The following is a 54,610-nucleotide window of genomic DNA, read 5'->3' as shown; positions in this document are numbered from 1 at the left end:
GCCCGGCGAAACGCGCGAAGTCCAGCGTCCGCAGGTCGAGGGTGCTGATCCACATCCGGTCGTGCTCGGCGTACCCGCGCGCCTCGTAGAAGGGCTTTTCCCACCAGTCCTCGCGCACACGGGTGACCAGGGTGTGGGCGCCATGCGCGAGGGCGTGCCCCTCCGCGTGGGCGAAGAGGACCTCTGCCACCTGCCCCCCGGCGAGTTCCGGCAGCGTCCGCACGGTCACGTCCAGCCAGCCGTCGTGGCTGTCCATCCGGGGAACGCCGGTTTCGGCCAGACCGACGGGACACCCCTCCTGCTCGGCGAGGGTGCGGACGTGCGGCTCACCGGGGAGGCGGCGGGCGTCCAGCATCTCCAGCTCCTCGGGCGTGACCGGGGACTCGGGGTGCGCCCGGGTCAGCAGCGCGGCGACGGCGGGGAGGTCGGCGGGCATGGCGGGCCGGAGCGTGAGGCCGGGCGTCGGGGGGAGGGTCGGCTCGTCCATGGGGCAGCACAGCACAGCCCCTCCCCGCCGCGCAATCCGCCGTTTGGCCCAGGAGCCCCCAGCCCCATTCCGGCCCCGTCTCATGGCGGCGCTCTCTATACTCGCCCCCATGACCCAGGCGCCCACGGCTCCCCACGAAGGCCAGCACGGCCGGAGCGAGAATCCGCTGCTCAACGTCGGCTTCCGCATTCCCTTCGACCAGATTCGGCCCGAACACGCCGAACCCGCCGTGGACGCGCTGCTGGCGCAGACGCGGGAGCGCCTGGAACACCTCGCGCGGGCGGGCGAGCGGGACTACGCGGATTTCATGGCGGACCTCGACCGGCTCACCGAGCAGCTCGACACGGTGCGCGTGATCGTGGGCCACCTCGACGGGGTGGTGACCAGCCCGGAGTGGCAGGCCGCCAAGCGCGCGATCCTGCCCAAGGTGACCGAGTTCTACACCCAGCTCAGCCTCCACCCGGGGCTGTGGGCGGCGCTCAAGGGCTTTGCGGGGACGGAGGCCGCCCGCGCGCTCGACCCGGTGCGTGCCCGGCACTTGAAGCTCACCCTCGACGAGTTCCGCCGCGAGGGCGCCGACCTGCCCGAGGACCAGAAGGCCCGGCTGCTGGAGGTCAACACCCGCCTCGCGCAGGTCACGAACGACTTCGCCAAGAACGTGCTCGACGCGACCGCCGCTTTTGAGCTCATCGTGCCCACTGAGCGGCTCGCGGGCGTTCCGCAGCGGGTGCGCGAGGCCACCCGGCTCGACGCGCAGGCGCACGGGCACGCGGGGGGCCACCGCCTCACCCTGCACCAGCCCGTCGTCGAGCCCGTCCTGACCTACGCCGACGACCGCGAGCTGCGCCGCGAGCTGTGGATCGCGCAGAACTCGGTGGGGGTGCAGCCGGGGCGCGACAACCGGCCCCTGGTGCTGGAGATCCTGCGGCTGCGGCGCGAGCAGGCCCGCATCCTGGGCTTCCGCGACTTCGCCGACTATGTCCTCGAGGACCGCATGGCGGGCGGCGGCGAGCGGGCGCTGACCTTCGAGCGCGACCTCGAAGCCCGCGTGCGCCCCTTCTTCGAGCGCGAGAACGCCGAGCTGGAAGCCTTCTACCGTGAGCAGGCCGGACCCGGCGCCCCCCCGCTGGAGGGCTGGGACGTGGGCTACTGGGCCGAGAAGCAGCGCCAGGCGAAGTACGACTTCGACGAGGAGGCCCTGCGCCCCTACTTCGAGCTGAACCGGGTCCTCGCGGGCCTCTTCGAGATCGTGAACCGCGTCTTCGGGATCACCGTCCGTGAAGCGCAGGCCCCCGGCTGGCACCCCGAGGTCCGCTACTACGACATCCTCGACGAGGGGGGCACGCACGTCGCCTCCTTCTACACCGACTGGTTCCCGCGCGACACCAAGCGGGCGGGGGCGTGGATGAATGCGTTTGTCACGGGCGGCCCGCGTGAGCAGGGCGTCGAGCCCCACCTCGGCCTGATGTGCGGCAACATGACGCCCCCCTCCGGGGATACGCCCGCGCTGCTCTCCCTGCGGGAGGTCGAGACCGTCTTCCACGAGTTCGGCCACCTGCTGCACCACGCGCTCTCCCGCGTGCCTGTCCGGTCCCTCAGCGGCACGCGCGTCGCCTGGGACTTCGTGGAGCTGCCCTCGCAGATCATGGAGAACTGGGTGACCGAGCGGGAGGCGCTCGACCTCTTCGCCCGGCACTACCAGACGGGGGAGCGGCTGCCCGACGAGCTCTTCGCCCGCCTGATCGCCGCCCGCAACTACCGCGCGGCGAACGCCACCATGCGCCAGCTCTCCTTCGGCACGGTGGACCTCGTGCTGCACGTCGAGTTCGACCCGGAGGCGCCGGACGCCGACCCCATCCGCGTGGCCCACGAGGTGATGAGTCGCTTCTACCCCTACCCGCTGCCCGGGGACTACGCCCGCATCGCGCAGTTCGGCCACCTGTTCTCCAGCCCGGTGGGGTACGGCGCCGGGTACTACTCCTACAAGTGGGCGGAAGTTCTGGACGCCGACGCCTTCAGCCGCTTTGCGAGCGAGGGCATCTTCAACCGGGAGACGGGCCGCTCGTACGTGGACACCATCCTCAGCCGCGGCAACAGCGCCGAGGCCGCCCAGCTCTACCGCGACTTCATGGGCCGCGACCCCGACCCCGAGGCCCTGCTGCGGCGCAGCGGACTGGTCCAGGCGTAAATGCGAACAGGGGACCGGCCCTCGCGGAGGTGGGGGCCGGTTCGTTCTGTCGGGGCGGGGTTGACCCCTTGATCCTGACGCGGCGTGAGGCGTCAGGATGAGGGTCCCCGCGCGGGGAAGGTATGTTCAAGATCGGAGAACTCGCCCGCATGGCCGGGGTCAGCGTCCGCACGCTGCACCACTATGACGACCTCGGCCTCCTCAGGCCCGCCCTCACGACGGAGAGCGGGCACCGCCTGTACGCGCCCGCGCAGCTCGCCGACCTGAGGCGCATCCTCGCCCTCAAGGCCCTGGGCCTCACGCTCGACGAGATCGGGCGGGTGCCGGACGGGCTGCCCTCCACCCCCCTCCTCGCCCGCCGCCGCGCCGAGCTGCTGGCCCAGCGTGACGCGCTCGACGGGCAAATCCGGCGCCTCGACGAGGTGCTGTGCCAGGAGCGACGTATGGAACAGTATCAGGTCGAACTCAAGGACCTTCCGGCCTCCCCCGTTCTGGCCGCCCGGACATTCGCCCCCGACTACCGGCACGTCGCCGCCCCGCTGGGGGAGCTGTTCGGGGAACTCGGCCGCACCTTCGAGGTGACCGGGCTGCGCGGCGTTCAGCCCTGCGCGGTCGTCTGGCACGGCGGGGGCTATCAGAGCGAGGAGCGGATCGAGCTGGAGGTCGCCGGGGACTTCGAGGGCGACGTGCCCGAGTCCGGCCTCCCGGACGGGCGGGTTCACCTCGCCGAGCTGCCCGCCGCGCGGGTCGCCTCGACCGTCCACACGGGCAGCTATGAACGGCTGGGTGAGCCCTACGCCGCCCTGCTCGCCTGGATGGCGCGGGAGGGGTTTGCCCCCGACGGCCCCGTGCGGGAGGTGTATCTCCAGTCCAGCGCCGACGAGGAGGCGCAGGTGACTGAGCTTCAGATTCCGGTGCGGCCCGCCTGACAGCGGTATTCCGTTACGTTGAAGGGGGGAAAGCACCCCCTTCAACTCCACTACAACCGCTGTCTGTTGCGGTTACTCGCTCCACTCGTCCCACATGACCTGAAGGGAAACCCTTCAGGTCATGTGGTCACCGCTATGAGGGCCCCCGGCCCTGCTATCCTCGCGGGCGGTATGGAACGCACCTTTGCCATGATCAAGCCCGACGGCGTGCGCCGCGGCCTGACCCCCGAGATTCTCGCCCGCATCCAGCGCAAGGGCTACCGCGTCGTGGGCCTCAAGCAGATGCTGATCCCCCGCGATGTGGCGGAAACCCACTACGCCGAGCACCGCGAGCGGCCCTTTTTCGGGGAACTCGTGGACTTCATCACGGGCGGGCCGGTCGTCGCCATCGCGCTGGAGGGCGAGAACGCCATCACCGGCTGGCGCGCGATGATGGGGGCCACCAACCCGGCCAACGCCGCGCCCGGCACCATCCGCGCCGACTTCGCCACCACGACGGGCGAGAACGTGACCCACGGCAGCGACTCGCCCGAGAGCGCGGCCCGCGAGCTGGCGCTGTTCTTCGGCGAGGGCGAACTGCTCGCCTGAGCAGCGCGGCCAGGGGGAGCGGGGGCGCGTGCCTCTGCTCCCCCTTCTCCTTCACCGCTGCTCGAACGCGGAATACAGCGCCGGTTCCTGCTCGGCCACGAACCCGCGGCTGAGCAGGCGCAGGCCCCCCGGCGTGGGGAGGATGAGCACGTCGGCGAGGCGGCCCGAGGTCGGATGGATGGCCTCCCCCTCCGGCGTCCTGACCGTCCGGGCCCCCTCACCCGCGAGGTCCGCCGCGCGGAAGCCGGGGGCCTCGATCCTCATCTCCCAGATCGTGGTGCGGGCGTTGCCGTCAAAGCGCACGGTGACCGCGCGGGCGTCCAGCGGGGGCCGGGTGGTCCAGGCGACCCGCCGCAGCACGCCGCCGATCCGGTCGCGGATATCGGCCTGGGCGTCGTAGCTGCCGTTGGCGGTGAAGAGGACCCGGGCCGTCAGGTCCACCTGCTCCTTCGGGCCGCACCCGGTCGCCCCCGCGCAGAGCAGGGCGGCGAGCGTGAGGGCGGCGGGCAGGCGGGGCATGGGCCGCAGGATACGCCGCCCCGCCCGGGAGAACGTCCCGGCGGGAGGATGGGCGGTGTGCGAGCATGGCGGGCGTGGAACCGCACCGCCCCCTCCTGCTGCTGGCCGCCGCGCTGCTCGCGGCGCTGCTCGCGCTGGGCCTGAGCCTGCAACTCGGGCGGCGGGGCATTCCCCGCGTCACCCACCACGCGCTGTTTTTCGCGGTGTGCGCCGTGGTGGGGGTGGCGGCCTTCCTGAGCCTGCGGGCCGGGGCGCGGGGCTGGGCGCTGCTGCCCGCGCTGGGGCTGCTGCTGCTCATGCCGCGCACCCGGCCGGGGCGGGCGAACCACTGGGGGCTGGCGCTCGCGTGCGCGGCGGCGTTTGGCCTGGGCGCCTGGGGCGCGTGGTGAGCCGGGACAGCCGCCGCGCCCCGCCGCGCTAGCCTGGGGCCAATGAGACGAAATTGCGGTGAGTCGAAGACGAACCCGAGCGGAGCGAGTGGCAAAGCAGACCGACGGGCGGCGATGGAAGAACAGCCGGTGCTTTCCCGGCTGTTCTGGAATCAGAGCCCGTCGGTATGACCTCCCCGCCCGCCCCCCGGCCCGGTGTCCCCCCGCCCGGCCCCGACGCTGGCCTGCCCCCGGTTCGGCTGATCGAGGGCATGCTCGCCCGGCGCACCACGAACGGTCCCTTTCGCCCCGACCCCGTGAGCCGCGAGCACCAGCACCTCCTGATGCGGGTGGCGCAGGCGGCCCCCAGCCACTTCAACAGCCAGCCGTGGCGCTTCGTGCTAATTGAGGACCCCGCGACGATCTCCAGGATCGCTGACATCTCGGGCGAGAGCATGACCGAACTCATCGAGGCGGGCGTGTTCTTCGAGCGGTACCGCCGCTACTTCCGCTTCTCGGAGGCCGAGATGGAGGAGCGGCGCGACGGCATCCACATCGACCACCTGCCGGGGCCGCTGCGGCCCTTCACCCGCCAGGTCTTTTCCGACATGGGCCTGAAACTCATGCGCCAGCTCGGCGTGCCGAGAAAGCTCGGCGAGGACAACCGCCGGCTGGTGGCGGGCAGCCCCCTGCTGCTGGCCGCGCTGCTCGACAGGACGGAGTACCGCCCGGGCGAACTCAGCGGCTTTTACTCCGTGTTCGGCCTGGGCGCGGCGGTCGAGAATATCTGGAACGCGGTGGGGGCGCTGGGCATGGGCATCCAGTTCGTGAGCACGCCGATGGAGATTCCCCGGCAGTGGCAGGCGATCCGCGAGCTGCTGCGCGTGCCGGAGGACCTGGAACTCATGGCCGTGTTCCGCCTGGGCTACCTGCCCGCCGGGGAAAAACGCCCCTCCATCGACTGGAGCAGCCGTCACCGCAAGCGGATGGGGCAGTTCGTCTTCCGCGAGACCTGCGAGGTGCCGGAGGAAGAGGGCTAGAGGCTGGGGAGACCTCGGCCCGGGGGACGCGGGCCTGACGTTTGCGGCATCCGGGCTGTGGCACAGTGGGACATGATCGCCTCCGCGCCGACCCACGCCCGGCTTCATCACGCCATTCTTCGCCATCTCGTCGACCGGGGCTTTGCCCCCTCGGGGGCCCGGCTCGCCGAGGAGTTCGGCGTGGACCGGGAGGTGATGAACCGGGCCCTCCGGGACCTTCAGGCCTATCACGGCGTCGTCCTGCACCCGCATGTCCCTGAGGTGTGGGTCATCCACCCGTTCTCCACGGCCCCCACGCCCTTCGTGGTCGCGCAGGGGGACCGCCTGTGGTGGGGCAACTGCGCGTGGTGTTCCCTGGGGGTGGCGGCCCTGCTGGGCGGGAACGGCGTGACCATTCGGACCACCCTGGGGGCGGAAGGGCCGCCAGTGACCGTTCATGTGGACGACCACCGCGTGCGGGAGAACCTCTGGGTTCACTTTCCCATCCCGATGGCCCGGGCATGGGACAACGTCATCTTCACCTGCACGACCATGCTGCTCTTCGGAAACGAACCGGAGATTGACGCTTGGTCTGAGCGCCACGCGCTGCCCCGCGGCGATGCCCAGCCCATCCAGCGGGTGTACGACTTCGCGCGGGTGTGGTACGGGCGACACCTGGACGAGGACTGGCACAAGTGGACCACCGAGGAGGCGCGGGAGATCTTCGAACGTTTCGGCTTCCGGGGGCCCATCTGGGACCTGCCCCGTTCGGGCGAACGTTTTTGACGGGCGGGGGGAGACACGGTCCTGATGCTGCCTCCCCACCCTTTCCTCACACCTCGCCCCTCAGAATGCCGGGTGGAGGAGAGGACATGACGAACACCACCACGCCCAATGCCGCGCAGAGCGGCACCTTCCGCATCGGCGGGGAGCTGACCGTGAACCGCCTGGGCTTCGGGGCGATGCGGGTCACCGGCGAGGGGATCTGGGGCGACCCCGCCGACCGCCAGGAGGCGCTGGCGACCCTGCGCAGGCTGCCGGAACTCGGCGTCAACTTCATCGACACCGCCGACTCCTACGGCCCGGCCGTCAGCGAGGAACTCATCCGCGAGGCGCTGCACCCCTTTGATACCGTCGTGATCGCCACCAAGGGCGGGCTGACCCGCACCGGCCCGAACGTGTGGATTCCGGTGGGCCGCCCCGAGTACCTCAAGCAGCAGGCCTACATCTCCCGCCGCCGCCTGGGGGTCGAGCGCATCGACCTGTGGCAACTGCACCGCATCGACCCCAAGGTGCCCCGCGACGAGCAGTTCGGCGCGATCCGCGAGCTGATGGACGAGGGCGTGATCCGCCTCGCCGGGCTGAGCGAGGTGAACGTCGAGGAGATCGAGGCCGCCCGCCGGGTGTTCCCGGTCGCCACGGTCCAGAACCTCTACAACCTCGTCAACCGCAAGTCGGAGGACGTGCTGGACCACTGCGGGCGCGAGGGCATCGGCTTTATCCCCTGGTATCCGCTCGCGGCGGGGGGCCTGGCCCGCGAGGGCAGCGTCCTGGGCGAGGTCGCCCGGCGGCTGAACGCCACCCCCTCGCAGGTCGCGCTCGCCTGGGTGCTGCGGCGCAGCCCGGTCATGCTGCCCATCCCCGGCACGGGCAAGGTGCGGCACCTGGAGGAGAACGTGGCCGCCGCGGGCCTCACCCTCGAAGACGAGGACTTCCGCGCGCTCGACGAGGTGGGGAGGGACGAATGGACCCGCAAGCAGGCCGGGAGGGACTGACCGTCCCCGAGCCCGTGAACGTCGCCGCGAAGTTCGCCCTCTTTGACGACGCCTGGAACCCCCGGATCGTCGCCGAACTCAACGGCCAGCAGGTCAAGGTCGCCCGGCTGCGCGGCGAGTTCGTCTGGCACCACCACGAGCATGAGGACGAACTGTTCTGGGTGATTCGGGGCACCCTCCGCCTGCGCTTCCGGGACCGGGACGTGCTGCTGCAAGAGGGCGAGTTCCAGGTCGTCCCGCGCGGGGTGGAGCATCTGCCCGTCGCCGAGACCGAGGAGGTCTGGGCCGTGCTGTTCGAGCCCGCCTCGACCCTCAACACGGGCGACGTGCGGGGCGAGCGCACCCGGGAGACGCTGGAGCGGCTGTAGTACGAAATGGTGGTGGGCCGCAGACGAACCCGAGTGGAGCGAGGGGCAGAGAATCCCGGCTGGCGGCGGTGGACGATGAGCGGGTCGGCCTCCCTCGTGTTCTGCAAGAAAGGCGAGGGGCCGCCCCCGAGCCTGCGGCCATGAAAGAACAGCCGGTGCTTTTCCGGCTGTTCTGGAATCAGAGTGAGCCGGTGCAACCCGCCGGGGGAGGGCGTGGGAGCAACGCGGCCTTCACTCTTTCTTGGCCCTCCCGAACGTGAAGAGCGCGTCAGGTCCACGGTGGGAGAACCCACGGTGGGCGGCGGGGCACACGAGAGAATGCCGCATGTTCCCTGCTCCCGTCGTGCGTTCCCTCGTCACCGGGAACCCGCCCCACCGCATCCCGCAGGCCGAGGTGCGCGAGGCGGCCCGGCAGGCCTTCCCCCGCATGGCGGCCCGCGCCGGGATGCTCGGCGTGTTCGACAACGCCCAGATCGAAACCCGCTCCCTCTCGCGCCCGCTGGAGTGGTACACGCACGAGCGGGGCTTCGGCGAGAAGAACGCCGTCTTCGTGCAGGAGGCCCGCGCGCTGGGTGAACGGCTGGCCCGCGAGGCGCTGGAGCGCGCGGAACTCGCGCCGGGCGATATCGACGCCGTCGTGGTCGTGAACACGAGCGGGATCAGCGCCCCCAGCCTCGACGCCTACCTGATCGAGACGCTGGGCCTGAATCGCCACGCGGCCCGGCTGCCGGTGTGGGGCCTGGGGTGCGCGGGCGGTGCGGCGGGGCTCGCGCGGGCGGCGGACCTCGTGCGGGCGGGGTATCAGCGGGTCCTGTACGTCGCCGTCGAGTTTTGCAGCCTCACGCTCATCAAGGGCGACGAGTCCAAGAGCAACTTCGTGGGCACGGCCCTCTTCTCGGACGGCGGGGCGGCGCTCGTCGTCACCGCGCCCGACGTGCCCGGCCCCCCGCCCCTCCTCGCCCTGCACGGCGGCTACTCCACCCTGATCGAGGACTCCGAGGACATCATGGGCTGGGACGTGATCGACAGTGGCCTCAAGGTGCGCTTCTCCCGCGATATCCCCACCCTGGTGCGCTCGATGATGCAGGAGAACGTCGCCCAGGCCCTCGCCTCGCGCGGCTGGTCGCGGGACGACGTGCGCGCCTTCGTGGTCCATCCCGGCGGCGTCAAGGTGCTCACCGCCTACGAGGAGGCGCTGGGCCTGCCGGAAGGGGCATTGGACGCCAGCCGCCGCGTCCTGTCCGCCCACGGCAACATGAGCAGCGTGACCGTGCTGTTCGTGCTGGAAGAGGTGCTGCGGGACCAGCCCCTGGGGCGCGGCCTGCTGAGCGCGATGGGTCCGGGCTTCAGCGCCGAACACGTGCTGATCGAGTTTGTGAACGATTGAAGTTCAGGGACAGGGGCGGGGGAACGTGGCGTCCTCCCGCCCCTGCCGCCGCGCTCACATCTTCTCGTCGGCGTCCACCGTCGCCCCGGGATCGGTCGTGGCCCCGCTGGCGGGCTGCCCGTGTTCCATTCCCCCATAGGTGCTGGGGTTGCGGTCGTGCTGGCCCACCGCGCTGGGCTCCGGGGCGTCCGGGAGGGCCGTCGTGGGCGTGTCTTCTCCCGCCTCGCGGTTCTCGTCGTCCACCTGATCCCAGTAGCGGTTCTCCTGGTCCTGACTGGGCGTCTTCTCGCCGCCCGTGTCCCAGTTGGGGTTCGTCTGCACCTGCTCCTGCGGCACGTTGTCCTGGGGGCCGGTTCCTCGGGGGGGGTCGCCTGCGCTCATGTCGGCTCCTCTCTGCGCCGGGCGGCGCGTCGGGCTGGGGTGAACGGCTGGTTCAGGACCAGCGTACCCGAAAAGGGCGGGGGAGGGGCTTGAACGCTTTCCCCGCCTCCTGTGACGCCTTCCCCAGCAGGGGCGAATTACGGACTCAGGAGCACTCCCATCTGTAGTCCCCAAAGTGGTAACAGTGTTTCTGTGACAGGGACGGGGTGCGCCGGGCGCGGCGGAGCTTATCATGGGGGCATCAACCCCGCCCGTATGGGCAAGGAGGAGCCCCACAATGGCGATGAACCTGTTCGGTGCGCGCGACGTGCTCACCACCAAGGCTGGACAGACCCTGTACTACTACAACCTGAGTAAGCTCCAGGAGCAGGGGCACGACATCTCCCGGCTGCCCTTTTCCGTCAAGGTACTGCTGGAGAGCGTGCTGCGCGAGGCGAACGACTACGACGTGCGCCGCGAGGACGTGGCCGCCGTGGCGGGCTGGAAGCCGGTCAACGAGGAGATCGAGATTCCCTTCAAGCCCGCCCGCGTGATCCTCCAGGACTTCACGGGCGTGCCCGCCGTGGTGGACCTCGCCGCGATGCGGAGCGCGATGGTGGCCCTGGGCGGCGATCCCAAGAAGATCAACCCGCTGATCCCGGTGGACCTGGTGATCGACCACTCGGTTCAGGTGGACGAGTTCGGCACCGAGTTCGCCCTCGCCAACAACATGGCCCTGGAGTTCGAGCGCAACCGCGAGCGCTACGAGTTCCTGCGCTGGGGCCAGCAGGCCTTCGACAACTTCGGCGTCGTGCCGCCCGCCAGCGGCATCATCCACCAGGTCAACCTGGAATACCTCGCCAAGGGCGTGCAGAGCCGCCCCGAGGATGACGGCGTGGTCGTGTACCCCGACTCGCTGGTGGGCACCGACAGCCACACCACGATGATCAACGGCCTGGGCATCGTGGGCTGGGGCGTGGGCGGCATCGAGGCCGAGGCGGTCATGCTGGGCCAGCCCATCTACATGCTGATGCCCGAGGTAATCGGCTTCAAGATCACGGGCGCGATGCCCGAGGGCGCGACCGCCACCGACCTCGCCCTGCGCATCACCCAGATGCTGCGCGAGAAGGGCGTGGTGGGCAAGTTCGTCGAGTTCTACGGGGCGGGCCTGAGCAACATGACCCTCCCGGACCGCGCGACCATCGCCAACATGGCCCCCGAGTACGGCGCGACGATGGGCTTCTTCCCGGTGGACGACGAGGCGCTGCGCTACCTGCGCCGCACGGGCCGCCTGGAGGACGAGATCGAACTCGTGGAGGCGTACTACAAGGCCCAGGGCATGTTCCGCACCGACGAGACGCCCGACCCGGTCTTCACCGACACCATCGAACTCGACCTCTCGACCATCGTACCCTCCCTCGCCGGACCCAAGCGGCCCCAGGACCGGGTGAACCTCGCGGACATGCACACCGTGTTCAAGGAGGCGCTCACCGCTCCCATCAAGCAGCGCGGCTTCGAGCTGAAGCCCGAGCAACTGGACGCACAGGGCACCATCGGCGGCACGGATATCAAGATCGGGCACGGCGCGGTGACGCTCGCCTCCATCACCTCCTGCACGAACACGAGCAACCCCAGCGTGCTCATCGCGGCGGGCCTGGTCGCCAAGAAGGCGGTGGAGCGCGGCCTGAAGCCCAAGGCGTGGGTGAAGACCTCCCTCGCCCCCGGCTCCAAGGTTGTCACCGAGTACCTGGAGAACGCCGGGCTTCAGGAGTACCTCGACCAGATCGGCTTCAACACCGTCGGCTACGGCTGCATGACCTGCATCGGCAACTCCGGCCCGCTGCCCGAGCCCGTCGTGCAGGCGATCCAGGAGGGCGACCTCGTGGTGGCTTCCGTCCTGTCCGGCAACCGCAACTTCGAGGGCCGCGTGAACCCCCACATCCGCGCGAACTACCTCGCCTCGCCGCCCCTGGTCGTGGCCTACGCGCTGGCCGGGACGGTCGTGAACGACATTGTGAATGACCCCATCGCCACCGGCAGCGACGGGCAGCCCGTGTACCTGCGCGACCTGTGGCCGAGCAACGCCGAGATCCAGCAGATCATGGACCAGGCGATCAACGCCGAGATGTTCAAGCGGGTCTACGACGGCATCGAGAAGAGCAACGAGCAGTGGAACGCCATCCCCGTTTCCGAGGGTGCGCTCTACAACTGGAACCCCGACTCGACCTACATCCAGAACCCGCCCTTCTTCGAGAACCTGGGGAGCGGGCCGAGCGAGACGGTGTCCTCCATCGAGGGCGCCCGCGTGCTCGTGAAGGTCGGCGACTCGGTGACGACCGACCACATCAGCCCGGCAGGCTCGTTCAAGGCCGACACCCCGGCGGGCAAGTACCTGCTGGAGCGCGGCATCCAGCCCAAGGACTTCAACTCCTACGGCTCGCGGCGCGGCAACGACCGCATCATGACGCGCGGCACCTTCGCCAACATCCGCCTCAAGAACCAGCTCGCCCCCGGCACCGAGGGCGGCTTCACCACCGACTTCACGACCGGGCAGGTGACGACGATCTTCGACGCCTCTCAGAACTACAAGGCGCAGAACATCCCGCTCCTCGTCTTCGCGGGCAAGGACTACGGCATGGGCTCCAGCCGCGACTGGGCGGCCAAGGGCACCTTCCTGCTGGGGGTGAAGGCCGTAATCGCCGAGAGCTTCGAGCGCATCCACCGCTCCAACCTCGTCGGCATGGGCGTGCTGCCCCTCCAGTTCAAGAACGGCGAGAACGCCGACTCGCTGGGGATCAACGGGGACGAGGTTTTCGACCTGATCCTGCCCCCCGACCTGAAGCCCCGCCAGGACGTGACTCTGCGCGTGACGAAGGACGGGCAGAGCCGCGACATCACCGTGCAGTGCCGCATCGACACGCCGGTCGAGATCGACTACTACAAGAACGGCGGCATCCTCCAGACCGTGCTGCGCGGGATTCTGGAGCGGGGCAGGCAGGAGGCGGGCGCGCAGGCGTAAGCCGAAAGTGTCAGGGGGAGGGGCAGGCCCATCCACGGACCTGCCCCTTCTCTGTGCCTTGAGGGTCCATCGTCCGGGACGACCCCACGCGCGCGAGGCGTCCCGTTACAGCCTCGCCCCCTCATACACCTCGTCCATCCTCAACTCCACGTCCAGGCACGGCAGCCGCACCCCGTCCTCCACCGTCTCGACCTGCCACCCATTCGGGGTTCGGCGGTAGAGTTCGGCGGCCCGCTCCTCGCTGTCCACGAGCAGGTAGCCTTGCAGACTGGGCAGGCTCAGGTAATCGTGTGCCTTGTAGGTCATGTCCACCTGCCGGGTGGACTCGCTCAGAATTTCCACGATGAGGCAGGGGCGAGTTTCAGCCTGCTTCAGGTCCTCGTGCGGCTCGCAGACCACGACGAGATCGGGATAGTAGTAGCGAAGTTGCCCAAGGCGGTTCACGCGCACTTTCATGTCATTGGCGTAGGACCAGCAGGGCCCGCCGCGCGTGGCGTTGAGCAGCACCCGCCCGATGTTGGAGGAGATGCGGTTGTGGGGCAGGCTCGCCCCGGCGTGAGCGTAGACGAAACCGTCCACGTATTCCCGCCGAATCGGGCTCAGCTCTTCGGTCCGCAGGTACTCCTCCTCGCTGATTTTTCGCAGGACGGATTCGGTCATGCCCCTATGGTACGCACCCGCCCCGCCCCGCCTTCCCCCGCTGAGTGAGCCGAAGTTCCCGTGAATCTTCAGACCCGCTTCAGTTCGCTCCTCTAAGCTGGGGCATGACCTTTCGCCTGGCTCTGCCTGTGCTGACGCTCGCGCTCACCGTCCTCCTGGCCGCCTGCGGGCCCGACGGGGGAACGATCATCGGGGATACGATCGCGCCCAGCGTGGCGCTGACGGCCAGTCCGACCACCGTGACCGCTGCGGGAACCATCACCCTGACCGCGACGGCCAGCGACAACGTCGGCGTGACGCAGGTGGACTTCTACCGCGGCACGACCCGGATCGGCAGCGATACGGAGGCGCCATACATCGCCACAGACAGGGTGACCTCGGCCGACAACGGCACGCGCAGCTACACCGCCGTCGCCACCGATGCGGCGGGCAACAGCGCGACCTCCCCGAAAGTGAGCGTGAATGTCGGCATCTCGCCGGTCTGTCCGCAGACGGTGAGCGGGCAGGACCTTCCGAAGACCGTCCAGGCTCAGGGCGTGATCCAGACGAGCGTGCGTGCCCCCAACTGGTCCGCGCCCCATGTGCCCGGGCAGGTGCTGGTGACCGAGGCGGGAGGATTCTCTGCCCAGGCGCTGAACGCCCTCTCCACGGTACGGACACAGGCGGTCATCCAGGGCCTGAAGCTGGCCTTTACCCCGGCGGGCGAGACCGACCGGGCGTTCGCGGCGCGGCTCACAGCGGCGGGGTTGCGGGTGCAGCCCAACTTCATCTACCAGCCGCTCGCCGTGCCCAACGACCCGGGCTACCCGGGCAATGGGGGGATCAGGGTCAGCAGCGACAACATGACGCATGTTCAGGATTACCTGCCCCGCATCAACGCGGACGGCGCCTGGACCTTCCTGACGGCCTGCGGGAAGACGCCGGTGGGGGCGGTGACGGCGGTACTCGACAGCGGGGTGGACAGTGGGCACCCGGACCTGCAAGGGCGCCTGCTTCCCGGGGCGTCGTTCGCCGCAGGAACGGGAACCGACGACGAGGACGGGCACGGCACCGGGGTCGCGGGGCTGCTGGGAGCGGCGACGAACAACGGGATCGGCCTTGCGGGCGTGACGTGGAGCGGCAGGACGATTCTGCCCGTGAAGGTGTTCAACACCGGCGATATCACGACGGCGGCCCTGACGAAGGGGCTGAATTACGCCGTCGAGCAGGGGGCCAAGGTCATCAACATGAGTCTGGGTGCACCGGGAGACCTCGGGGACAAGGCGCTGGACGACGCGCTGAACAGCGCGGCGAAGAGTGCGGTGCTGGTGGCGGCGGCGGGTAACGAACCGGACAAAGGCGTGTTTTACCCGGCCAGCAATCCGAACGTGATCGCGGTGGGTGCCGTAGGGGCCAAGGACAGTGAGCTGGCCTCTTACAGCGCCCGGCCGAACGCTGATCGCCCGCGCCCCCTGGACATCGTGGCGCCGGGTGGGGGAGCGCCGACCGGTCCCACGGCGCTCATCGTGCTGGATGCCGGGGGCGGCTATCAGCTCACCGCGGGCACCAGCGAGGCGGCCCCCCTGGTCAGCGGCGTCGCCGCCCTGATGCGCGCGGCCAACCCGGGCCTCAGCGCGGCGGAGACCCGCAAACGCCTGCTGGAGAGCGTGCGCCGGGTCCAGAGCCCCAACTTCCCGGAAGAAGGGCTTCCCCTGCTCGACGCGGAGGCCGCCGTGCGCGCCGCGACACGCTGAGGAGCCAAAAAAAGCGGGGGGACAGGTCGCGTCTGTCTCCCCGCCTTCCGCTGTCAAAGCGCCCTAGTTCTCCCGGTCCGTGCGCTCGGGCGCGAGTTCCAGGCGGGGTGTGCGCAGGCCGTGCAGCAGCAGCGCGAACACCACCAGGCTATGCAACACGAGCAGGCTGAACAGGGCCATGCCGGGCTGCGTGGCGTGGCCGTAGGCGCCGACAAGCTGGAACAGGATCAGCGTGAGCAGCACCTTGGAGCGGCGCTCGGGAAAACGCAGGTAGGCATAGGTGCCGCCCAGCATGCTGAAGAGGAGGGGGAGGGCCAGCGCATTGAGCATTTCTTGGCTCATATCTCATTTTCACGGAAATCCCGGCGGCGTAAATGTGCTGTTCCCCGCTCAGGCACAAGATTTCCTGACACAATCCTTACACGAGGTGGCGCTCCAGTTGGTGTGGGTTGAGGACGTGGTGCCTTAGAGAGGGCACGTCCAGCCAGCCGTCCCGGAAGGTGATGGGCCGGTCGAGCAAGTCCTCCTCGAGCTTGAGGACGAAGCTGAGTTCGCAGGGCTCGGTCACCCCGGCCTGGGTGGACAGCAGCGCGGCGTGCAGGGTGCCCAGCCCCGTGCTGGCCTGCGAGCCGACCATGCCGCGCTTGCCGCGCGCGGCGGCGGCGCGCAGCATCGCCAGACCGTCGGTGAACCCGTTGCGGGCCGTCTTCACGTTCAGGATATCGAAGGTGTCAAAGTCGAGTTCGCGCGCCAGGTCGGCGGGCGTGAAGCAGGAGTCGTCGGCGACGATGGGCAGGAGGCCCCGGGCGTGCAGCTCGGCCCGCGCCCTCAGGTCGCGCACGGGAAGAGGCTCCTCCACGTAGGTCAGCCCGGCGTCCCGCATGGCGGCGAGGGCCGCAGGGGCCAGGCCAGGCGTGAGCGTCTCGTTGCTGTCGGCGTAGAGCTGAACCCCGTCCCCGAAGGCGCCTCGCAGGTCGCGGATCAGGGCGAGGTCGCGGGCGTGGTTGCGGCCCACCTTCACCTTCAGGCAGCGGACGCCCGCCCCCACCACCCGCTCGGCCTCGGCGAGCATGGCGGCGGGGGCGTCGATTCCCAGGATGAAGCTGACGCGCACACGCGGATTCGGCCCCAGCAGCGTGTCCCAGAGCGTGAGCCCCCGCGCCCGCGCCCGGGCGTCGTGCAGCGCCATGTCGAGCGCCCCCCGCGCCGTGTGGTTGTTCGCCACGCTGTTCCGCACCCGGTTGAGCCCTGCCTCGTCCGTGATGTCCACACCCAGCAGGGCGGGTTCGAGATGGCGCAGGATCGCGACCACGCTGCCCGGCGTCTCGCCGTAGATCGTGGGCCGGGGGGTGGCCTCCGCGACGCCGACCGTGCCGTCGTCCAGCGTCACCCGCACGAGGACGTGTTCGGCGGCGCTGAGCGTGCTGTGGGCGCCCCAGGCCAGGGTGCCCCGCAGCGGCAGGCGAAAGGGAAGCCCCTCCACCCGGGCGACCCTGAGCGCGCTCATGCCCACGCCCGGATGGCGGCGGCCACCTGCCCCGGACCCAGCGCCACCGTGTCGAGGACGAGGGCGCGCCGGGGCGGCAGCGTTCGCAGAAAGGCGCTCGCCGCGTCCGGGTCGTAATGCTGGCGTTCGGTGACCACGATGGCCGTCTTGGCCAGCACGTCCGCCGGGTCGTATCCCTCCGCTGCCAGCGCCGCCAGCGCGTCCAGTTCGGCGGGGGTGAATACCTCCCCCACCCCAGGGAGACGGCCCAGCTCCGCCCGCAGGTCCGAACCGTCTCCTCCCGCCAGGCGGTCGAACCCGTCGGCCCGGCCCAGCAGGCGGCGCACCCGCACCCCGTCGGGGGCGTTCAGGGCCACGAAGCGCCACGCGGGGAAGGTCGCGGCGGCGTACTCCACCTCCTCCAGGCCGCGCAGCCCGTCGAAGATCAGGTGGCCGCCCCAGTGGTCCAGGTCGGCGCTCAGGGTGCCCAGCGCGTGGGCCATCCCGCCGGGGTGAAGCTGGCGGTAGCGGGCCGTCAGGGCGAAGCGTTCGGCGCGGTCGGTGACGGCTCTCCCCGCCAGGGGCAGGATCATCACGTCGTCCGTGATCTGGCGGCGGTCGGGCAGCACCCGGGCGGCGGGGTCGGCCCCGCGCAGGGCGGCCAGCGCCGTACTCTTGCCCACGCCGGTCACGCCGACGAGAACGGTGAGCGGCACTCCGCCGAGGCGGGCTTCCCGGGGGCCGCGCGGGGGGCCGGGGTGCAGGTGGCGGGAGCGGATCACGCCCGGAGTCTAGGGCGCGGGGCTGCCTTAAGGTCGCCGCAAGGTTCAGTCAACCCGGGGTGAGGGCGAAAACCTCACACTTGCCGGAAGGGTTCCTAGACTCAGAAACGGAGGACTGACTGATGGCTCGACTGCAAGGTGGCGGGGGGGCGGCGCACGAACCGTCCTGTGGATCATCGTGATTCTGGTGGTGCTGTTTTTGCTCGCCTACTTCCTGTACCTCAAGCCCCAGGGGATCTTGAATCTCGGCTTCTGAGCCCCGCCTGGACACGGGACGACCCGAGAACCCCTTTCAGAACGGAGTACCCCCATGATCAAAGCCAAGGAATTGCTGGGCCGCCCCATCATCGCCATCGACAGCGGGGAGAGGATAGAGACGACGCGCGACGTGGTGTTTGACCACCAGGCCAACGAGGTGCTGGGCCTGCTCGTGGACGAGGGCGGCTGGTTCCGCGCCGCCAAGGTGGTGCCCTTCGGGGCGATCCGCTCCATCGGCGAGGACGCCATCATGGTGGACAGCGCCGACTCGGTGACCTCCACCCGCGAGGACGGGCGGCTGGCCGACGTGCTGGAATCCAACGTCAGCCTGAGCGGCATGACGCTGCTCACGACCGACGGCCAGAACCTGGGCAAGATCGCCGACGTGTTCTTCGACGAACACACCGGCCGCGTCGAGGGCTACGAGGCGACCGGCGGGATCTTCAGCGACCTGAGCAGCGGGCGGACCTTCGTGCCCGCGCCCGAAAACGTGCAGATCGGCCACGACGCGGCCATCGTGCCCATCTCGGTGGCGGCGGCGATGCAGGAGCAGGAGCCGGGCGGCCTGAAGGGGGCGCTCAGCAGCGCGGGCGAGAGCCTGAGCAGCGCGTACCAGACCGCCGCCGAGAACGTCAAGCAGAGCTACGGCAACATCGCCGAGGCCACCAAGGAGCGCCAGAAGGAATTCCTGGTCGGCAAGGCGGCGGGCAGTGACGTGACCCTCGACGACGGCACCGTCCTCGTTCACCAGGGCGAGACCATCACCGCCGAGCAGACTGAGCGGGCCGACCAGGCGGGCAAGCTCTCCGCCCTGCTGACCAGCGTGACGGGCGGCGTGCTGTCCGAGACGTACGGCACCGTGAAGGAGCGGGTGCAGAGCGGCGTCGAGAACGTCCGCAGTGCCAGCGCCGAGCAGCAAAAGCAGTTCGTGGTGGGCAAGACGGCCTCGACCGACGTGGTCGCCAACCTCGCGGACGGGGTGCAGGAGGTCATCGTCCACCAGGGGAGCGTGATCACCGAGTTCCAGGCCGAGCGCGCCCAGGAGGCCGGGGTGCTGCCCGCCCTGGTCGCGGCGGCGGGTGGCGGGGCGATTCAGGAGGGGGTGCAGGGCCTGCGCGAGCGCCTTCAGCCCACCCAGCCCGCTCCCCTCACCGTGGAATCCACCATCGGCCGCCGGGTGCGGACGGACGTGCGCGCCCCCACCGGCGGCCTCGTCGCCGCGCAGGGCCAGATCGTTACCCCCGCCATCGCCGAGCGGGCGCGGCAGCTCGGGGTCGAGGGGGCGCTCATCGCCGCCACCGTGGGCGGAACTTCCCCCACGGCGGGCGCGGGTGCGGCCCTCTCCGGTGGCGTCGCCAGCGTCAGCGAGGGCGCGAGCAACCTGCTGGAGCGTGCCAAGGCCTGGCTGGGCGACAAGCGCGAGGAGGCCGGGCAGGCCCTGGAGGAGCGGCAGGAGCAGATGCAGGAAAAGCGCATCCGCGACGCGCTGGGCCGCCCCGTCACCCGCGTGATCCTCGCGCCCGACGACACCATCATCCTGAACGTGGGTGAAATCATCACCCACAAGGCCATCGACGCGGCCCGTGCGGGTGACGTACTCGACATTCTGCTCGACAGCGTCAGCAAGGAGGAGGTCAGCATCGACCCCCTCTCGGTTCGCCCGCATGAAACCGGGGTCGCGGCCCTGGAGGGGCAGGGTGATCTGGCCGGCCAGCCAGGGGCGACTTCCGCCGCCTCCACCTCGGGCAACTCGGCCACGGGGAGTTCCGTGAATCCCCTCGATCCCAACAATCCCGCACGTCAGGGTTGACGGCGTGAAGGGGGGGCGGGCCTTCCACGGCGGGAGGCCCGCCCTCGCCTGTTTTCGCTGCTGGATGGGGTTGGCGCCGAATATGTCTTGAGGGGCAGGGCAACTTGCTCCGGTTGGCCCCCACCCCCCTGCCCCCACCGGGGGCCACGTCTCCGCCGCGCGGGGTGGCCCGCGTGTTGACGCCCGGCTCGCTGACGTGTCTCTCCTCCAGGTGGAGGGGGGAGTTTTCCGCTGCGCTCGGCAAAGGGCCCGGCCAGTTCACCCGTGGCCGTGTCCTTCTCCGCGCAAGGTTTGATCTTGTTGTGTTCCGAGTCGCGGGCCCACCGTCTCGCTGCGCGAGCAAGGCGGTGCGAGGGCGAGCCACTGGCAGGAATGGGCCGTCTACTATAGACGGTTCTGAAAGCAGAAGCTCTGGCGGTGTTGCCCCCTCTCCCCTTGCGGGAGAGGGGTGGCGAGCGCCAGCTTGCCCTAAAGCGCCTGACCCTGACACATTCCTAAAGAGGAGCGGAAAACTCCTCCTCAACCCACGTCTCCTTCCAAGATGTCCTGCGCTAGTTCCTGAAGATGACCTCCTCCCGCCCGAAGGAGCGCCGGGCGAGCAGCCCGACGAGGAGTGCCCCGAGCAGGTTGGCTCCTATGGCGGTCAGCGCGTGCCCGGCGCTCAGGTTGCCGCGGACCGTGTCGAGGATGGCGACCATGCTGCCGAAGAGGGGGATAGCGTAGATGCCGCCGCTCAGGGTCAGGAAGTCGCTGAATTGCAGCAGCACGGCGGGAAAGACGATCAGGAGGCTCAGCGGCGTCACGTAGGTCTGCGCCTCCTTGTACGAGCGGGCATAGATGCTCAGGGCGATCAGGACGGCGCTGATCAGGAGGGCAGCGCTGACCACCGTGGCGAGCAGCGCGAGGGCACTCCCGGCCGTGAGGGAGAGCTGCCCCCCGAACGCCTGGGCGACCTCGGCGGGCGTCTCGCCCTGGGTCACCGCCGCCCGCGCGACCACCCCGCTGAGCAGGAAGCCCAGCACGCTGAAGCAGGCGGTCGTGAGGGCCGTCACGGTGGTGGCGAGGAGTTTCCCGGCCACGACCTCCGAGCGGCGGACGGGCGAGACGAGGAGGCTCTCCAGAGTGCCGCGTTCCTTCTCGCCCGCCGTGGCGTCGAGGGCGGTTGCCATCGCGCCCGTCAGGATGAAGTTCAGCATCAGGAGGGGGATCAGGAAGGCGAGCTGCCCGCTGCGCCGCTCCTGCTCGGGGCTGGCGTCGATGGGGGAGAGGGTGACCGGCGTGAGGGTTTGGGCGCTCAGGCCCAGTGTGCCCAGGCGCTCCACGGCGAGCTGGCGGTTGTACGCCTCCACGGTGGACTCCACCTTGGCGAAGGCCCCGGTCTGGGCGCGCAGGTTGCCCAGCTTGGCGTACACCTCCAGCTTGCCCGTGCCGTCACCCGCGCGGGCGGGCAGGGGGTCGGGGGCGCGCAGGGCCGCCTCCACCTCGCCCGACTGCACGGCGGCGCGGGGGTCGGTCACGGGCACGAGGTCCACCCCGGCCCGCGTCACCGCCCCGCCCGGCGTCTTCTCGTCGCGGGTCAGGGCCGCCCGCAGCGACCCCGGCAGGGTGCCCACCACGCCCACCTTCTGCCGCTCCTGCGCCTGCCCGCCGATAAAGCGGCCCAGCAGCAGCGGCAGCCCCAGGGTGAACAGCGGGATCAGCAGCAGCGGGATCAGGATGGTGCTCGTGATCGTGCGGCGGTCGCGCAGGGTGGAGAGCAGGTCGCGCGAGGCCACCCGCCAGACGTAGCCCGGGCGCAGCCCCTCAGACCGCACGCCGGGCCTCCGTGCCGCGGACGAGGGCGAAAAAGGCGCGCTCCAGGTTCCGCTCCCCCGTCCGCGCCAGGATGTCGGGGATGGTGCCCACCGTCACCAGCGCCCCCTCGTGCAGGATCGCCACCCGGTCGCAGACCTCCTCGGCCTCGCTCATCACGTGGGTGGAGTAGAGGGTGAGCCGCCCCGGGCGCCGCGCCGCCGCCACGAAGTCGAGCAGGGTGCGCCGCGCGAAGATGTCCAGGCCGCTCGCCGCCTCGTCGAGGATGAGGACGTGCGGGTCGTGGATGACGGCGCGGGCGATGACCACCTTCTGCTTCATGCCGGTGGAATACTCGCCCGCGCGGGTATCCAGGGTGCGCCCCAGGTCGAGCGCGGCGTCGAGTTCGGCGATGCGCCTGTCCGCCTGCCCCCGCGTCAGCCCGTAGAAGCCCGCGAAGGACCGCAGCACCTCCCGCCCCGTCAGCCGTGCGGGGAGGCCCATGCCGCCGTTCACCACGCCGATGATCCGCCGCACCGCCTCGGGCTCGCGCGTCACGTCGTGGCCCGCCACGGCTGCCGTGCCCGCCGTGGGCTGGAGCAGCGTGGCGAGAATCCGCAGCAGGGTGGTTTTCCCCGCGCCGTTGGGACCCAGCAGGCCAAACACCTCGCCCCCCTCGGCGCTCAGGGTCACGTCCCGCAGCGCGGCGTGTTTGCCGTAGGTCTTGCCCAGGTTCCGAATGTCAAGCACGTCCGTCTTTCCCTTCCCCATCGTCGAAGATGTCCTCGATGGTCTGCCCGAATAGCCGCGCGATGCGGAACGCCAGGGGCAGGCTGGGGTCGTATTTGCCGGTTTCCAGGGCGTTCACCGTCTGGCGGCTCACGTCGAGCAGCGCGGCGAGGTCGGCCTGCGTCCAGCCGCGCCCCACCCGCAGTGCCCGGATGCGGTTGTTCATCCCACCCGTCCCGGCCTGGTCTGCCGGGGGATGCTCCCCGGCGAAGCAGGTACGCGGTCAGCCACCAAAAGGTCTCCTGAGTTCACGGGTCCCGCCGGGCGATCACCGCCGCACTCAGACCCCACACCAGCATGCCGGTCACGTAGATCACCCAGGAGGGCGTCCTGAAATGCAGGGCGGGCTCCAACGCGATCAGGCTGGCCGACAGCACCATCACGGCCAGAAAGGCGACGCCCGCCGCACGGGTCTGCAACTGCCGCCCGTACTCGTCCATGCGCCGCACGGCCAGCACCATCATGCCAGCGAACAAGAGGGGCAGGGCGGCCAGCAGCAGCGTTCCCGCTGAAGCCAGGGGCTCCAGCCCCCGCTGCCGACCCAGCCCCGCAAGCAGCGCGCCCAGCAGGCTGAGGCCTCCTCCACCCAGCCCAAACCCGAGCAGGACGCGTCCCACCCGCTGGTCCCGGCTGAGGGGTCGCCCGTTCACAACTGGCCCCGATGAGGGGGAGGGGCAAGAGGGCAGAACGGCCGTCTCGTCAGCGTCATGTCAAGCCTCCTTGACAGCAAGGATAGGAACCCCGCCGCGGTGTGTCAAGGAAGGTTGACAACCCCCGACAGACGGCAATGCCGGCGGTAACCATCCCAGCTAAGATCAACCGGAGTACAGGGTCCGGCTCATCCAATCGGCCAAACGCACATGGGCCGTTGGGCAAGCGTTCCAAAGGCAGTTTGATTTACGGTCTCCGCCCCCTGGACCGTTTACCATGTGCCACCTTTTGGGCGGTCGGCTGACTTGCCCGCCTTTCCCCGGTCCGCGCCCCCGTTCGACCTGTTGCCACACTGCTCATGCAAACCGCATGGGAACCTGTCACAATAGGAAAGTTGCGCTCCAGGGCGCACTTGAACCGAGTTCACGATCCACGTTCACACTGGGGCGGCCTTCCCGCCCGCTCTGGTTTCCCGGAGGATAGCGCATGTTTAACCCCCCCACCCTTGAAGACCTGCAAGAGACGCGCCGCGCCAACGAGAAGCTGGTGCTCAGGGCGCTGGAAAGCAAGCCCGAATGGGTCGAGACCGAACTTGCCAAGACGACCGGCCTGGCGCTGTCACACCTGCGCGCCGCGCTTGCCAGCCTGCTCGACCAGGGCCGGGTGCGCCGCCTGCCCGGCACCGGCACCCGCGCCGTGTACGGCCTCGCCGACCCCGGCCTGGCCGACGTGCCCGCCACGCCCCTCACCGAGGACGCCAAGCGGGTGCGCGACTACCTGGAGGGCCGCGCCGACAGCGCCCTGTACATGAGCGAGCAGCTCCGTATGACCCGCGAGGACGTGATGAAGGCCCTGTCGCTGCTCAACGCGCACGGCATGATCACCTGCACCTTCGTGGGCAGCCTGGTGATCTTCCGCCTCAAGGAGACGCAGGCGCTCGGCCAGGAGCAGGCGCCCGTCACGAGCGGCAAGAAGAAGCAGGTCGCGTAACCTCCCCACATCCCCAGGCCTCCCACGGCGGAGGCCTTTTTTCATGGCAGGCGGGGGTCTTGAACTGCCGCTGACGCCCCCTCTGTTATGCTGCGCTTCATGAAGCTGGTTCTCGCCGTGATTCAGGATGCCGACGCCGCCGCCCTGGTGCGGGTGCTGTCGGAAAACGCCTTCGAGGTCACCAAGCTGGCGAGCACGGGCGGCTTCCTGCGCGAGGGCAACACCACCCTGATGATCGGCGTGCCCGACGAGCGCCTGGCGGACCTCAAGCGCCACGTCCAGCAGACCTGCCGCACCCGCACCCGCCTGGTGACCCCGAGCGTCCCCATGGGCGAGCAGGGCGAGGGGATGGCGAACGATCCGGTGGAGGTCGCGGTCGGCGGCGCGGTGATGTTCGTGCTGGGCGTGCAGGAATTTGTCAAGGTCTGAAGTCGCAGGCTGAACGTGCCGTCAGCAGGGTCTCACGCCCCGAGCGGTGGCAGAGGAGAGGCTGAGGCGTGCCCCCTTTGCGACTGACCGCCGCGCTGCTCCCGTTGGTTTTTGCTGCCATCGCTGGCGCTGTCCCCGTACAGCCCGCGTGGACCCTGAAGAACGTCTCATTCCTGGGCTTCACCGAGAAGGGCGAGGTGATCACGCGCCCGTTTTACCCGGGGAGCGGGGACGCACCACAACTGGAGCGCCGTCGCCCCAGGACCGGGGAAAGAGAGGGCCTCATCGTGTTTCCCGAGGCCGGAAATGACCTGGGAAGGCTCTCCTTCGCGCCCGACTTGCAGACCTTCGCCTGGCTGAACAAGGCGGCCGACACCCTCACCGTTCGCATGCCGCAGAAACGTTGGACGAGCAGTTCGCCGGGTTTGAGCGGCACTCAAGCGCTCACGTTCAGTCCCGACGGGCGAACCCTGGCGGCCATGAACGTTTTCGGCTACGTCCAACTCTGGGACGTGCGGAAGGGCGAGCGCCGCGCCACCCTGCTGCTGCACTCGCAACCCCGCAGCCTGACCTTCCACCCGTCGCGGCCCCTGCTCGCCGTGAACGAGACGTGGTCGGAGGCGGGCAGCGTAACCCTCTGGAACACGGACACGGGCCAGAAGGTGCTGACCGTGCCCGGATTGAAGGGGACTGTCCGCCCCTTCCAGTTCGCGCCGGACGGCCGCCTGCTGGTCAAGCAGGGGTTCAGTGTCGGCTTTTTGGAGCTGGGGCTGGACCGGCTGGGTCAGGGCGACTGGGGCCTGAGCTGGGGATTGGGCCCGGGAGCAATTCCCACCTATACCGAGCCCTGCCCGCCGGGCCTCCAGGCGAGGCTCTGCGCCAGGGGCGTGCGTGCCGTGAGCTTCAGCGCCGACGGAAGCCGCGTGCTGCTGAACATCGCCCGCACCCCGCAGAACGTCCCGGCGTCCCTGCTGTACGACACCAAGACCGGGAGCTTGCTGAAGACCTTCGACACGCCAGGAGCATTCGCCGTCCTTGCCCCGGACGGCAGGACGCTCATCCTCAACACCTTCCGGGGCGAGGTCCAGGGCGCCCCACTCCCCTGACCCCTACTCCACCCCCAACGCCGCGAGTTCCGCCCGGAGCTGTGCAGCATCCTTATACCGGACAGCGTGCATCCCCACCGAGCGGGCAGCCTCGACGTTCTGCGTGCGGTCGTCCACCATCACGGCCTCGCCGGGCTGGACGTGGGCGAGGCTCAGGGCCAGGCGGTACATCGCCGGGTTGGGCTTCATCACCCCCAGGTAGCAGGAGGTGAAAAAGCCCAGGAGGAAGGTGCCCAGCCCGTAGGTGCGGATGCGGTACTCGTTCAGGTCGCGGCCCTCGTTGTTCAGGGCGTACATGCGGTGACGTTCGCCCAGCTCGCGGGCCAGGGCGAGTGCTTCGGCGTGCGGTTGGCTCTCGGCCTCCATCGCGGCGCGGAAGTCGTCCGGGGTGAAGGGGCGGGGCGCGTGGAAAATTGTCTGCTCCAGGTACTCGGCGAGGCTCATGCGCCCGCGTTCGAGTTCGGGCACGGCCAGCTTGTGCCGCTCGCCGAAGTCTGAAGCGTCCAGCCCGAAGCGCGCCACCACGTCCGCCCGCTGCTCGCGGTCCCAGCCGTTCGTGAGGAGCACGCCGCCGATATCCCAGAACACCGCCCGAATCGCCATGCCGGAGGGTAACTCAGACTTACTTCGTGTCGTACCAGTTCGGCCCGACCCCGACCTCCACCGCCAGCGGCACGCTCAGCTCCGCCGCGCCCTCCATCACCTCGCGGGTGAAAGAGGCGATGTCCTCCGCCCGGTCCTCCGGCGCCTCGATGAGGAGTTCGTCGTGGACTTGCAGCAGGAGCCTCGCGCCCCGCGCCTCCAGTTCCGCGTCCAGACGCACCATCGCCACCTTGATGATGTCGGCGGCGGTGCCCTGGATGGGCATGTTGTACGCCAGCCGCTCGCCCGCCTCGCGGATGTTGCGGTTGGAGGCCTTCAGCTCGGGGACGTAGCGGCGGCGGCCATACAGCGTCTCGACGTAGCCGTGTTCCCGCCCGAATTCCAGCGTGTGCTCGATATAGCGCCGGATGCCGGGGTAGGTGCTGAAGTACGTGTCGATAAAACCCGCCGCCTCCACGTACGAGATGCCCAGGTCGTTGCTCAGGCGGTGGGTGCTCATCCCGTACAGCACGCCGAAGTTGACCGTCTTCGCCGCGCGGCGCTGGTTGGGGGTGATCGTCGCCTCGTTGAGCCCGAGCACCTGCGCGGCGGTGCGGCGGTGGATGTCCACGCCCTCCTGGAAGGCCTGGCGCATCAGCGGATCGTCGGCGATGTGCGCCAGCAGCCGCAACTCGATCTGAGAGTAGTCGGCGCTGATCAGGCAGTAGCCCTCGTCCGCGATGAAGCCCTTGCGGATCTCGCGGCCCGTCTCCGAGCGGATGGGGATGTTCTGGAGGTTGGGGTTGAGGCTGCTCAGGCGCCCGGTGGCGGCGGTCGTCTGGCTGAAGGTGGTGTGGAGTCGCCCGGTGCGCGGGTTGACGAGGTTGGGCAGCGGGTCGAGGTACGTGCCCCGCAGCTTCTCCAGCTCGCGGTATTCCAGGATCGCCGGGATGATGGGGTGCTCGTCGCGCAGCGGTTCCAGGGCGGAAACGGCGGTGCTCCTCTTGCCCGTCAGCTTCGTCTTCTTGCCGCTCGCCAGGCCGAGGTCGTCGTACAGCACGGCCTCAAGCTGATCGCGGCTGCGGATGGGGAACTCACGCCCCGCCAGGCGGTGAATCTCCGCCTCCAATTCGGCGATGCGGCCCGCCATCGCGCCCGACAGGCCCCGGATGTAGTCGCTGTCGAGCCGCACCCCGCGCACCTCCATGCGCGCCAGGACTGCCGAGAGCGGCTTCTCCACGTCCTCGTACAGCCTGCGGCGGGGCTCGTCGAGCTGGGGCGGCAGGTCGCGCAGCAGGCGGTAGGTGATCGCGGCGCGGGTGGCGGCGTCATCCGGCCAGGTCAGGTTCAGATACCGCTGGGTGGTGGTCGGCATGTTCGTGTTCGCCGGGTCCAGCAGGTAGGCGACGAGGAGGGGGTCCTCACCCGGCTCGACCACCGTGCCGCGCACGCTGAGGTGGGCGGCGAGCGCCTTCGCCCCCGCCGCCGTCAGCGTCCGCTGCCCGATGAACTCGGCCTCGCTCACGACCGGGGGGAACTGGGCCGCCCGGCGCTGGGCCTCCTTCTGCTGCGCCTTCGCGGCCTTTTCGGCGGCTTTCTGCTCGGCCTTGGAGAGCTTTTTGGGGGATTCGTCCGCCAGATCGGTGAACAGGGGGCTGTCGGGCGCGGTGACGGGAACGGCCTCCGCCTCGCTCCCCGCCCGTTCCTCGACCGGCGCCACCCGCGCCACCTGCCCGTCGAAGGTCGCCGCCGCGATCAGGTCGGCGGTCAGGTCGTCCTCGCGCGACAGGACGTAGCCCCAGGTGACCCCCTCGCCGGGTGTGCGCCACTCGGCAAGGGGCGGGGCCTGGAAGGCGTCGGGGGAGGATGTGGGCGCGTTCTCCCCGGTGGGCGCGGGTGCCCCCTTCCCCAGACCCAGCACTTCCTTCTTGAGCGAGGCGAGTTCGAGTTCGTCGAGCAGCGCCTCCAGCCGGGCCGGGTCGCCCGCGCCACGCTGAGCACCCAGCTCCACCTTCAGCGGCAGGTCGGTCACCATGCGCGAGAGGTCGCGGCTGAACAGCACGTCGGCCTCCGAGGCGAGCAGCTTCTCGCGGGTGCCCTTGGGTTCCAGCGTGCCCGCCCGCGCGGCCTCCAGCACGGCGTCGAGCGTGCCGTACTCCTGGAGCAGCTTGGCCGCCGTCTTCGGCCCGATGCCCTTGGCGCCGGGGATGTTGTCGCTGGCGTCGCCCGTCAGCGCGCGGTAGTCCACCCACTGCCGCACGGTCACGCCGTACTTCTCCTGCACCTCGTCCGGGCCGATCAGGGCGAAGTCGTTGCTGATCACCCGCACGTGGTCGTCCAGAAGCTGGTAGGCGTCGCGGTCGCTCGTCACGATGCGGACCTGAAAGCCCTTGCCCTCGGCCATCTTGGTGACGGTGCCGATCACGTCGTCGGCCTCGTAGCCGGGCTCCTCCAGCCGGGGCCACCCCAGCGCGTCCACCAGGTCGCGGATGCGGTTGATCTGCGCGGGGAGGTCGCTGGGTGTCTGCGCGCGGCCCGACTTGTAGCCGTCGTACTGCTCGTGCCGGAAGGTCCCCCCCGGCGGGTCGAACACCACGATGACCTGATTGGACGCCTGCCGCGCCAGCCGCAGCGTGTGGCGCAGGAAGCCCAGGATCGCGTGCGTCGGCTCGCCCTTGCTGTTGCTGAGCGGCGGCAGCGCGAAATACGAGCGGAACGCCAGCGCGTGCCCGTCGATCAGCACCAGCGTGTCGGGAGAGGGGGCAGTCATGGGCGCATTCTACTGTGGGCGTAATGGGGCGCCGTTCGCCGCATCTTGGGCTTTGATCGGTTCGGGCAGTGACATGATGGGCTTGGAGAAGCGGCGGCGTTTTTCTCCCTCTCCCCTCGTGGGAGAGGGCCGGGGTGAGGGGGCGACGGAGCAGCGCCGATACTGGCAAGATGCCCTGCCTCGTCTATCCGCCGCGCCGCAGGGCGTCCCCGTTCACCCCCTCCCAGCCTCCCCCCTCAAGGGGGAGGGGTTTTTATCGTTCAGGCCGCTCTTCTAGATCAAGCCCCCGCATTCCCTCAGCCCGCCCGTCCCCGCTCCTCCACCACGCCCGCCAGCGTCCGGGCGACCTCGTGGATTTCGGCCTCGTCGGGACCCTCGACCATCACGCGGATGAGGTTCTCGGTGCCGCTGGGGCGCAGGTTGACGCGGCCCCGGCCATTGAGCCGCGCCTCGGCCTGCTGCACGGCGGCCTGCACCACGTCGTCGCGGAAGGTGGCCTTCTTGTCGGTCACCCGGACGTTCACCAGCGTCTGCGGGAACATCACGAGTTCGTCGTGCAGCTCGTCCAGCGTGGTGCCCAGCTTCCTCATCGCGGCGAGGGTCAGCAGGGCGGTCAGCACGCCGTCCCCAGTGGGGCTCTGGTCAAGGAAGAGGATGTGCCCGCTCTGCTCGCCGCCCAGCGTGAGACCCTGCTCGTGCAGCCGTTCGTGAACGTAGCGGTCGCCGACGGCGGTGCGCTCCAGCCCGATCCCGGCCTCGCGCAGCTTCACCTCCAGCGCCATGTTCGCCATGATGGTCGTCACCACCGCGCGCTCGCCCCGGGCGCGGGCGTTGAGCAGCAGCATGTGGTCACCCTGCACCACGTTCCCGCGCGAGTCCACGAACAGCGCCCGGTCGGCGTCGCCGTCAAAGGCCACGCCCAGGTCGTAGTCCCCCTCGCGCACGATCCGCTGGAGGTGTTCCAGGTGGGTGGACCCGCAGCCCCGGTTGATGTTGTGCCCGTCGGGCGTGGTGTAGACGGCGAACACGTCCGCCCCCGCCGCCTGGAAGACCCGCGGGCCGACCCGGTACGCGGCGCCGTTCGCGCAGTCCATCGCCACGCGCAGGCCGGTCAGGTCGGGCGCGTGTGAGCGCAGGAACCCCACGTACAGCCGCTCGGCCTCGGTGTAGTTCGTGACCGAGCCCAGGTCCACGCCCGTCACTGGGGCGAAGGTCGGCACCTCGTCGATGGCGGCCTCGATCTCGTGCTCGGTCGCGTCGCTGAGCTTCTGGCCGTCGCGTCCGAAGAACTTGATCCCGTTGTCCTCGTACGGGTTGTGCGAGGCGGAGATCACCACGCCCGCGTCGGCGCCCAGGTGCCGGGTGAGGTAGCTCACGCCCGGAGTGGGCAGCACGCCCACGTGGATGACGGTCACGCCCCGGCTCGTCAGGCCCGCCGCGAGGGCCGCCTCCAGCATGTCGCCGCTCTGGCGGGTGTCCTTGCCGATCACCACGCTGGGCCGCGCGCTTTCCCGTTTCAGGACCTCGCCCGCCGCCGCGCCCAGCCCCATCACCCACGCGGCGGTCAGGGGGAATTCGCCCGCGACCGCCCGGACGCCGTCCGTCCCGAAATACTTCCGTTCGCTCATAACCGGGTCATCATACCCGGGGGCGTGTGATGGGCGCGGCGGGAATGCGGGGGCTGGGAACTCCGGCGGGCCGCCCCGCGTACCCGGGAGCATGAGCGGATTTTCTGGAGGTTCCTTCTCGTTCAGTCATAGCCACGGGCATCGCCGGGGGTTCGGCTACCGGGGCCACAGCCACAGCAGCGGGCACCGGGGTGGTTTCCTCGGGGCGGCGTTGGGCGGCAGCCACAGCAGCGGCCACCGGGCGCACTACGGGCGGGGCGGGCATTACCGTCAGGTCGCCCGTCGGCGCGGGATGGGCTGCCTGGGTGCATTTGTGGTTGGTGCGGCGCTCGCAGGCGGCTCCGTCGCCGGGCTCGTCTCACTCATCGCTTGAGGCTGGGCCTGCTGTCGGACGTGCGGGACGCGCTCGCCGGGCGTGGTCCCGCCGTTTCGTCCCGCCGCTGGCCGCGTGAGTTGCGGGCGGCCTTTCCCGGCCCGCGCCGCCGCGTCGAGGCGTGGGTGGGGGAGGGGGCGGCCTTCGCGCGCTACGTCACCCCCCACGGTCCCCTCTTCCTGAAGTACCTCCCGGCGGGGTGGCGGGACGAGCGGGCCTTCGCGCGGCTGGCGCGGGAGGGGGCCTACCTGCGCGGCCTCGCGCCGCTCTCGCCCGTGCCGCACGCGCCGCTTCTGCATCGGGCCCTCGACCCCGCCCGCCTGCGCGCCCATCTGCTCACGCGCGACATGACGGACGAGACGACCGGCTGGGGCGCGTTCAGGACCGATGCCGAGCGGGAGGCGGCCTTGTGCGAAATCGTGCGCCTGCTCGCCCGCCACCACGCCTTCTGGCTCAGCCGCCCGGAACTCAGGGGCGAGTGGGGCTGGGACCCCGAGCGGGCCGTTCGCCGTGGCGCGCGGATTGCCGCCGCGCCTGTCCCCGACTGGACGCCCGATGAGGTGAGGGCGGTGGGGGAGGCAGCACAAGCCCTTCCCGCCCTGCTGAAATCCACTTGCGGCGTAACCCTTGCCCACGGGGATATTCACGCCGGGCAGGTGCTGTGGCCCGTTGGTGGCGGACCGCCCATCCTGATCGACTACGGGCAGGTGCATGGGGCGCCGCTCGGGGAGGACCTCGCCCACCTGCTCCATGTGCGTCTGGAGTCCGCCGACCGTGCCCGTCTCGGCCCTGGATTGCGGGAGGCGTACCGGACGGAACTCGCCGCGCACGGTCACACGCTCACCTCCACCCAACTCGCCGCCGAGGAACGTGCGGGACTGGCCCTGAACGTGCTGACGACCGCGCGGCAGGCCCGCCGGGAGGAAACCAGCGGCGTGCGGGACGCCTTGCGCCGGGTGACGGAGGCGTGGCTGGCTCAGCCTTGACCGGTCACCTCGCCCTCCAGGCCCAGAAACGCCCGATACCGCCCCAGCTCGGTCTCCACCCCTTTCCTGAGCGCCGCTGTCTCTCGCACACCCGGAACAAAGCCCACCTCGCTGCGGAGTTCGCCCCCCTCCACCTTCAGGTTGGCCCACCCCACCGCGCGCTCGGCCTGGAAGAGGGGCAGCGCGTAGTAGCCGAACTGCCGCTTGGCCGGGGGCGTGTACGCCTCGAAGCGGTACGTCCAGCCGTGCAGGTGCTCGAAGCGGCGGCGGTCCCAGACCAGAGGGTCGAAGGGGCCGACGATCCGCACGCCGCGCGGCGCCCTCACCCCGTCCACCTCCCACTCGGCGGGCCAGACGTAGCGCAGGCCGTCCACCCGCGCGCCCGCCAGCTCCTCGCGGATGGCGGTTCTGAAAGCCGCGCGCATCTCGCCCCTCAGGTGAGGCAGGCCGTAGTGCGAGAGCGAGACGAGGTGGCCCAGGCTGGCCTCGGGGAGTGGACCGTAGAGCGAGGCGAGCAGGTGAACGGCCCCGCGCACCCGCTCGGCCTCGGGGAGGGGCGCCTGGCGCAGGGCGGCCAGATGTGGGGCCGGGCCGTAGAGCCGCACGCCCCCCACGCGCCGCGTCACCCGCACCTCGCCCCGGCGGTGCAGCGCGTCCAGAATCCGGGTGGTCGCCGCCGACTGCCCGCCCCAGGCGTTCACCACCCGGCCCCGGCCCACCGCCCCGGCCACGTCACGGGGGTGGACCTCGCCCTGTGTCTCCACCCATGCCCGCACCTCGGCCAGCAAGTCGGGGTGTTCCCGCTCGGCGCTCGACTCGCCGGGCTCGCGTGGGTGCAGGAGGGTCTGCACGTGCCGCGTCACGAAGCCGTAGTTGGGCAGCATGTCCTCCTCGGCGTCGAGGGTCGGGTAGAGGCGCTCCAGGTCGCCCGCCCGGTAGCCGCGCACCCGCTGGAAGAGGGTGAGGTCCTGGGCACGGGCGGGGGCGCGGATGGGGTCGGCCTGCACGAAGCCCTGGGCGTTCAGGGCGGCCTGGAGGGAGGAGTGGCGCTCCAGCGTGCGGAAGGCGAGGGCCCGCAGGGCGGCGGGGGTGAGGGGCGTGCCGGGCATGGGGGGAGGGTAGCGTTCCAGTTGGAAGGTGTTGCCCCCACCCCCAGCCCCCTACCCCCAGAGGGGGCAGGGGGAGTTTTCCGCTGCGCTCGGCAAAGGGCCCGGCCAGTTCACCCGTGGCCGTGTCCTTCTCCGCGCAAGGTTTGATCTTGTTGTGTTCCGAGTCGCGTGCCCACCGTCTCGCTGCGCGAGCAAGGCGGGGTGAAGGCGGTGCGAGAGCGAGCCACTGGCAGGAATGGGCCGTCCACCATAGACGGTTTTTGAAAGGCTAAAGCTTTGGCAGTGTTACCCCTCCCCCTGTGGGCTGGGTAATGCATGGAAGTCTCCTCCCAAAGAGGAAAGCTGAGTGGAAAGACAAAAAGCTCCTCCCCCTTGAGGGGGGAGGCCGGGTGGGGGTGAACGGGCATGGCCTCCAGAAGCCAGTCAGGGCGTCCAGGTGCTCCTCCTCTTGCTGTCACCACAAGTCGAGCGCTTAGCCTCCCGCCAGCAGGTCCATACTCGGCACCGCGGGCGACACCCAGGGGTTTCCATTCACCAGGAAGCGCCACGGGAGGTTCTTTCCCGCCTGGATGCCGATGCGTGCCGTCACCGTCACCGCGTCGTCAGGCAGGGGGGCGGCGGGCGGCAAGAGATGGAGGCCCGGGCTGTCCACCCGCGTTCCGGCGATCTCGGCCGGGTTGAGGCCCAGCGCGTAGACCAGTTTGGCCGGGCCGTTCGTCAGGTCGCGCCCCCGGGTGACGGGGCGGTGGGTGAGCATGCTGCCGATGCCCGTCAGCGGCTCCAGCGCGCGGATCAGCATGCTGGCGGCTATCCCCTCCTCGCGGCAGGAGACTTGCAGGAGGGGGTGGCTGTGGGCGGTCCAGAAGAGCCAGTGCCCGGGCGGGATCGCCATGTCCATCGTGCGGGCGGCGTGAAAGCGGCCCGCCGCGCAGGCTGGATCGCGCGGGCAGTCGTACGCCTCGACCTCCACCACCCGGCCCGACAGGACCTCGCCGCCAGGCAGGACGCGGACGAGGGTGGCGCCGAGTACCTTCCGGGCGACGCGCACCGGGTCCCGGTTGAAGAAGGCGGGGGGTAGGGGAGTCACCGAAGTTGCCGATGTCGGTAGAATTTCCATCCCAAGAAAAGCAGTATCACGGGAATCACGACCAAATTGCCCGACAGACCGAATCCGAGGGCAATCCATGTCGCCCCCGGAGCGGACAGGAACCCAGTGTGCCCGCCTGAAGTCTGCCTGTCTTTCCAGGCCATCGTCGTGCCTACGACCGCTGCAACAAATCCAAGCATGTAGAGAAAGGCAAAAGCCAACCCGAGGGCGTCGGGTCTCGTTTCCCCACCCGATGCCACTACAGTCCAAGCAAGCGCCACGCCTACACCGGCGTTAAGGAGGGAAACCAGAATTCCGGCCATAACCCAGCCTCCGCCCACGCCGAATTGTGCCCTTCGAGCGTGTTGAATTTCAGGGTTTCCTTGAAGGCCGAAGTGATCATTTTCCATTGTCGACTTAATTTACACTCATACTAAGCAGCCCGCCCTCGTAAATCCGCCGGATTGTCGCCTCGATGTTCGGCTCGCGCACGGTCACGTCACGCACCGGGGCGTGGGCGGTCGCCAGCGCGATGGGTCGGGCCGCCGCGCCCGTAAAGGCGTAGGTGACGCGGGGACCCTCGGCGCTCAGGAGTTGCAGGCCGGGCACCCGGGGGTCGGCGGGCGGGGCCTCGAAGTCCACCACGAGTTCGCGGGCGCTCCCGAAGCGGGATTGCAACTCGGCCAGGTTGCCGTCGTACAGCAGCGCGCCGTGGTCGATGATCATGACCCGGCGGGCGAGGCGCTCCACGTCCGTCAGGTCATGGGTGGTGAGCAGCACCGTCACGCCCCGGTCGGCGCCCACGTGCGCGACGAACTCCCGAATCCGCTCCTTCGCCACCACGTCCAGGCCCACGGTCGGCTCGTCGAGAAAGAGGAGGTCCGGGTCGTGCAGCAGCGCCGCCGCCAGGTCGGCCCGCATCCGCTGACCCAGCGAGAGGGAGCGGGCGGGTGTGCCCAGGAAGGGTCCCAGGTCGAGCAGGTCCGTGAAGGCCCGCAGGTTCTCGCGGAACCGTCCGGCTGGAACGCGGTACACGTCGCGCAGCAGGTCGAGCGAGTCGCGCACGGGCAGGTCCCACCACAGGGTCGTCCGCTGCCCGAATACAGCGCCCAGCCGGGCCACATGCCGCCGCCGGTCCCGCCACGGCACCAGCCCGCCCACGTCCACCTGCCCCGAGGTGGGCACGAGCAGACCCGTCAGCACCTTGATCGTCGTGCTCTTCCCCGCGCCGTTCGGCCCCAGGTAGCCCACCACCTCGCCCCGCCCGATGCGGAAACTCACGTCCCGCACGGCCTCTACCACGTGCCGCCTGCCGCGCAGCAGGCCGCCCGAGCGGGTCTGGAAGGACTTGTGCAGGTGTTCGACTTCGATCATGGGGAGGCTCCTTGGGAGGGGATGCGGAGGGTGGAAAAGGAAGGGGGCACGTCCCGCGACCTACGACCCCGTCCCGTGATACCGCCGCACGCCCACCCGCCAGAACGCGAAGGCGGCGGCGAGGATGAGGGGGCCGACGACGGGGGAGAGGAGGGCGGCCCAGCTCGGCAGGCCGTCGGGGAGGGGGCGGCCCAGCACGTGCAGCACCGGGAAGTAGCTCAGGAAGGCGGCGGGAATCAGGTAGGTGAAGGTGCGGCGCAGCCACGCCGGGTAGATGTTCAGCGGGTAGGAGATCAGCGTTCGGCCCCCGTAGGTCAGCACATTCATCGCCTCCACGCTCTCCACCGTCCAGAAGGTGAGGGTGCCGCCCACCACGAAGAGGCCGCCGAAAAAGGCGATCATGCCCAGGACGCTGCCCGCGAGCAGCAGCACGTCGCCCGCGTCCCAGGTCACGCTCACCCGCGAGACGCCATACGCCACGATCCCCGCCGCAAGCACCACCCGCGTGAGCCGCCGCAGCGCGAAGTCCGAGCCAAAGATCTGCACGGGCAGCGGCACCGGGCGCAGCAGAAAGGTGCTGAAACTACCCGTGCGAACATGCGCGCTCAGGTTCGGCGCGTCGAACCCCCCGAAGACGAGGTCCATCAGCACGAAGGCGAGTTCCGCCAGGCCGTACAGCAGGGCGACCTCCCCCAGCGTCCACCCGCCCAGCGAGTCGAAGCGCGGGAGGACGAGCGCGAAGGCCGCGAACTCCGCCCCGGTCACGAGTGCCGCCGCCAGGGCGTCAAGCGCGAAGGCCGTGCGGTACACGAGCTGCGAGCGAACCTGCGCGCCCAGCAAGCGGAGGTACAGCCGGGGGAGCCAGAGGGCGGGGGGCTTTTGCTCCCTCTCGATAGGGCCGGGATGAGGGGGCGACGCGGGGGCGCCTCCTTGCCTATCCACCCGCCACCTCCAGCCGCCGGAGCCCGCGGGCGAGCACAAGTTGGGCCAGCCCCAGCAGCGCCGCCGCCCACACGGCCTGCACCCCGAGCACACCCAGAGCCTCCCCACCCTTGGCGTGGCCCAGCCAGACCTCCACCGTGCTGTTCATCATGCTGGGGAAGGGGGTCCAGGCCAGCAGCGTCCTGAACCAGCCCGGGAAAAAGGCGAGCGGCATCAGGAAGCCGCAGGCGAGGCCCATCAGCGCCCAGGCGAAGCGGCCGATGCCCACGGCGTCCGGCGACCAGAAGGCCGCGCAGTTCACCAGGAAGCGGAAGGCGAACCCGCAGACCCACGCCAGAACCGCGCTGATCAGGGTCAGCGTCCAGCCCTCCACGCCGGGTGGAAGCTTCAGGCCGAAGAACACCCCGTACAGCGCCAGGATCGTCACGCCGCGCAGCCCGAACTGCGCCGCCGCCCGCCCCGCGTCCTGCGCGAGCCAGAACCCCAGGAAGCTGTGCGGGCGCAGCAGTTCGGTGGCGACCTCGCCCCGGTGGACCGTCCGCATCAGCTCGTACCAGCCGAAGAGGCTGAAGGCACTCAGGAAGGCCTGGGTCAGCCCGGTGTACGTGACCGCGTCGGCGGGGGTGTATCCGGCCACCTGCGGTCTCGTGCCGAAGAGCGCGAGGAGCACGGCCACCCGCAGCGCCCCGAAAAACAGGTTGGTGGTCAGGCCCCAGAAGGTCGCCGCCGGGTACGCGAACTGCCGCCGGAAACTCAGCCGGGCCGCTGAAAGGTAGGGCCGCAGATGTGAGCCGCCCGCACGTCTCAGAAGTGCCGCATTCAAGGTGCCTCCCCTTTCCTAACCCAGGCGATACAGTGCCGAACCGGAAGTTCACAGGGTAAGGGGCGCAGCCGGGAGAGGACATGCGCCGGATGGCGGAGGGGAACGGGGGCGAACGTCAGGGAACCCTCAATGCCCACTGTTCCCCGGCAGAGGGTCGGGCTATACGCTGCGAAACGACTAATCGCCACTCTTTCCCAGGAGGAACCCACCATGATGGACATCTTCAACATGCTCGGCGGCATGGGCCAGGCGCAGCAGACCCTCGGGCAGCGGCTCGGCACCTCGCCCGGGCAGACCGAGGCGGCGCTGGAAGCCGCTGTGCCCCTGCTCCTCGGCGCGATGACGCGCAACGCGCAGGACCCGCAGGGGGCGCAGGCCCTCGCCGGGGCGCTCGACGGGCACGACGGGCGCGCCCTCGACCTGTTCGGGCAGGGGCAGGCGCCCGATCCCTCCCAGGGCCAGCAGATTCTCGGGCACGTCTTCGGGGGCCAGCAGCAGGCTGCCGCGAATGCGGTGAGCCGCCGGGCGGGCATCGACCCGCAGCTCGCCATGCAGGTTCTCTCGATGGTCGCGCCGCTCGTCATGGCGTACCTCAGCCGCCGCCGTCAGGGCCAGGCGGGCGGCTACGGCGGCTCCCTGGGGCAGGCCGGGGGTATGGGCGGCATCGACCTCGGCAGCATCCTCGGCGGTCTGCTGGGAGGCGGCATGGGCGGTAGCCTCGGTGGAATGCTGGGCGGTGGTCAGGGGCAGGTTCAGCAGCCCGAGTACGGGCAGCCGACTCAGGGCGGGGTGCTGGGCGGTGGCCCCGTGATTCCCGGCTACAGCCAGGACCCGCTCGGCCAGCCGGGCCACGCCGGAACGGGGCAGATGGGCGGCGGCCAGACCGGGAACCTGGGGGGCATGATCGGGACCCTGAACAACGTCCTCGACCGCGACGGGGATGGGAACGCCCTTGACGACCTGATCGGGATGTTCGGGGGACGGCGCCGCTAGGGGCAAGCCTCAGCAAAGACGGCGGGCCGCCTCATGCCGGGTGGCCCGCCCTGCCGTGCCCAGGAATCACCCCGCGCCCGGCTCGACCTCCAGCCGCTCCCGCGAGTAGGGCTTGTAGCCGGGCGGTGTCCCCGTCTTCGCGTCATTGAACAGGCTGGTCGTCAGGTAGCGCGCGCCCGTATCGCAGGCGATGGTCGCCACGCGCTTGCCCGGACCCAGCCGCCGCGCGACCTCCAGGGCCGCCCACACCATCGCGCCGCTGCTCATGCCCACGAAGACGCCTTCCTCGCGGGCCAGACGCCGGGCGAGGGGATAGGCGTCCTCCTCCCAGACGGTGATCACCTCGTCGATCACGCCCCGGTCGAGGTTCTCGGGGATGAAGCCCGGCCCCATGCCCTGAAAGCCGTGTTCGCCGCGCTCGCCGCCACTGAGAACGTTGCTTCGGGCGGGCTCCACCGCCACCACACGCACCCCCGGGTCCTGCCGTTTCAGGAAGCGGCCCACCCCGCTGATCGTGCCGCCCGTGCCCGTGCCGTAGACAAAGGCGTCGATGCGGCCCTCCATCTGGGTCCACAGTTCCGGCCCGGTCGTCCGCTCGTGGGTGGCGGGGTTGGCAGGGTTGGTGAACTGGCCCAGCAGCACGGCGCCCTGCTCGCGCTCGATGCGCCCGGCCTCCTCGATGGCGGCCAGCATCCGGCGCTCGGGGTCGGTGAGGACGAGTTCGGCGCCGTAGGCGGTTAGGGTGCGCTTGCGTTCCTCGCTCATCTGGGCGGGCATGCACAGGATCAGGCGGTAGCCCCGCGCGGCGGCGACCTGCGCCAGCCCGATCCCGGTGTTGCCGCTCGTGGGCTCCACGATGGTGCCCCCCGGCTTTAGGACCCCCCGCCGCTCGGCGTCCTCGACCAGGCCCAGCGCGGTGCGGTCCTTGATGCTGCCGCCCGGGTTGAGGCCTTCGAGCTTCACGAACACGTCCGCCATCCCGGGCTCGACCACCCGCCCGAGCTGCACGAGCGGTGTATTTCCGACCAGCGCGTCGATCATGGGGGCAGCATAGAGCGGCCAGGGGCGACGTTCAGCGGCCCGCCTCCCCTTACTGGCTACTCGCTGACAGCCCGCGCCGGACGGCTCCCCTAGAATGCCCCGCGTGCGCGTCGCCCTGATCGCCGACATCCACGGCAATGCCGATGCCCTGCGGGCCGTGCTGGCCGACATCGACCGGCAGGGCGCGAACCGCATCATCGTGAACGGCGACGTGGTGAACCGGGGACCGGATTCGGTGGAGGCGCTGTCCCTGCTGCTCGAACGGGAGGACGTGACCTTTACCCTCGGCAACCACGACGACCTGCTGCACCTGTGGCACACCCGCTCGGACACGCTGCCGGAGGGCTGGTTCACCGACCCCTTCTGGGGCGCGACCGACTGGAGTGCGGCGCAACTCGACCGGGCGGGACTGCTGCACGTGCCGCAGGACTGGCCCCTGACCCTCACGCTGAGGGAGGCGGGTCTGCCCGAGGTGCTCGTCGCCCACGGCACCCCGGCCCACTACCGCGAGAGCCTGAGCGAGCGCACGGACCCGGAGCGGGTGGCCGAGTTGGCGGGGAGCGCGGGCGTGCTCGTCGGCTCGCACATCCACCGGCCCGCGCGGGCCGAGCGTGGGGGCGTACTCGTGCTGAACACCGGCGCGGTCGGCGCCCCCGCCAACGGCGATCCCCGCGCCCAGTACCTGCTGCTCACCGCCACGCCGTCCGGCTGGGTGCCCGAGTTCCGGGCCGTGCCCTACGACCGCTCGGGCGTCCTGCGCCGCTTCGGGACGAGCGGCCTGCTGCGAACGGGCCTGAGCGCCGAGATCTTCCGCGACGAGGTCGAGACGGCCCGCAGCCTCTACACCCCGTACTGGATGTGGACGGAGGCAAATGGGCACCCGCGTGACGCGAACACCTGGGCGGCCTTTCAGCGCGACCATCCCCTCCCCCGGACCTCATGACAAAACCGCCCGCGCGGGGCGGGCGGTTGCGAGGACGGGGAGGAAGGCTCAGGGGTTGGGCGGCAGCAGCACGGTGTCGATCACATAGACGGTGCCGTTGCTGGCCGTGTCGAGCCGCTCGCTCACGTTGGCCCCGCCGACCACCTGGGTCGTGCCGTTGAGGTTCAGGGCGACGGTGCCCCCCTGCGCCGTGGTGAGCTGGGTGGCGGCGGCGAGCTGCTCGGCGGTCTGGCGGCCCTGCACCACGTGGTACAGCAGCACCGCCTTCAGACGGTCGGGGTTGCTGGTGATCGCGGTCAGGTCAGCCGCCGGAATTTTGGCAAAGGCGTCGTTGGTCGGCGCGAAGACGGTGTACTCGCCGCCCGCGAGCGTCTCGGCCAGCCCGGCCTGCTGAATCAGCCCGACGAGCGTGCTGAAGCGCGCGTCAGCGGAGAGCAGCGCGACGAGGGTGGTGCCGGACGCGGGGGTCGTGGTGGTGGTCGCCGTCGTCGTGGTGGCCGCGGCCGACGTGTCGGTGGTGGTCGTGCCGGTGGCCGCCGAGGTGTCCGTGGTGGTGCCCGTGGTCGCGGACGTATCGGTCGTCGTCGTGCTGGTGTCCGTGGTCGTCGCCGAGGTGTCGGTGGCCGTGCCCGCATCGGTGGGCAGCGTCACGCCGGGGGGCAGAAGGACCTGGTTGATCACGTAGATGGTGCCGTTGCTGGCGGTGCTGACGGTCTCGCTGATGTTGGCGTTGCCGACCATCTGGGTCGCGCCGCTCATCATGGGGGTCAGGGGGCTGCCCTCGGCGGTGGTGAGCGCCGCGCCGGTGGCGAGTTGCTCGGCGCTGACCCGGCCCTGGACCACGTGGTAGGACAGCACGCGCTTAAGCAGCTCGGGGTCCGCCGACAGTGCGGCGAGCTGCTCCGCGGGGATGGCGTCGAACGCCTCGTTGGTGGGGGCGAAGACGGTGTACTCGCCGCTCGTGAGCGTCTCGGTGAGGCCCGCGTCGCTCAGCAGGTCGCGCAGGGTGCTGAAGCGGTCGTCGGCCGCAATCACGTCGTACAGCGTGTTCGTCGCGGGGGCAGCGGCGTCGGTCGCGCTCGTGTCGGTGGTGGTTGCCGACGTGTCGGTGGTGGCCGCCGCGCTCGTGTCGGTCGTCGTGGTCGTATCCGTGGTGGTCGTCGTGGCCGAGGTGTCGGTCGTGGTCGCCGCCGACGTGTCCGTGGCCGCCGCCGCACCCGTGTCGGTCGTCGTGGTGGTCGTGGTCGCGCCCGTCGCGCTGACTGTCGCGCCGGTGAGCGGGAGGGCGGGAATGCTGGTGATGGTGATGGCCGCCGGGGCCGCCGTATCGGTCGTCGTGGCCGCGGTGGTATCGGTCGTGGCCGCCGTATCCGTCGTCGTGGTGGACGTGTCGGTCGTCGTGGTTTCCGTCGTGGTCGTGCTTGTGTCGGTGGTGGTCGCCGACGTATCCGTGGTCGTGGTCGCCGCTGGGGCCGTCTCTGCCGGGGCCGTCGCGGCGGGCGCGGGGGCGGGTGCAGGAGCGGCGGCCGCCATCGGGGGCATCAGGACCGTGTCGATCACGTGGATCACGCCGTTGCAGGCCGCCACGTCGGCGCGGACCACGTTGGCGCCGCCCACCATGACCCGGCTGCCCATCGTGCTGACCGCCAGGTTCGCGCCCTGCGCGGTCTTGACGCTCCGCAGGCTCGCCACCTGCTTGGCGGTCACCTTGCCGGGCACCACGTGGTACAGCAGCACGCCGCGCAGCATCTCGGGGTCGTTCAGGACCGCCGCGAGCTGGTCGCTGGGCAGCTTGGCGAAGGCGGCGTTCGTCGGCGCGAAGACCGTGTACTGCCCGCTCGACAGCGTCTGGGTGAGGCCGGCGGCCTGCACGGCGGTGAGCAGCGTGCTGAACTGCGGGTCCGTGCTGACGATCTGGGCGATGCTGCGGCACGTGCCGGAGGCCGCGCCCCCGGTGACAGGTGCCCCCGCACCCCCGGCAAGCGCGGGCGTAGCGAGCATCAGGCTGAGCGTGACGAGGCTGGTCTGCTTCTTCATGAAATCACCTCTGGATTGAACTGTCCGCCTCCCAATCTTCACCACACCCTCCTAAAAAGCAACTTTGGTAGCGATTCAGACAGGACACGTAAACGAATAATCGGGTCCGTTTGGGCCGCTCCTCACCGCTTGCTCATGGCGCCGGGCATGTCGGGAGAACGGAAAGGGTGGCCGGACCCGCCGCCCAGCCACCCCCCGCTCCCCCCGGGCTACTTCCCGAAATACTCCGGCAGGTCAGCCTCGGTGATCAGGACCTCGCGCGGCTTGCTCCCCTGGTGTTTGGAGACGATACCCATCGCCTCGAGCATGTCCATCAGCTTGCCCGCCCGCGCGTGGCCGACCGAGAGGCGGCGTTGCAGGCGCGACACGCTGCCCTGCCCCTCCTCGATGGCGATCAGCGCCGCCTGGCGCAGCAGCGGGTCGGAGAAGTCCATGTTGCTCTTGTCGGTGGTGGGGCCGCTCGCCTCGACCGTGCCGTCGAAGTCCGCCCCGTAGGCCTCCACAAAGGCGTCGTCGAAGACCTGGCGCCGCAGCTCATCGGTGATCCGGGCTGACTCGACCTCGGAGATGTAGGGACCCTGGAGGCGTACCGGCTTGATGAGGCCGGGCTGGTAGAACAGCATGTCGCCCATACCGGTCAGCCGCTCGGCACCCACCGCGTCGAGGATGGTGCGCGAGTCGTGGCTGCTGGAGACCGCGAAGGCGATGCGGGCGGGCACGTTCACCTTGATCAGGCTGGTCAGGATGTCCACCGAGGGGCGCTGGGTGGCGAGGACGAGGTGCATCCCCGTCGCGCGGGCCATCTGCGCCAGACGCATGATCGCCGACTCGACCTCCTTGGGCGAGGTGATCATCAGGTCCGCCAGCTCGTCGATGATGATGACGAGGTGAGGCAGCTCGGCCTCATTCACCATCCGCATCTTGGCGTTGAACTGCTCCAGGTTCTTGGCGCCGACCTGGGACATCATCTTGTAGCGCCGCTCCATGTGGGCGACCGCGCCCAGCAGCACGCCCGCCGCGTCCATCGGGTTGGTGACGACCGGGCGCACCAGGTGGGGAATGCCGTCGTACGGCGTCAGCTCCACCATCTTGGGGTCCACCATCAGGAAGCGCAGCTCGGTGGGGAGGTAGCGGTACAGCAGCGAGGTGATGAGCGTGTTCACGCACACCGACTTGCCCGAGCCCGTCGAGCCCGCGATCAGGAGGTGCGGCATCTTGGCGAGGTCCCCGACCATCAGTTCCCCGTCGATGCTCTTGCCCAGGATGATCGGCAGCTTGGCGCGCGTCTGGCGGAAGGTGGGGGCGAGGGCGGCCTGGTGGAAGGTCACGGGCTCGCGCTCGACGTTGGGCACCTCCAGGCCGATCACGCTCTTGCCGGGCACTGGGGCCTCCACGCGCACGCCGCCCACCGCGAGCGCGCGGGCGAGGTCGTTGGACAAGGAGGCGATGCGGCTGATCTTCTCGCCGGGGGCGGGCTCGATCTCGTAGCGGGTGACGGTCGGTCCACGCGCGAAATCGACCACCTTCGCCTGGAGGCCGAAGTGCCGCAGCGTCTGGTCAATGATCGCCGCCCGCTGCCGCGCCGCCACGTCGAGGGCCGCCGTGTTCGTGGCCGTGGCCGGAACGGGGTCGAGCAGCTCGTACCCCGGCAGGGCGAGGTCCAGCGCACCTTGAGTGGGCCGTCGGCGCTCCGGCTGGGCACTCTCCCAGGGGGCCGAGCCCTCATCGGCGTCCAGGGTCGCCTGGGTCGCGGGTTTGGATGGGGCGCTCGCCTGCACGCTTCCACTCGGGAGGACTTCCGGCTGGGACGGCGCGGCGGCGATCACCGTGACGGAATCGGGGGGAGGAAGGTCCACCGGGACGGCGGGTTCAGCCCCCTCCTCCTTCGGGGGCGCCGTGAAGTCGAAGTCGAGGGCGGGCACGGGGTCCTCGTCCGTCAGCTCCCCGTAGACGGTGCTGGCCGCCGTCGCCTGGACGGCCATCGCCTGCGCCCGCTCCAGCGCCTCCCGCTGCGCGCGGTCGAGGCGGCCCCGCCACTCGTCCTGCGCGGCGAGCGTCCCGTCGGGGTCGGCGGCCAGCGCCTCGGCGAGGGCGGCGGCCAGCTCGGTGGGGGCGCGGTCGAAGGCGGCGGCGAGGTCGGGCCAGCCGGGGTAGTGGCGCTCGCGGGCGCGCCAGGCCGTGAAGTCCTCGGCGAGTTCGCGCCAGGCCTTCTCGCGCTCGCGCCCCGCGGGGAGTTCTCGCGCCAGCACGCCAGCGTCCGGCTTGGCGAGGGCCTTCTCGGCGGCCTGGCGCTCGCGCTCCAGCTTTCCGGCCCGACCGGCGAGGCGTTGCAGGTCGGTCACCAGCCCCCGGCGCAGCCGCTCCACCGCCCCGCTCGCCAGGGTGCTGGGGAGTTCCACGCTGAGTTCGTGGCGCCCCTGGCGCACCGCGTTCGCCAGGGCCTCGGCGTCGGCGCCCGCCTCCGGGGCTTCCGCCCCCACCGCCTCGCGCAGGTCGCGCGCCGCGTGGCCCACGAAGGTGGTCGTCACCTCGCGCCATCCGGCCAGGTCGCGCTCCAGGTTCTTCAGGTTTGCCTCATCGAGGGTGCGGACCTCGCGCGCGGCGGCGCGGACCTCCTCGTGCTGGGCCTTGAGGGGCTGGGCCTCCGGGTAGAGCTTGCGCAGGGTCTCCAGGTCGCGGGTGTGGGCCGTCAGGGCCTGCCGGACCGCGACCCGCACGCGGGCCGACTCGCGCCCGTCCTGCCGCGCCTCGATGGCGCCCTGCACCCGGGTGGTGGCCCCGCCCAGCAGCACGCTCAGCCCCCGGAAAAAGCTCTTGAGCAGCGTGAGGGGCTGGAGGCGCAACATGACCTCCAGCCCCAGCGTCAGCGTGACGAGCGGCAACAGAGCCGCCGCCGACTTCAGGGGGAGCACCAGGGGCTCCATCACGCGCTCGGCCCCCTCGCCCGCCGCGCCGGGAACGAAGACCTCGTGTAGCGCGAGCAGCGACGCCACCACGATCACCCCGCCGACCGTGCGCCGGGTGAGCCCGCCCAGGTCGCGGCCCAGGAAGACCAGCACGCCGTACGCGACCGGAATGAGGGGCAGCAGGTACGCGCCCCAGCCCAGCCAGCCCAGCAGCGCCACGTGGGCCTGCGTCATGAATCCGCCTTCCGCCATCTGGGGCAGGGCCAGGGTGACCGCCAGGAAGATTCCCAGCGCGAACAGCACCAGACCCAGCGCCTCCCCATCGAAGCGGTTCACGGGTGGAGCCGCTTTCGCACGAGCCTTCGCCATAGGCCGCAGTGTACCCCAGCCCGGTTGGGCCTGCCGCGCCACCCCGCACCCAGCGCAGGTTTTTGTGAGAGCCCCGCCTGGCCCGATAATGCCCCCCGTGACCCTGCTCCTCCCGCCCGCCTTGGTGGGCGCCCTGTGGGACCACGCCGAGCGTGAGGCCCCCCGCGAGTGCGTCGGCGCCCTGGGTGGACGGCTGATGGCCAGCGGCGCGGAGGCGGCCGCGCTCTATCCCCTTGCCAACGTGTCCAGCGACCCCGAGCGCACGTACCTGGCCCATCCCGGGCACCTCCTGCGCGCCCTGCGGGCGATGGAGGCGGCGGGGCTCACGCTCGTCGGCCTGTACCACAGCCACCCGCGCGGTCCGGCTGAGCCCAGCCTCACCGACACCCGCCTCGCCGCGTACCCGGTGCCGTACGTGATCGCCGACCTGCGAACGCGCACCCTGCACGCCTACCGGTTGCCGGAAGGTTTACCCGTCGCGCTGCGGTTGGAGGAGCCCCTTGACTGAATCTGGACCGGGCATCCACGCCCTGCACGGTTTTATCGGCAGCGGCAAGACTACCCTGGCGCTGCGGCTGGAGCAGACGCTTCCGGGAATGCGCTTCTCCAGCGACGAGTGGATGGCGCCCTGTACGGCCAGTACCCGCCCGCCGACCTCTTCCCGGTGTCCTTCGGCCGCGTGACGGCGATGATGGAGGCGCAGTGGACTCGCCCCCTGGAACTCGGCGTGCCTGTGATTCTCGACGATGGGTTCTGGACCCGGGCGAGCCGGGATGCTCTGCGGGCGAAGGCGGCGGGGCTGGGATGCCCCTCACCCTGTACGCGCTGAGTCTGCCGGATGGGGAGGCGCTGCGGCGAGTCCGGGAGCGTAACAGGAAGCTGGGCGCCCTCTTCATCGCCGACGAGACCTTTCGCCTGTTCCGTGCCCGCTTCGAGCCGCTGGAGCCGGACGAGGAGGCGGTGGTGGCTGCAGTGGGAGGTTGAGGCTTCGGGAGGAGAGGCTGCAGGGGCAGGGGGTCTTGCTGCGGTTGGCCCCCACCCCCCTGCCCCCTACCCCCACAGGGGGCAGGGGGAGCGGCGCTGCGCTGGGCAAGGGGCCCGCCCATCTGGCCTGTGGCCGCTTTCCTCTGAGCGTAAAGTTTGATCTTGCTGCATCCTCAGCCGCGGGCCCACCGTCTCGCTGCGCGAGCAAGGCGTGGTGAAGGCGGTGCGAGCGCGAGCCGAGGGGTGGGATGGGCCGTCCACAGGAGACGGTTTTGAAAGAGCGAAAGCTTTGGCGTCGTTACTCCTCCCCCCTTGCGGAGGAGGCGGGGTGGCAAGCGTCAGCCTTCCCTCAAGCCTCTGCGCAGACCTGTCCTCAAGGCAGCCGCGCCAGTCTCTCCAGCAACAACCCGAAGAAGGCCTCGTCGTCCACGGTGACGGCGACCTCCGCATTCGCCGCCTGACCCGTCACCCCGTACAGGTCGCACACCGTCCGCCCGAAGTTCAGGCCCTCCTGCGTCTCGACCTGCACGTTCATGGGCCGCATCTCGCACAACCCTGGCCGGATCACGGCGGCGACGGCGAGGGGGTCGTGGAGGGCGCCGCCCGTCATCCCGTAGCGCTCGCGGTAGATGCCCGCGTAGAAGGTCAGCAGCTCGGCGCTCACCCTTCCGGCGCGGTTGCCCAGGGTACGCAGCCTCTCCACCCGTTCGGGCGTGGCGACGGCCTGCATGGTCACGTTCAGCCCGAACATCCGCACCCGCACGCCCGACTCCAGCACGATGCGCGCGGCGTGCGGGTCGGCCAGGGCGTTAAATTCCGCCGCTGGGGTGCGGTTGCCCTGCCCGGTGCTGCCGCCCATCCAGACGACCTCGCGCAGCAGTTCCGGCAGGTCGGGGGCCAGGCGAAAGGCGAGCGCCACATTCGTGAGGGGGCCGGTCGCCACCAGCGTCACCTCGCCCGGTTGCCCGCGCACAGCGCGGCTGATGAAGTCCACCGCGTGTTCCGACTCTGCCCCTCGTCCCGGCTCGGGCAGGCCGGAGGCCGGGAGGCCGCTCTCCCCATGCACCGCCGCCGCCGTCATCGCCGGGCGGATAAGCGGACGGTTGGCCCCGGCGTACACGGGCACTCCGGCCCCCGCCTCGCCCGCGAGCGCCAGCGTGACGAGGGCGTTGCGCGTGGTTCGGTCCAGGCCCACGTTGCCATGCACGGCGGTGAGGCCCAGCACCCGCACCTCCTCCGGGCTGGCGAGCGCGAGCAGCCAGGCGATGGCGTCGTCGAGGCCAGGGTCGCCGTCGAGGATCACGGGGAGGGGAGAGGCGGTCACGGCCCGCATTCTAGGCGGGGGAACGCCGTGAATCCCGCTTCACGTCCCGCACATGCGCCCCCGCGCGCACCCCCCTACGCTGCCCGCATGACCGGACGCCGAGACGACGAACAGACGGACCTGCCACTGCCCCAGCGCAGCACCGATTCGGAGAGCGCCACGAAGTACCCCACGCCGCAGGGCCACACCGTGCAGGACAGCCCCGGCAACCCTGACCTGACGCTGGAGGGTGACAGTCGGGTGGACGATCAGGGGAATATGAACACCACTGACCGGCAGGATTGAAAGGGCAGAGGCCGCAACCCTTGCAGTTTACGGAGGGTCGCGGCCTCTGAAGACAGCCTCAGCGCACGTCCACGAGTTCCACGTCGAAGATCAGGGTAGCGTTCGGGGGAATCACGCCCGGCACGCCCGCCGCCCCGTAGGCGAGGTGGCCGGGAATGGTCAACCGGGCCTTGTCGCCCACCCTAAGCTGCGCGATGCCCTGGTCCCACCCGGGAATGACATAGCCCACGCCCAGCGGGAACTCGATGGGTTCGCCCCGGTCGCGGCTGGAGTCGAACTTCTGCCCGTTTTCCAGAGTGCCGGTGTAGTGCACGCGGACCATCTTGCCGGGCTGCGCCGGGGTGCCGTTTCCCTCGTGGTACTTGTCGACGATGAGTTCCTGGGCGGTCATGCGGCCCAGCGTACCCCCGCCTCCCGCCCCCCTCGCCTGAGTCTGAAGCGCGGGTAAAGGCACCCTTGCCCCGCGAGCCCGGCTGCTAGCATGCCCCGCGTGACTCCGGCCTCCACCCGCCCGCAGCCTGGCGCCAGCGGCCTGCGGACCTTCTGGCGCGTCTGGGTGCTGGGGGCGCTCCTGCCGGTCTGGGTATTTACGACCTTCGTGGCGACGTTTGCCCGAGTGGACGGCAACAGCATGAACCCCACCCTGCACCACGGCGACCTGCTGCTGCTCCTCAAGTACCCGCGCTGGCTGCGCGCCTGGGGCCTGCCCACGTCTTACCCCCAGCGGGGCGACCTGATCATCTTCAAAGCCCCCGCTGACAGCCCCTACAGCTACGAGACGCTGTGGGGCGTGCGTCACCGCCCCTACAACGTGAAACGGGTGCTGGCCCTCCCCGGCGACACGGTCGCCATCGAGGATGGCCGGGTGGTCGTGAACGGGCAACCGGTCGCCGAGAGTTATGTCAATGGCGGCGTGCTGACCGACCAGCCCCCCCTGCGCGTCCCCCCCGGCAAGGTGTGGGTGCTGGGTGACAACCGCCTGGTCGGGGAAAGCCTCGACTCACGCGCGTACGGCCCAGTGGACCTGAGGGACGCCGCTGGCCCCGCCGACCTGCGGCTGTGGCCGAATCCGGGGAACGTGGGCCGCTGAGCCGGGTTCAGCTCAAGGTTCTTGCGGCTCGCCACCTTCCGGCAACCGCTCACCCGCCCGCACCGCCTCCCCCAGCCAGTTCTCGCGCGGCGGGAGGGGGCAGGTCCAGCCCTCGCCGTAGGCACAGTACGGGTGGTAGGCAAGGTTGAAATCGAGCGTCACCCCCAAGCCGTCCGCCGTCTGCTGCAACGGCGCGTCCAGATAACGCCCCGCGCCATACGTCTCCGTCCCACTCGTCGCGTCGCGGAAGGGGACGAAGACCCGGTCGGGCACCTCGTCGCCGGGAGGTGCATAAAGGGTGAGGGTCTGCGCTCCTCCCGGGAGCTTCACCCTGACGGTGCCGAAGCGGGCCATGACGCGCGGCTCGCCCGTGTTCGTCGCCAGGGTGACCTCCTCGCCGTCCGCCCGCTCAATTGGAAGGGTGAAGGCCCAGGCTGGGTCCGGCGGGTAGTAGCTCAGGCCCCGGAACCCTTGCAGTTCCTCTCCCGTCAGTGGCCCGCGCCCTGAGGCGAAATGCTCGTCCTTGCGGCGCCGGAAGTCAGCGACGGCTTCGGCGTAACCGCTCACCAGTCCACCCGCACGCGCTCGCCCGCGTACTCCACCACGTCGCCGCGCCGCAGCTTCTTGCGCCGCCGCGTCTCGATCTCCCCGTTCACCCGCACCTCGCCGCCCTGCACCCGGAACTTCGCCTCGCCGCCGGTTTCGACCATCCCGCGCAGCTTGAGAAAGTCCTGAAGGTCGATGGTGTCGCGCTCCTCGCGGGGGGGCCGTGCGCCTTGAGTCATGGGGGAAGGGTAACACCCGGGACGGAACACGGGAGGGCCAGGACGGCGAGAGAATGCTTTCCTCCCGGCGCCCCGGCCCACCTGGCCTGGAACCTTCTGTTTAAGGCTTGTACTGCGCAGCGAACAGCCGCACGTCGGCGTCGTCCACCTTGCGGTCCTGGTTGAGGTCGCCGACCGTCGCGCCCGTCTTGCCGTAGTTGTTCATCAAGAGGGCGAGGTCGGTCAGGTCGATGACGCCGTCGCCGTTCAGGTCGGCGCCGCTCAGGCGGGCGCGGGCGGCCTCGGCCGACCAGGCCTTCAGGCCGAGTTCGCGGGCGAGTTCGGCGCGCACGGCCTCGGCGAGCGGGAGCGGTCCCTGGGGGTTGAACTCGATGCGCCGCTCGCCGCCAAAGCTGAGTGTGCGGGCCGCCACGTCCGGGCTGAAGGCCGCGCCACCGCCCCCCAGCGTCAGGATCGGCCCGCCGCTGGAGTCCAGCGTGATCGGCGTCTCCTTGGTGCTGATCGCGGCGAGGGCGTCCTGCACCGCCTTGGTCATCTCGGCACCCTGGGGCCGGAGCTTGACGCTGGCCGCTTGCACGCCCCCCGCCAGCAGGGCGAGGGCCAGGAACAGGGCGCGCCTCATTTCGCCCCCCGCGCCGCCCGCAGGGCGTCCCGGAACTTGGCCGGGTCCGTCTCGATGGAATTGGGGTCAGCCGGGGCTGGCGTGCTGGCCGTGCCCGGAGTGGTCCCGGGGGTGGCGGTTCCGGGAGCGGGAGTGGTGGCTGCCGGAGTGCTGGGGGTGGCCGTCGCCGTGGAAGGGGGTGTGGTCGTGGAGCCGGTGCCCGGACTCGCCGTGCCCGCAGCGGGAGGCGTGGGCGTAGAGGTGGGGGCGGACGTGCTGCCGGTGGTCCCGGATGTGGTCGGGTTGGAAGTCGTCGTGCCAGATGTAGCGGTGCCGGAGGACGCCGAACCGGTGGTCGCCGTGCCCGTCGCCGCCGTTCCTGGTGTGGTCGTCCCGGTCGCCGTCTGGGCGTCAGCCGTCTGGGGGGTGGGCGCCGGGGCGAGGCTGCTCGTCGGCTTGGTGACCTTCCCGTTCTCGATGGGGTAGACGCCCTGCCAGAAGCCCACGACGGGGCTGTCCAGGCGGCGGCTGTAGAGCAGCAGGAAGGCGTCCTGACCACTTCGCAGTTCCGGCAGGCCCTCCAGGCCCGAGAGCATGTACAGCGCGGGCTTGCCCTCCAGTTGCGGCAGGCTGGCGGGGTCCCCGGCGACCGTCTCGGACACCGTGAGGGGGTAGGCCAGCCAGGTCAGGTCGCCCTCCTTCACGGTCGTGGGGTTGCCGAGGGTGGCGCGCACGATCACGTCCGCCTTGCGCGCCTGCTGGGTGAGGGTCAGGGTCGGCACGGTCGTCGCCCCGGCGGTCAGCGGCGCGGCCCCCAGCGCGAGGGCGGCGAGCAGCGTCAGGGCGCGCCTCACGAGTCACCCCCCTCACTGGGTGGCTGGGGGCTGGGCGGCGTGACGGGGATATTCGGCGTGCCCGGTGTTGTCGGCGTGGTGGTCGGGGTCGCCGGGGTGGCAGTGGGCGTCTTGCCCGGGGTGGTCGGCGCCGTCGTGGCGGGCTTCGGCGCGTCGGGCATCTTCACCTCGGCGAGCACCTTGCCCTCACCGTCGCGGGCCTGGAAGGCGAAGCGGTTGGTGTCGAGCGTGACGACCTTGGACGGCTTGACGCTCAGGAGCGCCACCCGCGCGCCGTTGCGGGGCACCGTCTTGAAGCCCATATCCACGGTCACGGTGCGGCCCGATTGCTTCCAGAACAGCACGCCGCCCGCCTCGGCGGGTTGCACGCGCGTGACCCGCACGCCCTCGGGCAGGTCCCAGACCATCCGCGCCGCGCGGGCCGACCGGGGCGCCGTGATGTTCAGGGGAATGCGCGTCTCGCCGCGAATCTCGGCGGCGGGAAGCTGGGGCCTCAGGGCCAGCGGCGGCAACTCGTTCACGTTCAGGGTGTACGACTGCACCTTGGAGCTGAGGTTGGCGTCGGACGTTTCCAGCGTGAAGGTGTAGGTGCCGAGCTTGGTGGGCTTGCCCGAGAGACGCTGCCCTTGCAGGGTCACGCCGGGGGGCAGGGTGCCCGAGGCGACCCGCATCGTGTAGGGTCCCGAGCCCCCCGCCACCGCGATGGTCGTGTCGTAGGGCTCCGCAACGTAGCCCACGGGCAGGCTGGTCGTCGTGAAGTACAGCGGGTCACTCGCGCTCGTGCTGGTCGTGCCGGTGGTGCTGTTCGTGCTGCTGCCGCAGGAGACGAGCAGCGCCCCACACACCAGCAGTGCCCAGCCGGGGTTGGCTTGTCGCATGGGGCCAGTGTAGCCGTCATGGATGAGGGGTGCGCCAAGAGGCATGAGTTCTGGGCAGGAAAAGGGGAGGGGAAAAGGGGGTATGGAGAGGGTCAGGCCCTTCTCATGGGACGAAGTTCAGGCAGGTCCTCGCCCCCGCTCGCCAGTTCATAGCCGTCCCCGCAAAGCTTCCCGCCCCCCGGCGCTAGACTTCCCGCCATGACCACACAAACCCGGACTGCCCTGCCTGCCGCTGGCGACCGGCTGGGGCGTTACACCGTCGAGCGGGTCGAGAGCCTGCCCGAGATGCAGGGCACCCTGATCCTCCTGCGCCACGACCTCGGCGCCCGGCACGCGCACGTGAGCCGCGAGGACGACAACCTCGCCTTCGGGGTGACCTTTCCCACCGTGCCCCGGGACTCGACGGGCGTGGCGCACATCCTCGAACACGTCGTCCTGATGGGCAGCCAGAAGTACCCGGTGCCCGACCCCTTCTTCGCCATGATCCCGCGCTCGCTGAACACCTTCATGAACGCGATGACCGCGAGCGACTGGACGACCTATCCCTTCTCCACCCGCAACGAGAAGGACTTCTACAACCTGCTCGGCGTGTACCTCGACGCGACCTTCTTCCCGCTGCTGCGCTACGAGAGCTTCCTGCAAGACGGCCACCGCTTCGAGTTCGAGACGCCGGATGATCCGACCACGCCGCTGAAGCTCCAGGGCGTCGTGTACAACGAGATGAAGGGCGCGATGGCCTCCCCCGGCGCGGTCATGTGGCGCGCGTTCGGTAAGGCGCTGTACCCCGACCTCACGTACGCGAACAACTCCGGCGGCTCGCCCGAGGACATCCCCAACCTGACCTACGAGGGGCTGCGGGCCTTCCACGCCGCGCACTATCACCCCAGCAACGCCTTTTTCTACACCTACGGCAAGCTCGACCTGCCCCGCGTGCTGATTGAAATCGAGACGCAGGTGATGAGCAAGTTCTCGCCCCAGACGCTCGACGTGAGTATTCCCGACCAGCCGAACTTCACGGAGCCCCGGCGGGTGGACGTGACCTACCCCGGCACCGATGTCGAGCGTGGCGGGCAGGTCAGCGTGATCTGGAAGCTGGGGCACACGACCGACCCCGACGCCAACCTGCGCTGGAGTGTGCTGAGCGACGTGCTGCTCGGCAACCCGGCCGCGCCGCTCACCCGCCCGCTCATTGAGTCGGGGATCGGGAGCGCGCTGGCCGACCTCTCCGGCTACCGCGACAACTTTCGGGAGGGGGCGTTTGCGGCTGGGCTCAAGGGATTGAGTGCGGGGAAGGCGGCGGAGGTGCAGGCCCTCGTCCTCGACACCCTGGCGGCCATCGTCCGGGACGGCATCGACCCCGAACTTATCGAGAGCAGCCTGCACCAGTTCGAGATCAGCCAGCGCGAGGTGTCCAACAGCGGGTATCCGTATGGCCTTCAGGTCATGTTCCGCCTGCTGGGGCCGTGGCTCTACGGCGGCGATCCGGTGACGGGCCTGCGCCTGGAGGCCGAGCTGGAGAGCCTGCGGACCGACCTCGCCCAGGGGCGCGTGTTCGAGCCCATGATCCAGCGGGGCCTCCTCGACAACCCCCACCGCGTCACCCTCGTCCTCGCGCCCGACCCCGACCTCGCCGCGCGGACCGAGCAGGCCGAGCGCGAACTCGTGGCCCGGTTGAGCGAGGGATTTACCGACGAGGACCGCGCCCGCATCGTGCGCGAGAGCCTGCAACTCCAGTCCCTCCAGGAGCAGGAGAGCGACGTGAACGTGCTCCCGACCCTGACGCTGGAGGACGTGCCGCCCACCGTGCTGCGCGTGCCTTATACCACCGAGGAGGCGGGCCGCGCGCTGATCGGGCGGGTGCCCCAGCCCACCGGGGGCCTGACGTACCTCGACGTACAGGTGCGGCTCCCCGAGGTTCCGGGCGACCTGCTGGACACCCTCCCCCTGTACGCCTACGCGGTCACCCGCAGCGGCGCGGCCGGTCAGGACTACCTCGCCCTCGCCCGCCGCATCGAGGCCGTGACGGGCGGGGTAAGTGCCAGCGTCGGTGTGGGCGGTAGGCCCGACGACCTGGACGCCCTGCGCCTGACCGTCACCTTCAGCGGCAAGGCGCTCGCCCGCAACGGGGAGGGGCTGGTCGGCGTACTGCGCGACCTGATCGCCGCGCCCGAATTCACCCGCGAGCGGCTGGAGCAACTGCTCAAGCAGCGCCTCGCCGGGCTCAAGGCGAGCGTGGTGAACGCCGGGAACGCCTACGCCGAACGCCTCGCCGCCGCGCAGGTCAGCCCCGCGGGCTTCATCGAGGAGCACTTCAGCGGCCTCACCGCCCTGGAGAACCTCAAGCGCATCGTCGA

The 54,610-nt window shown here is 70.3% G+C and carries 54 protein-coding genes (2 of these 54 cut by a window edge); 24 read left to right on the top strand and 30 right to left on the bottom strand.

What is annotated here, in order from left to right; genetic code table 11:
• Positions 1-487 carry the 5' end (the start) of a GNAT family N-acetyltransferase gene (locus DAERI_RS07830; protein ID WP_103128866.1) on the bottom strand. Its footprint begins 503 nt before the window's first position, so only the first 487 of its 990 coding nucleotides appear in the window; the start codon lies at positions 485-487; its stop codon lies beyond the left edge, outside the window.
• A gap of 109 nt (positions 488-596) precedes the next feature.
• On the opposite strand from DAERI_RS07830, the gene DAERI_RS07825 reads away from it, so the two are divergent.
• The 3 genes from DAERI_RS07825 to ndk all read left to right on the top strand — a co-directional run bounded on the left by DAERI_RS07825 (position 597) and on the right by ndk (position 4,192).
• Positions 597-2,675: a M3 family metallopeptidase gene (locus DAERI_RS07825; RefSeq protein ID WP_103128865.1), complete on the top strand. Its 2,079-nt coding sequence runs from the start codon at positions 597-599 to the stop codon at positions 2,673-2,675.
• A 122-nt stretch (positions 2,676-2,797) separates the two neighbouring features.
• Complete coding sequence (locus DAERI_RS07820) at positions 2,798-3,604, top strand: MerR family transcriptional regulator (RefSeq protein ID WP_103128864.1); 807 nt, start codon at positions 2,798-2,800, stop codon at positions 3,602-3,604.
• 171 nt (positions 3,605-3,775) lie between these two features.
• A complete protein-coding gene (gene ndk / locus DAERI_RS07815) occupies positions 3,776-4,192 on the top strand; it encodes a nucleoside-diphosphate kinase (protein WP_103128863.1) in 417 nt (138 codons plus the stop codon).
• 51 nt (positions 4,193-4,243) lie between these two features.
• On the opposite strand, the gene DAERI_RS07810 is transcribed toward ndk, so the two are convergent.
• Positions 4,244-4,711, bottom strand: a complete 468-nt coding sequence (locus DAERI_RS07810) for a hypothetical protein (protein WP_103128862.1) — start codon at positions 4,709-4,711, stop codon at positions 4,244-4,246.
• Positions 4,712-4,776: 65 nt separating this feature from the next.
• Here DAERI_RS07810 and DAERI_RS07805 point away from each other — a divergent pair, with 65 nt between their 5' ends.
• The 6 genes from DAERI_RS07805 (at position 4,777) to DAERI_RS07780 (ending at position 9,628) form a co-directional block, all read left to right on the top strand.
• Positions 4,777-5,100, top strand: a complete 324-nt coding sequence (locus DAERI_RS07805; RefSeq protein ID WP_103128861.1) for a hypothetical protein — start codon at positions 4,777-4,779, stop codon at positions 5,098-5,100.
• 251 nt (positions 5,101-5,351) lie between these two features.
• Positions 5,352-6,119 carry a nitroreductase family protein gene (locus DAERI_RS07800; RefSeq protein WP_103128931.1) on the top strand — a complete coding sequence of 256 codons (768 nt, stop codon included), beginning with the start codon at positions 5,352-5,354 and terminating at the stop codon, positions 6,117-6,119.
• A gap of 72 nt (positions 6,120-6,191) precedes the next feature.
• Positions 6,192-6,884, top strand: a complete 693-nt coding sequence (gene merB / locus DAERI_RS07795; RefSeq protein ID WP_103128860.1) for an organomercurial lyase — start codon at positions 6,192-6,194, stop codon at positions 6,882-6,884.
• 86 nt (positions 6,885-6,970) lie between these two features.
• A complete protein-coding gene (locus tag DAERI_RS07790) occupies positions 6,971-7,873 on the top strand; it encodes an aldo/keto reductase (protein ID WP_103128859.1) in 903 nt (300 codons plus the stop codon).
• On the top strand, positions 7,843-8,241 hold the full coding sequence (locus DAERI_RS07785; RefSeq protein ID WP_103128858.1) for a cupin domain-containing protein: 399 nt from the start codon (positions 7,843-7,845) through the stop codon (positions 8,239-8,241). Before DAERI_RS07790 ends, DAERI_RS07785 begins: the two co-directional genes overlap by 31 nt.
• 325 nt (positions 8,242-8,566) lie before the next feature.
• On the top strand, positions 8,567-9,628 hold the full coding sequence (locus tag DAERI_RS07780) for a type III polyketide synthase (RefSeq protein ID WP_103128857.1): 1,062 nt from the start codon (positions 8,567-8,569) through the stop codon (positions 9,626-9,628).
• 54 nt (positions 9,629-9,682) lie between these two features.
• Here DAERI_RS07780 and DAERI_RS07775 read toward each other — a convergent pair whose 3' ends face one another.
• Positions 9,683-10,009 (bottom strand): hypothetical protein, encoded by a 327-nt coding sequence (locus tag DAERI_RS07775; protein ID WP_103128856.1) that lies wholly within the window; start codon positions 10,007-10,009, stop codon positions 9,683-9,685.
• Between the two features lie 277 nt (positions 10,010-10,286).
• On the opposite strand from DAERI_RS07775, the gene acnA reads away from it, so the two are divergent.
• Positions 10,287-13,007, top strand: coding sequence for an aconitate hydratase AcnA (acnA, locus tag DAERI_RS07770; protein ID WP_103128855.1), 2,721 nt, complete (start codon positions 10,287-10,289; stop codon positions 13,005-13,007).
• 105 nt (positions 13,008-13,112) lie between these two features.
• On the opposite strand, the gene DAERI_RS07765 is transcribed toward acnA, so the two are convergent.
• Positions 13,113-13,667 carry a Uma2 family endonuclease gene (locus tag DAERI_RS07765; RefSeq protein ID WP_103128854.1) on the bottom strand — a complete coding sequence of 185 codons (555 nt, stop codon included), beginning with the start codon at positions 13,665-13,667 and terminating at the stop codon, positions 13,113-13,115.
• Positions 13,668-13,771: 104 nt separating this feature from the next.
• On the opposite strand from DAERI_RS07765, the gene DAERI_RS07760 reads away from it, so the two are divergent.
• Positions 13,772-15,400: a S8 family serine peptidase gene (locus tag DAERI_RS07760; protein ID WP_235610297.1), complete on the top strand. Its 1,629-nt coding sequence runs from the start codon at positions 13,772-13,774 to the stop codon at positions 15,398-15,400.
• A 63-nt stretch (positions 15,401-15,463) separates the two neighbouring features.
• Here DAERI_RS07760 and DAERI_RS07755 read toward each other — a convergent pair whose 3' ends face one another.
• From DAERI_RS07755 to DAERI_RS07745, 3 genes are all read right to left on the bottom strand, one after another.
• Positions 15,464-15,742, bottom strand: coding sequence for a hypothetical protein (locus DAERI_RS07755; protein WP_165794123.1), 279 nt, complete (start codon positions 15,740-15,742; stop codon positions 15,464-15,466).
• A 76-nt stretch (positions 15,743-15,818) separates the two neighbouring features.
• Positions 15,819-16,907 (bottom strand): enolase C-terminal domain-like protein, encoded by a 1,089-nt coding sequence (locus DAERI_RS07750; RefSeq protein ID WP_103128852.1) that lies wholly within the window; start codon positions 16,905-16,907, stop codon positions 15,819-15,821.
• Entirely contained in the window at positions 16,904-17,668 is a 765-nt protein-coding gene (locus DAERI_RS07745) for a DEAD/DEAH box helicase family protein (RefSeq protein WP_103128851.1), read from the bottom strand. The genes DAERI_RS07750 and DAERI_RS07745 overlap by 4 nt, the downstream gene beginning before the upstream one ends.
• Before the next feature lie 310 nt (positions 17,669-17,978).
• Here DAERI_RS07745 and DAERI_RS07740 point away from each other — a divergent pair, with 310 nt between their 5' ends.
• Positions 17,979-19,736: a PRC-barrel domain-containing protein gene (locus tag DAERI_RS07740; protein ID WP_235610296.1), complete on the top strand. Its 1,758-nt coding sequence runs from the start codon at positions 17,979-17,981 to the stop codon at positions 19,734-19,736.
• A gap of 551 nt (positions 19,737-20,287) precedes the next feature.
• On the opposite strand, the gene DAERI_RS07735 is transcribed toward DAERI_RS07740, so the two are convergent.
• From DAERI_RS07735 to DAERI_RS07720, 4 genes are all read right to left on the bottom strand, one after another.
• Complete coding sequence (locus DAERI_RS07735; protein WP_103128850.1) at positions 20,288-21,550, bottom strand: ABC transporter permease; 1,263 nt, start codon at positions 21,548-21,550, stop codon at positions 20,288-20,290.
• Positions 21,540-22,277 carry an ABC transporter ATP-binding protein gene (locus DAERI_RS07730; protein ID WP_103128849.1) on the bottom strand — a complete coding sequence of 246 codons (738 nt, stop codon included), beginning with the start codon at positions 22,275-22,277 and terminating at the stop codon, positions 21,540-21,542. Before DAERI_RS07730 ends, DAERI_RS07735 begins: the two co-directional genes overlap by 11 nt.
• Positions 22,270-22,482 carry a helix-turn-helix transcriptional regulator gene (locus tag DAERI_RS07725; RefSeq protein ID WP_103128848.1) on the bottom strand — a complete coding sequence of 71 codons (213 nt, stop codon included), beginning with the start codon at positions 22,480-22,482 and terminating at the stop codon, positions 22,270-22,272. Before DAERI_RS07725 ends, DAERI_RS07730 begins: the two co-directional genes overlap by 8 nt.
• A gap of 82 nt (positions 22,483-22,564) precedes the next feature.
• Complete coding sequence (locus DAERI_RS07720) at positions 22,565-22,966, bottom strand: hypothetical protein (RefSeq protein WP_103128847.1); 402 nt, start codon at positions 22,964-22,966, stop codon at positions 22,565-22,567.
• Between the two features lie 487 nt (positions 22,967-23,453).
• Here DAERI_RS07720 and DAERI_RS07715 point away from each other — a divergent pair, with 487 nt between their 5' ends.
• The 3 genes from DAERI_RS07715 to DAERI_RS07705 all read left to right on the top strand — a co-directional run bounded on the left by DAERI_RS07715 (position 23,454) and on the right by DAERI_RS07705 (position 25,492).
• Positions 23,454-23,957, top strand: coding sequence for a transcription initiation factor IIE subunit alpha family protein (locus tag DAERI_RS07715; protein WP_103128846.1), 504 nt, complete (start codon positions 23,454-23,456; stop codon positions 23,955-23,957).
• Between the two features lie 99 nt (positions 23,958-24,056).
• Positions 24,057-24,386, top strand: coding sequence for a cyclic-di-AMP receptor (locus tag DAERI_RS07710; RefSeq protein ID WP_103128929.1), 330 nt, complete (start codon positions 24,057-24,059; stop codon positions 24,384-24,386).
• Positions 24,387-24,454: 68 nt separating this feature from the next.
• Positions 24,455-25,492 carry a WD40 repeat domain-containing protein gene (locus DAERI_RS07705; RefSeq protein WP_133161987.1) on the top strand — a complete coding sequence of 346 codons (1,038 nt, stop codon included), beginning with the start codon at positions 24,455-24,457 and terminating at the stop codon, positions 25,490-25,492.
• A gap of 3 nt (positions 25,493-25,495) precedes the next feature.
• Here DAERI_RS07705 and DAERI_RS07700 read toward each other — a convergent pair whose 3' ends face one another.
• The 3 genes from DAERI_RS07700 to glmM all read right to left on the bottom strand — a co-directional run bounded on the left by DAERI_RS07700 (position 25,496) and on the right by glmM (position 30,472).
• Positions 25,496-26,095, bottom strand: a complete 600-nt coding sequence (locus DAERI_RS07700; RefSeq protein ID WP_103128844.1) for an HAD family hydrolase — start codon at positions 26,093-26,095, stop codon at positions 25,496-25,498.
• Between the two features lie 19 nt (positions 26,096-26,114).
• Positions 26,115-28,844 carry a DNA polymerase I gene (gene polA / locus DAERI_RS07695; protein WP_103128843.1) on the bottom strand — a complete coding sequence of 910 codons (2,730 nt, stop codon included), beginning with the start codon at positions 28,842-28,844 and terminating at the stop codon, positions 26,115-26,117.
• Between the two features lie 296 nt (positions 28,845-29,140).
• Positions 29,141-30,472 carry a phosphoglucosamine mutase gene (gene glmM, locus DAERI_RS07690; RefSeq protein ID WP_103128842.1) on the bottom strand — a complete coding sequence of 444 codons (1,332 nt, stop codon included), beginning with the start codon at positions 30,470-30,472 and terminating at the stop codon, positions 29,141-29,143.
• A 369-nt stretch (positions 30,473-30,841) separates the two neighbouring features.
• Between glmM and DAERI_RS07680 the strand changes: the two genes are divergently transcribed.
• On the top strand, positions 30,842-31,831 hold the full coding sequence (locus tag DAERI_RS07680) for a phosphotransferase family protein (RefSeq protein WP_235610295.1): 990 nt from the start codon (positions 30,842-30,844) through the stop codon (positions 31,829-31,831).
• On the opposite strand, the gene DAERI_RS07675 is transcribed toward DAERI_RS07680, so the two are convergent.
• The 6 genes from DAERI_RS07675 to DAERI_RS07655 all read right to left on the bottom strand — a co-directional run bounded on the left by DAERI_RS07675 (position 31,822) and on the right by DAERI_RS07655 (position 37,166).
• The gene (locus DAERI_RS07675) at positions 31,822-32,940 is read right to left on the bottom strand and encodes a DNA glycosylase AlkZ-like family protein (protein ID WP_103128840.1); all 1,119 of its coding nucleotides are present in this window, start codon (positions 32,938-32,940) and stop codon (positions 31,822-31,824) included. The two genes, DAERI_RS07680 and DAERI_RS07675, sit on opposite strands and share 10 nt — an antisense overlap.
• 472 nt (positions 32,941-33,412) lie before the next feature.
• Positions 33,413-34,057 (bottom strand): DNA-3-methyladenine glycosylase, encoded by a 645-nt coding sequence (locus tag DAERI_RS07670; protein WP_103128839.1) that lies wholly within the window; start codon positions 34,055-34,057, stop codon positions 33,413-33,415.
• Positions 34,024-34,350, bottom strand: a complete 327-nt coding sequence (locus DAERI_RS22355; protein WP_165794111.1) for a hypothetical protein — start codon at positions 34,348-34,350, stop codon at positions 34,024-34,026. The genes DAERI_RS07670 and DAERI_RS22355 overlap by 34 nt, the downstream gene beginning before the upstream one ends.
• A gap of 94 nt (positions 34,351-34,444) precedes the next feature.
• Positions 34,445-35,401: an ABC transporter ATP-binding protein gene (locus tag DAERI_RS07665; RefSeq protein WP_103128838.1), complete on the bottom strand. Its 957-nt coding sequence runs from the start codon at positions 35,399-35,401 to the stop codon at positions 34,445-34,447.
• 60 nt (positions 35,402-35,461) lie between these two features.
• Complete coding sequence (locus DAERI_RS07660) at positions 35,462-36,343, bottom strand: ABC transporter permease (protein ID WP_235610293.1); 882 nt, start codon at positions 36,341-36,343, stop codon at positions 35,462-35,464.
• Positions 36,336-37,166: an ABC transporter permease gene (locus tag DAERI_RS07655; RefSeq protein WP_103128837.1), complete on the bottom strand. Its 831-nt coding sequence runs from the start codon at positions 37,164-37,166 to the stop codon at positions 36,336-36,338. Before DAERI_RS07655 ends, DAERI_RS07660 begins: the two co-directional genes overlap by 8 nt.
• A 210-nt stretch (positions 37,167-37,376) precedes the next feature.
• Here DAERI_RS07655 and DAERI_RS07650 point away from each other — a divergent pair, with 210 nt between their 5' ends.
• Positions 37,377-38,159 (top strand): DUF937 domain-containing protein, encoded by a 783-nt coding sequence (locus DAERI_RS07650; RefSeq protein WP_103128836.1) that lies wholly within the window; start codon positions 37,377-37,379, stop codon positions 38,157-38,159.
• 66 nt (positions 38,160-38,225) lie between these two features.
• Here the strand turns inward: DAERI_RS07650 and cysK are convergent, their stop codons facing one another.
• The gene (gene cysK, locus DAERI_RS07645; protein ID WP_103128835.1) at positions 38,226-39,200 is read right to left on the bottom strand and encodes a cysteine synthase A; all 975 of its coding nucleotides are present in this window, start codon (positions 39,198-39,200) and stop codon (positions 38,226-38,228) included.
• A gap of 94 nt (positions 39,201-39,294) precedes the next feature.
• Here cysK and DAERI_RS07640 point away from each other — a divergent pair, with 94 nt between their 5' ends.
• Complete coding sequence (locus DAERI_RS07640) at positions 39,295-40,143, top strand: metallophosphoesterase family protein (protein WP_103128834.1); 849 nt, start codon at positions 39,295-39,297, stop codon at positions 40,141-40,143.
• Positions 40,144-40,191: 48 nt separating this feature from the next.
• Here the strand turns inward: DAERI_RS07640 and DAERI_RS07635 are convergent, their stop codons facing one another.
• Complete coding sequence (locus DAERI_RS07635; RefSeq protein ID WP_103128833.1) at positions 40,192-42,180, bottom strand: fasciclin domain-containing protein; 1,989 nt, start codon at positions 42,178-42,180, stop codon at positions 40,192-40,194.
• Between the two features lie 209 nt (positions 42,181-42,389).
• Positions 42,390-45,455 carry an FtsK/SpoIIIE family DNA translocase gene (locus DAERI_RS07630; protein ID WP_103128832.1) on the bottom strand — a complete coding sequence of 1,022 codons (3,066 nt, stop codon included), beginning with the start codon at positions 45,453-45,455 and terminating at the stop codon, positions 42,390-42,392.
• Positions 45,456-45,543: 88 nt separating this feature from the next.
• On the opposite strand from DAERI_RS07630, the gene DAERI_RS07625 reads away from it, so the two are divergent.
• The 3 genes from DAERI_RS07625 (at position 45,544) to DAERI_RS07615 (ending at position 46,439) form a co-directional block, all read left to right on the top strand.
• Positions 45,544-45,963, top strand: a complete 420-nt coding sequence (locus DAERI_RS07625) for a M67 family metallopeptidase (protein WP_103128831.1) — start codon at positions 45,544-45,546, stop codon at positions 45,961-45,963.
• A complete protein-coding gene (locus DAERI_RS21965) occupies positions 45,956-46,138 on the top strand; it encodes a P-loop nucleotide/nucleoside kinase family protein (protein WP_133161986.1) in 183 nt (60 codons plus the stop codon). Before DAERI_RS07625 ends, DAERI_RS21965 begins: the two co-directional genes overlap by 8 nt.
• Before the next feature lie 121 nt (positions 46,139-46,259).
• Positions 46,260-46,439 (top strand): hypothetical protein, encoded by a 180-nt coding sequence (locus tag DAERI_RS07615; protein WP_103128829.1) that lies wholly within the window; start codon positions 46,260-46,262, stop codon positions 46,437-46,439.
• A 373-nt stretch (positions 46,440-46,812) separates the two neighbouring features.
• On the opposite strand, the gene DAERI_RS07610 is transcribed toward DAERI_RS07615, so the two are convergent.
• Positions 46,813-47,772 carry a nucleoside hydrolase gene (locus DAERI_RS07610; RefSeq protein ID WP_103128828.1) on the bottom strand — a complete coding sequence of 320 codons (960 nt, stop codon included), beginning with the start codon at positions 47,770-47,772 and terminating at the stop codon, positions 46,813-46,815.
• A gap of 78 nt (positions 47,773-47,850) precedes the next feature.
• Here DAERI_RS07610 and DAERI_RS07605 point away from each other — a divergent pair, with 78 nt between their 5' ends.
• A complete protein-coding gene (locus tag DAERI_RS07605) occupies positions 47,851-48,048 on the top strand; it encodes a hypothetical protein (protein ID WP_103128827.1) in 198 nt (65 codons plus the stop codon).
• A 58-nt stretch (positions 48,049-48,106) separates the two neighbouring features.
• Here DAERI_RS07605 and DAERI_RS07600 read toward each other — a convergent pair whose 3' ends face one another.
• On the bottom strand, positions 48,107-48,439 hold the full coding sequence (locus DAERI_RS07600) for an FKBP-type peptidyl-prolyl cis-trans isomerase (RefSeq protein WP_103128826.1): 333 nt from the start codon (positions 48,437-48,439) through the stop codon (positions 48,107-48,109).
• Positions 48,440-48,529: 90 nt separating this feature from the next.
• Between DAERI_RS07600 and lepB the strand changes: the two genes are divergently transcribed.
• Positions 48,530-49,138, top strand: a complete 609-nt coding sequence (lepB, locus tag DAERI_RS07595) for a signal peptidase I (protein ID WP_103128825.1) — start codon at positions 48,530-48,532, stop codon at positions 49,136-49,138.
• Between the two features lie 12 nt (positions 49,139-49,150).
• Here the strand turns inward: lepB and DAERI_RS07590 are convergent, their stop codons facing one another.
• The 5 genes from DAERI_RS07590 to DAERI_RS07570 all read right to left on the bottom strand — a co-directional run bounded on the left by DAERI_RS07590 (position 49,151) and on the right by DAERI_RS07570 (position 52,256).
• The gene (locus DAERI_RS07590) at positions 49,151-49,705 is read right to left on the bottom strand and encodes a DUF1684 domain-containing protein (protein ID WP_439952249.1); all 555 of its coding nucleotides are present in this window, start codon (positions 49,703-49,705) and stop codon (positions 49,151-49,153) included.
• Positions 49,702-49,923 carry an RNA-binding S4 domain-containing protein gene (locus DAERI_RS07585; RefSeq protein ID WP_019585136.1) on the bottom strand — a complete coding sequence of 74 codons (222 nt, stop codon included), beginning with the start codon at positions 49,921-49,923 and terminating at the stop codon, positions 49,702-49,704. Before DAERI_RS07585 ends, DAERI_RS07590 begins: the two co-directional genes overlap by 4 nt.
• Before the next feature lie 100 nt (positions 49,924-50,023).
• Positions 50,024-50,545, bottom strand: a complete 522-nt coding sequence (locus DAERI_RS07580; RefSeq protein ID WP_103128824.1) for a hypothetical protein — start codon at positions 50,543-50,545, stop codon at positions 50,024-50,026.
• The gene (locus DAERI_RS07575) at positions 50,542-51,378 is read right to left on the bottom strand and encodes a hypothetical protein (RefSeq protein WP_103128823.1); all 837 of its coding nucleotides are present in this window, start codon (positions 51,376-51,378) and stop codon (positions 50,542-50,544) included. Before DAERI_RS07575 ends, DAERI_RS07580 begins: the two co-directional genes overlap by 4 nt.
• Positions 51,375-52,256 carry an Ig domain-containing protein gene (locus DAERI_RS07570; protein ID WP_103128822.1) on the bottom strand — a complete coding sequence of 294 codons (882 nt, stop codon included), beginning with the start codon at positions 52,254-52,256 and terminating at the stop codon, positions 51,375-51,377. Before DAERI_RS07570 ends, DAERI_RS07575 begins: the two co-directional genes overlap by 4 nt.
• A gap of 198 nt (positions 52,257-52,454) precedes the next feature.
• Between DAERI_RS07570 and DAERI_RS07565 the strand changes: the two genes are divergently transcribed.
• Positions 52,455-54,610, top strand: the 5' portion of a protein-coding gene (locus tag DAERI_RS07565; RefSeq protein WP_103128821.1) for an insulinase family protein. 760 nt of this gene lie beyond the right edge of the window; 2,156 of the gene's 2,916 nt are visible here — the first part of the coding sequence; it begins with the start codon at positions 52,455-52,457; its stop codon lies beyond the right edge, outside the window.

It is taken from the genome of Deinococcus aerius, from assembly GCF_002897375.1.
Lineage (GTDB): Bacteria > Deinococcota > Deinococci > Deinococcales > Deinococcaceae > Deinococcus > Deinococcus aerius.
The sequence above is the reverse complement of the archived record's forward strand: the minus strand, read 5'-3'. Positions and strand labels throughout refer to the sequence as shown.

Bases quoted from the DNA above. Each gene is read 5' to 3' on its own strand.
- DAERI_RS07825 (WP_103128865.1), top strand. From the start codon at position 597: ATGACCCAGGCGCCCACGGCTCCCCACGAAGGCCAGCACGGCCGGAGC.
- DAERI_RS07820 (WP_103128864.1), top strand. From the start codon at position 2,798: ATGTTCAAGATCGGAGAACTCGCCCGCATGGCCGGGGTCAGCGTCCGC.
- ndk (WP_103128863.1), top strand. From the start codon at position 3,776: ATGGAACGCACCTTTGCCATGATCAAGCCCGACGGCGTGCGCCGCGGC.
- DAERI_RS07810 (WP_103128862.1), bottom strand. From the start codon at position 4,711: ATGCCCCGCCTGCCCGCCGCCCTCACGCTCGCCGCCCTGCTCTGCGCG.
- DAERI_RS07805 (WP_103128861.1), top strand. From the start codon at position 4,777: ATGGCGGGCGTGGAACCGCACCGCCCCCTCCTGCTGCTGGCCGCCGCG.
- DAERI_RS07800 (WP_103128931.1), top strand. From the start codon at position 5,352: ATGCTCGCCCGGCGCACCACGAACGGTCCCTTTCGCCCCGACCCCGTG.
- merB (WP_103128860.1), top strand. From the start codon at position 6,192: ATGATCGCCTCCGCGCCGACCCACGCCCGGCTTCATCACGCCATTCTT.
- DAERI_RS07790 (WP_103128859.1), top strand. From the start codon at position 6,971: ATGACGAACACCACCACGCCCAATGCCGCGCAGAGCGGCACCTTCCGC.
- DAERI_RS07785 (WP_103128858.1), top strand. From the start codon at position 7,843: ATGGACCCGCAAGCAGGCCGGGAGGGACTGACCGTCCCCGAGCCCGTG.
- DAERI_RS07780 (WP_103128857.1), top strand. From the start codon at position 8,567: ATGTTCCCTGCTCCCGTCGTGCGTTCCCTCGTCACCGGGAACCCGCCC.
- DAERI_RS07775 (WP_103128856.1), bottom strand. From the start codon at position 10,009: ATGAGCGCAGGCGACCCCCCCCGAGGAACCGGCCCCCAGGACAACGTG.
- acnA (WP_103128855.1), top strand. From the start codon at position 10,287: ATGGCGATGAACCTGTTCGGTGCGCGCGACGTGCTCACCACCAAGGCT.
- DAERI_RS07765 (WP_103128854.1), bottom strand. From the start codon at position 13,667: ATGACCGAATCCGTCCTGCGAAAAATCAGCGAGGAGGAGTACCTGCGG.
- DAERI_RS07760 (WP_235610297.1), top strand. From the start codon at position 13,772: ATGACCTTTCGCCTGGCTCTGCCTGTGCTGACGCTCGCGCTCACCGTC.
- DAERI_RS07755 (WP_165794123.1), bottom strand. From the start codon at position 15,742: ATGAGCCAAGAAATGCTCAATGCGCTGGCCCTCCCCCTCCTCTTCAGC.
- DAERI_RS07750 (WP_103128852.1), bottom strand. From the start codon at position 16,907: ATGAGCGCGCTCAGGGTCGCCCGGGTGGAGGGGCTTCCCTTTCGCCTG.
- DAERI_RS07740 (WP_235610296.1), top strand. From the start codon at position 17,979: ATGATCAAAGCCAAGGAATTGCTGGGCCGCCCCATCATCGCCATCGAC.
- DAERI_RS07725 (WP_103128848.1), bottom strand. From the start codon at position 22,482: ATGAACAACCGCATCCGGGCACTGCGGGTGGGGCGCGGCTGGACGCAG.
- DAERI_RS07715 (WP_103128846.1), top strand. From the start codon at position 23,454: ATGTTTAACCCCCCCACCCTTGAAGACCTGCAAGAGACGCGCCGCGCC.
- DAERI_RS07710 (WP_103128929.1), top strand. From the start codon at position 24,057: ATGAAGCTGGTTCTCGCCGTGATTCAGGATGCCGACGCCGCCGCCCTG.
- DAERI_RS07700 (WP_103128844.1), bottom strand. From the start codon at position 26,095: ATGGCGATTCGGGCGGTGTTCTGGGATATCGGCGGCGTGCTCCTCACG.
- polA (WP_103128843.1), bottom strand. From the start codon at position 28,844: ATGACTGCCCCCTCTCCCGACACGCTGGTGCTGATCGACGGGCACGCG.
- glmM (WP_103128842.1), bottom strand. From the start codon at position 30,472: ATGAGCGAACGGAAGTATTTCGGGACGGACGGCGTCCGGGCGGTCGCG.
- DAERI_RS07675 (WP_103128840.1), bottom strand. From the start codon at position 32,940: ATGCCCGGCACGCCCCTCACCCCCGCCGCCCTGCGGGCCCTCGCCTTC.
- DAERI_RS07670 (WP_103128839.1), bottom strand. From the start codon at position 34,057: ATGGAAATTCTACCGACATCGGCAACTTCGGTGACTCCCCTACCCCCC.
- DAERI_RS22355 (WP_165794111.1), bottom strand. From the start codon at position 34,350: ATGGCCGGAATTCTGGTTTCCCTCCTTAACGCCGGTGTAGGCGTGGCG.
- DAERI_RS07665 (WP_103128838.1), bottom strand. From the start codon at position 35,401: ATGATCGAAGTCGAACACCTGCACAAGTCCTTCCAGACCCGCTCGGGC.
- DAERI_RS07650 (WP_103128836.1), top strand. From the start codon at position 37,377: ATGATGGACATCTTCAACATGCTCGGCGGCATGGGCCAGGCGCAGCAG.
- cysK (WP_103128835.1), bottom strand. From the start codon at position 39,200: ATGATCGACGCGCTGGTCGGAAATACACCGCTCGTGCAGCTCGGGCGG.
- DAERI_RS07640 (WP_103128834.1), top strand. From the start codon at position 39,295: ATGCCCCGCGTGCGCGTCGCCCTGATCGCCGACATCCACGGCAATGCC.
- DAERI_RS07635 (WP_103128833.1), bottom strand. From the start codon at position 42,180: ATGAAGAAGCAGACCAGCCTCGTCACGCTCAGCCTGATGCTCGCTACG.
- DAERI_RS07630 (WP_103128832.1), bottom strand. From the start codon at position 45,455: ATGGCGAAGGCTCGTGCGAAAGCGGCTCCACCCGTGAACCGCTTCGAT.
- DAERI_RS07625 (WP_103128831.1), top strand. From the start codon at position 45,544: ATGCCCCCCGTGACCCTGCTCCTCCCGCCCGCCTTGGTGGGCGCCCTG.
- DAERI_RS07615 (WP_103128829.1), top strand. From the start codon at position 46,260: ATGCCCCTCACCCTGTACGCGCTGAGTCTGCCGGATGGGGAGGCGCTG.
- DAERI_RS07610 (WP_103128828.1), bottom strand. From the start codon at position 47,772: ATGCGGGCCGTGACCGCCTCTCCCCTCCCCGTGATCCTCGACGGCGAC.
- DAERI_RS07605 (WP_103128827.1), top strand. From the start codon at position 47,851: ATGACCGGACGCCGAGACGACGAACAGACGGACCTGCCACTGCCCCAG.
- DAERI_RS07600 (WP_103128826.1), bottom strand. From the start codon at position 48,439: ATGACCGCCCAGGAACTCATCGTCGACAAGTACCACGAGGGAAACGGC.
- lepB (WP_103128825.1), top strand. From the start codon at position 48,530: ATGCCCCGCGTGACTCCGGCCTCCACCCGCCCGCAGCCTGGCGCCAGC.
- DAERI_RS07585 (WP_019585136.1), bottom strand. From the start codon at position 49,923: ATGACTCAAGGCGCACGGCCCCCCCGCGAGGAGCGCGACACCATCGAC.
- DAERI_RS07580 (WP_103128824.1), bottom strand. From the start codon at position 50,545: ATGAGGCGCGCCCTGTTCCTGGCCCTCGCCCTGCTGGCGGGGGGCGTG.
- DAERI_RS07570 (WP_103128822.1), bottom strand. From the start codon at position 52,256: ATGCGACAAGCCAACCCCGGCTGGGCACTGCTGGTGTGTGGGGCGCTG.